The 57,339-nt window shown below is 60.3% G+C and carries 49 protein-coding genes (1 of these 49 only partly in view); 19 read left to right on the top strand and 30 right to left on the bottom strand.

Annotated elements, in window-relative coordinates:
• The 5 genes from BW686_RS05565 to BW686_RS05545 all read left to right on the top strand — a co-directional run.
• Positions 1-1,576 carry the 3' portion of a sugar ABC transporter ATP-binding protein gene (locus BW686_RS05565; protein ID WP_084915198.1) on the top strand. The gene continues 2 nt to the left of window position 1, outside the view, so 1,576 of the gene's 1,578 nt are visible here — the last part of the coding sequence; its start codon straddles the left edge of the window (only 1 of its three bases is visible, at position 1); the stop codon is at positions 1,574-1,576.
• Positions 1,577-1,623: 47 nt separating this feature from the next.
• The gene (locus BW686_RS05560; RefSeq protein WP_084915196.1) at positions 1,624-2,649 is read left to right on the top strand and encodes an ABC transporter permease; all 1,026 of its coding nucleotides are present in this window, start codon (positions 1,624-1,626) and stop codon (positions 2,647-2,649) included.
• Between the two features lie 303 nt (positions 2,650-2,952).
• Positions 2,953-3,357 carry a TraR/DksA family transcriptional regulator gene (locus BW686_RS05555; protein ID WP_002554078.1) on the top strand — a complete coding sequence of 135 codons (405 nt, stop codon included), beginning with the start codon at positions 2,953-2,955 and terminating at the stop codon, positions 3,355-3,357.
• A 292-nt stretch (positions 3,358-3,649) separates the two neighbouring features.
• Positions 3,650-5,263: a methyl-accepting chemotaxis protein gene (locus tag BW686_RS05550; RefSeq protein WP_084915194.1), complete on the top strand. Its 1,614-nt coding sequence runs from the start codon at positions 3,650-3,652 to the stop codon at positions 5,261-5,263.
• A 239-nt stretch (positions 5,264-5,502) separates the two neighbouring features.
• Positions 5,503-6,987, top strand: coding sequence for a T6SS phospholipase effector Tle1-like catalytic domain-containing protein (locus BW686_RS05545; RefSeq protein ID WP_084915192.1), 1,485 nt, complete (start codon positions 5,503-5,505; stop codon positions 6,985-6,987).
• A gap of 21 nt (positions 6,988-7,008) precedes the next feature.
• Here BW686_RS05545 and BW686_RS05540 read toward each other — a convergent pair whose 3' ends face one another.
• Positions 7,009-7,248, bottom strand: a complete 240-nt coding sequence (locus BW686_RS05540) for a DUF2789 domain-containing protein (protein WP_084915190.1) — start codon at positions 7,246-7,248, stop codon at positions 7,009-7,011.
• A gap of 430 nt (positions 7,249-7,678) precedes the next feature.
• Between BW686_RS05540 and BW686_RS05535 the strand changes: the two genes are divergently transcribed.
• Entirely contained in the window at positions 7,679-8,146 is a 468-nt protein-coding gene (locus BW686_RS05535) for a hypothetical protein (protein WP_084915187.1), read from the top strand.
• A gap of 19 nt (positions 8,147-8,165) precedes the next feature.
• Here the strand turns inward: BW686_RS05535 and BW686_RS05530 are convergent, their stop codons facing one another.
• The 7 genes from BW686_RS05530 to BW686_RS05500 form a co-directional block, all read right to left on the bottom strand.
• Entirely contained in the window at positions 8,166-8,546 is a 381-nt protein-coding gene (locus BW686_RS05530) for a Na+/H+ antiporter subunit G (RefSeq protein WP_084915185.1), read from the bottom strand.
• Positions 8,543-8,821, bottom strand: coding sequence for a K+/H+ antiporter subunit F (locus BW686_RS05525; protein ID WP_005771169.1), 279 nt, complete (start codon positions 8,819-8,821; stop codon positions 8,543-8,545). Before BW686_RS05525 ends, BW686_RS05530 begins: the two co-directional genes overlap by 4 nt.
• Positions 8,818-9,306, bottom strand: a complete 489-nt coding sequence (locus BW686_RS05520) for a Na+/H+ antiporter subunit E (RefSeq protein ID WP_084915182.1) — start codon at positions 9,304-9,306, stop codon at positions 8,818-8,820. The genes BW686_RS05525 and BW686_RS05520 overlap by 4 nt, the downstream gene beginning before the upstream one ends.
• Positions 9,303-10,988, bottom strand: coding sequence for a monovalent cation/H+ antiporter subunit D (locus tag BW686_RS05515; protein ID WP_084915180.1), 1,686 nt, complete (start codon positions 10,986-10,988; stop codon positions 9,303-9,305). The genes BW686_RS05520 and BW686_RS05515 overlap by 4 nt, the downstream gene beginning before the upstream one ends.
• Complete coding sequence (locus BW686_RS05510) at positions 10,985-11,329, bottom strand: Na+/H+ antiporter subunit C (protein ID WP_003380836.1); 345 nt, start codon at positions 11,327-11,329, stop codon at positions 10,985-10,987. Before BW686_RS05510 ends, BW686_RS05515 begins: the two co-directional genes overlap by 4 nt.
• Positions 11,329-14,247, bottom strand: a complete 2,919-nt coding sequence (locus BW686_RS05505) for a monovalent cation/H+ antiporter subunit A (protein ID WP_084915178.1) — start codon at positions 14,245-14,247, stop codon at positions 11,329-11,331. Before BW686_RS05505 ends, BW686_RS05510 begins: the two co-directional genes overlap by 1 nt.
• 158 nt (positions 14,248-14,405) lie before the next feature.
• Positions 14,406-15,329, bottom strand: a complete 924-nt coding sequence (locus BW686_RS05500) for a DMT family transporter (RefSeq protein ID WP_084915175.1) — start codon at positions 15,327-15,329, stop codon at positions 14,406-14,408.
• Between the two features lie 122 nt (positions 15,330-15,451).
• Between BW686_RS05500 and BW686_RS05495 the strand changes: the two genes are divergently transcribed.
• Complete coding sequence (locus BW686_RS05495; RefSeq protein ID WP_084915173.1) at positions 15,452-16,021, top strand: helix-turn-helix domain-containing protein; 570 nt, start codon at positions 15,452-15,454, stop codon at positions 16,019-16,021.
• Between the two features lie 63 nt (positions 16,022-16,084).
• A complete protein-coding gene (locus tag BW686_RS05490; protein WP_084915171.1) occupies positions 16,085-17,488 on the top strand; it encodes an FAD/NAD(P)-binding protein in 1,404 nt (467 codons plus the stop codon).
• 851 nt (positions 17,489-18,339) lie between these two features.
• On the opposite strand, the gene BW686_RS05485 is transcribed toward BW686_RS05490, so the two are convergent.
• On the bottom strand, positions 18,340-19,446 hold the full coding sequence (locus BW686_RS05485; RefSeq protein ID WP_084915169.1) for a sigma-54 interaction domain-containing protein: 1,107 nt from the start codon (positions 19,444-19,446) through the stop codon (positions 18,340-18,342).
• Positions 19,446-20,585, bottom strand: a complete 1,140-nt coding sequence (gene ssuD, locus BW686_RS05480; RefSeq protein ID WP_084915167.1) for an FMNH2-dependent alkanesulfonate monooxygenase — start codon at positions 20,583-20,585, stop codon at positions 19,446-19,448. The genes BW686_RS05485 and ssuD overlap by 1 nt, the downstream gene beginning before the upstream one ends.
• A 289-nt stretch (positions 20,586-20,874) precedes the next feature.
• Between ssuD and ku the strand changes: the two genes are divergently transcribed.
• Both ku and ligD read left to right on the top strand, forming a co-directional pair.
• Positions 20,875-21,780, top strand: coding sequence for a non-homologous end joining protein Ku (gene ku, locus BW686_RS05475; RefSeq protein WP_084915165.1), 906 nt, complete (start codon positions 20,875-20,877; stop codon positions 21,778-21,780).
• A 20-nt stretch (positions 21,781-21,800) separates the two neighbouring features.
• The gene (ligD, locus tag BW686_RS05470) at positions 21,801-24,386 is read left to right on the top strand and encodes a DNA ligase D (protein ID WP_084915163.1); all 2,586 of its coding nucleotides are present in this window, start codon (positions 21,801-21,803) and stop codon (positions 24,384-24,386) included.
• Between the two features lie 67 nt (positions 24,387-24,453).
• Here ligD and pssA read toward each other — a convergent pair whose 3' ends face one another.
• Complete coding sequence (gene pssA / locus BW686_RS05465; RefSeq protein ID WP_084915161.1) at positions 24,454-25,797, bottom strand: CDP-diacylglycerol--serine O-phosphatidyltransferase; 1,344 nt, start codon at positions 25,795-25,797, stop codon at positions 24,454-24,456.
• 289 nt (positions 25,798-26,086) lie between these two features.
• Between pssA and BW686_RS05460 the strand changes: the two genes are divergently transcribed.
• On the top strand, positions 26,087-28,273 hold the full coding sequence (locus BW686_RS05460; RefSeq protein ID WP_084915159.1) for a TonB-dependent receptor: 2,187 nt from the start codon (positions 26,087-26,089) through the stop codon (positions 28,271-28,273).
• A gap of 45 nt (positions 28,274-28,318) precedes the next feature.
• On the opposite strand, the gene BW686_RS05455 is transcribed toward BW686_RS05460, so the two are convergent.
• A complete protein-coding gene (locus BW686_RS05455) occupies positions 28,319-29,461 on the bottom strand; it encodes a glycerophosphodiester phosphodiesterase (protein ID WP_084915157.1) in 1,143 nt (380 codons plus the stop codon).
• Between the two features lie 258 nt (positions 29,462-29,719).
• Between BW686_RS05455 and BW686_RS05450 the strand changes: the two genes are divergently transcribed.
• The 3 genes from BW686_RS05450 to BW686_RS05440 all read left to right on the top strand — a co-directional run bounded on the left by BW686_RS05450 (position 29,720) and on the right by BW686_RS05440 (position 31,822).
• A complete protein-coding gene (locus BW686_RS05450) occupies positions 29,720-30,652 on the top strand; it encodes a 2-hydroxyacid dehydrogenase (protein WP_084915155.1) in 933 nt (310 codons plus the stop codon).
• Between the two features lie 109 nt (positions 30,653-30,761).
• Positions 30,762-31,496 carry a CTP synthase C-terminal region-related (seleno)protein gene (locus BW686_RS05445; RefSeq protein WP_084915152.1) on the top strand — a complete coding sequence of 245 codons (735 nt, stop codon included), beginning with the start codon at positions 30,762-30,764 and terminating at the stop codon, positions 31,494-31,496.
• On the top strand, positions 31,493-31,822 hold the full coding sequence (locus tag BW686_RS05440; RefSeq protein WP_084915150.1) for an antibiotic biosynthesis monooxygenase family protein: 330 nt from the start codon (positions 31,493-31,495) through the stop codon (positions 31,820-31,822). Before BW686_RS05445 ends, BW686_RS05440 begins: the two co-directional genes overlap by 4 nt.
• 3 nt (positions 31,823-31,825) lie before the next feature.
• Here the strand turns inward: BW686_RS05440 and BW686_RS05435 are convergent, their stop codons facing one another.
• From BW686_RS05435 to BW686_RS05425, 3 genes are all read right to left on the bottom strand, one after another.
• Entirely contained in the window at positions 31,826-33,229 is a 1,404-nt protein-coding gene (locus BW686_RS05435; RefSeq protein WP_084915148.1) for a short-chain fatty acid transporter, read from the bottom strand.
• A 231-nt stretch (positions 33,230-33,460) separates the two neighbouring features.
• Positions 33,461-34,117 (bottom strand): CoA transferase subunit B, encoded by a 657-nt coding sequence (locus BW686_RS05430; protein ID WP_084915146.1) that lies wholly within the window; start codon positions 34,115-34,117, stop codon positions 33,461-33,463.
• A gap of 45 nt (positions 34,118-34,162) precedes the next feature.
• Positions 34,163-34,864: a CoA transferase subunit A gene (locus tag BW686_RS05425; RefSeq protein WP_084915145.1), complete on the bottom strand. Its 702-nt coding sequence runs from the start codon at positions 34,862-34,864 to the stop codon at positions 34,163-34,165.
• Between the two features lie 129 nt (positions 34,865-34,993).
• On the opposite strand from BW686_RS05425, the gene BW686_RS05420 reads away from it, so the two are divergent.
• The 3 genes from BW686_RS05420 (at position 34,994) to BW686_RS05410 (ending at position 36,988) form a co-directional block, all read left to right on the top strand.
• Positions 34,994-35,884, top strand: a complete 891-nt coding sequence (locus BW686_RS05420; protein WP_084915142.1) for a LysR family transcriptional regulator — start codon at positions 34,994-34,996, stop codon at positions 35,882-35,884.
• 88 nt (positions 35,885-35,972) lie between these two features.
• A complete protein-coding gene (locus tag BW686_RS05415; protein ID WP_084915140.1) occupies positions 35,973-36,254 on the top strand; it encodes a hypothetical protein in 282 nt (93 codons plus the stop codon).
• 125 nt (positions 36,255-36,379) lie between these two features.
• Entirely contained in the window at positions 36,380-36,988 is a 609-nt protein-coding gene (locus tag BW686_RS05410; RefSeq protein WP_084915137.1) for a LysE family translocator, read from the top strand.
• Between the two features lie 8 nt (positions 36,989-36,996).
• Here the strand turns inward: BW686_RS05410 and ssuE are convergent, their stop codons facing one another.
• The 13 genes from ssuE to BW686_RS05345 all read right to left on the bottom strand — a co-directional run bounded on the left by ssuE (position 36,997) and on the right by BW686_RS05345 (position 52,008).
• A complete protein-coding gene (gene ssuE, locus BW686_RS05405; RefSeq protein WP_084915135.1) occupies positions 36,997-37,578 on the bottom strand; it encodes an NADPH-dependent FMN reductase in 582 nt (193 codons plus the stop codon).
• 246 nt (positions 37,579-37,824) lie between these two features.
• A complete protein-coding gene (locus BW686_RS05400) occupies positions 37,825-38,913 on the bottom strand; it encodes a polysaccharide biosynthesis/export family protein (RefSeq protein ID WP_084915132.1) in 1,089 nt (362 codons plus the stop codon).
• 114 nt (positions 38,914-39,027) lie between these two features.
• Positions 39,028-40,437 carry an undecaprenyl-phosphate glucose phosphotransferase gene (locus tag BW686_RS05395; RefSeq protein ID WP_084915130.1) on the bottom strand — a complete coding sequence of 470 codons (1,410 nt, stop codon included), beginning with the start codon at positions 40,435-40,437 and terminating at the stop codon, positions 39,028-39,030.
• Positions 40,438-40,448: 11 nt separating this feature from the next.
• Positions 40,449-41,678: a glycosyltransferase family 4 protein gene (locus BW686_RS05390; protein WP_084915127.1), complete on the bottom strand. Its 1,230-nt coding sequence runs from the start codon at positions 41,676-41,678 to the stop codon at positions 40,449-40,451.
• A 70-nt stretch (positions 41,679-41,748) separates the two neighbouring features.
• Positions 41,749-42,864 carry a glycosyltransferase family 4 protein gene (locus BW686_RS05385; protein WP_084915126.1) on the bottom strand — a complete coding sequence of 372 codons (1,116 nt, stop codon included), beginning with the start codon at positions 42,862-42,864 and terminating at the stop codon, positions 41,749-41,751.
• A 37-nt stretch (positions 42,865-42,901) separates the two neighbouring features.
• A complete protein-coding gene (locus BW686_RS05380) occupies positions 42,902-44,122 on the bottom strand; it encodes a glycosyltransferase family 4 protein (protein ID WP_084915123.1) in 1,221 nt (406 codons plus the stop codon).
• On the bottom strand, positions 44,119-45,120 hold the full coding sequence (locus BW686_RS05375) for a glycosyltransferase (RefSeq protein WP_084915121.1): 1,002 nt from the start codon (positions 45,118-45,120) through the stop codon (positions 44,119-44,121). Before BW686_RS05375 ends, BW686_RS05380 begins: the two co-directional genes overlap by 4 nt.
• A gap of 67 nt (positions 45,121-45,187) precedes the next feature.
• Positions 45,188-45,700, bottom strand: coding sequence for a transcription/translation regulatory transformer protein RfaH (gene rfaH / locus BW686_RS05370; protein WP_084915118.1), 513 nt, complete (start codon positions 45,698-45,700; stop codon positions 45,188-45,190).
• A gap of 59 nt (positions 45,701-45,759) precedes the next feature.
• Positions 45,760-47,976: a polysaccharide biosynthesis tyrosine autokinase gene (locus BW686_RS05365; RefSeq protein ID WP_084915116.1), complete on the bottom strand. Its 2,217-nt coding sequence runs from the start codon at positions 47,974-47,976 to the stop codon at positions 45,760-45,762.
• Positions 47,977-48,429, bottom strand: coding sequence for a low molecular weight protein-tyrosine-phosphatase (locus tag BW686_RS05360; protein WP_084915113.1), 453 nt, complete (start codon positions 48,427-48,429; stop codon positions 47,977-47,979). It abuts the gene before it with no gap.
• A complete protein-coding gene (locus BW686_RS05355) occupies positions 48,419-49,345 on the bottom strand; it encodes a glycosyltransferase family 2 protein (protein ID WP_084915110.1) in 927 nt (308 codons plus the stop codon). The genes BW686_RS05360 and BW686_RS05355 overlap by 11 nt, the downstream gene beginning before the upstream one ends.
• Positions 49,346-49,351: 6 nt before the next feature.
• The gene (locus BW686_RS05350; protein WP_084915108.1) at positions 49,352-50,881 is read right to left on the bottom strand and encodes a lipopolysaccharide biosynthesis protein; all 1,530 of its coding nucleotides are present in this window, start codon (positions 50,879-50,881) and stop codon (positions 49,352-49,354) included.
• Between the two features lie 5 nt (positions 50,882-50,886).
• Entirely contained in the window at positions 50,887-52,008 is a 1,122-nt protein-coding gene (locus BW686_RS05345) for a DegT/DnrJ/EryC1/StrS family aminotransferase (RefSeq protein WP_084915105.1), read from the bottom strand.
• 690 nt (positions 52,009-52,698) lie between these two features.
• Here BW686_RS05345 and BW686_RS05340 point away from each other — a divergent pair.
• On the top strand, positions 52,699-53,880 hold the full coding sequence (locus BW686_RS05340; protein ID WP_084915103.1) for a cysteine desulfurase family protein: 1,182 nt from the start codon (positions 52,699-52,701) through the stop codon (positions 53,878-53,880).
• A 57-nt stretch (positions 53,881-53,937) separates the two neighbouring features.
• A complete protein-coding gene (locus tag BW686_RS05335; RefSeq protein ID WP_084915100.1) occupies positions 53,938-55,746 on the top strand; it encodes an aminopeptidase P family protein in 1,809 nt (602 codons plus the stop codon).
• Positions 55,747-55,769: 23 nt separating this feature from the next.
• Here the strand turns inward: BW686_RS05335 and BW686_RS05330 are convergent, their stop codons facing one another.
• Together BW686_RS05330 and rhtA are read right to left on the bottom strand one after the other, a co-directional pair.
• The gene (locus BW686_RS05330) at positions 55,770-56,084 is read right to left on the bottom strand and encodes a hypothetical protein (protein WP_084915098.1); all 315 of its coding nucleotides are present in this window, start codon (positions 56,082-56,084) and stop codon (positions 55,770-55,772) included.
• Between the two features lie 165 nt (positions 56,085-56,249).
• The gene (gene rhtA / locus BW686_RS05325; RefSeq protein WP_084915633.1) at positions 56,250-57,137 is read right to left on the bottom strand and encodes a threonine/homoserine exporter RhtA; all 888 of its coding nucleotides are present in this window, start codon (positions 57,135-57,137) and stop codon (positions 56,250-56,252) included.
• Positions 57,138-57,339 lie beyond the last annotated feature (202 nt).

Raw genomic sequence — 57,339 nt, 5'->3', positions numbered from 1 at the left:
GTCCGGTTCTGCCACTGCCCATCCGCCCGCACCGATTGACCCGTCTTCCAGTGACGTGAAAGGTTCCGTGCCGGAGGCCCCATCGCCGTATTTGCTGGAAATCAGCCACATCAGCAAAGGCTTTCCCGGCGTTATCGCACTCAATGATGTTCAGTTGCGTGTGCGCCCTGGCAGTGTGTTGGCATTGATGGGCGAGAACGGCGCCGGTAAGTCCACGCTGATGAAGATCATCGCCGGCATCTATCAGCCCGACACTGGCGAAATCCGCTTGCGCGGCAAACCGGTCCGCTTCGACACGCCACTGTCGGCGCTGCAGGCCGGCATCGCCATGATCCATCAGGAACTGAACCTGATGCCGTTCATGAGTATCGCCGAGAATATCTGGATAGGTCGCGAGCAGCTCAACGGCCTGCACATGGTCGACCACCGGGAAATGCACCGCTGTACTGCCGAGTTGCTGGAGCGCTTGCGGATCAGGCTTGATCCCGAGGAACTGGTGGGCAACCTGAGCATTGCCGAGCGGCAGATGGTGGAGATTGCCAAGGCGGTGTCCTACGACTCAGACGTGCTGATCATGGACGAGCCCACCTCGGCCATCACCGAAACCGAAGTGGCCCACCTGTTTTCGATCATTGCCGACCTGCGCTCGCAGGGCAAAGGCATCATCTACATCACCCATAAAATGAGCGAAGTGTTCAAGATTGCCGATGAGGTGGCCGTCTTTCGCGACGGCGCCTACATCGGCCTGCAGCGTGCCGACAGCATGGACGGCGACAGTCTGATTTCGATGATGGTCGGTCGTGAACTGACTCAATTGTTCTCGCAGCGTGACACGCCGGCAGGCGACGTTCTGCTGTCGGTCAATGATCTGGGTTTGAACGGCATCTTTCGGCACGTGAGTTTCGACCTGCGTGCCGGTGAAATTCTGGGTATTGCCGGGTTAATGGGGTCGGGGCGAACCAATGTCGCGGAAACCCTGTTCGGCATCACCCCCGGCGACAGCGGCGAGATTTGCTTTGAAGGCAAGACCGTGCGTATCGGCGATCCGCATCAGGCCATCGAGCTGGGTTTTGCCCTGCTGACCGAGGATCGCAAATTGACCGGCCTGTTCCCCTGCCTGTCAGTGATGGAAAACATGGAGATGGCCGTGCTGGCCAACTACGCAGGCAACGGTTTCGTGCAGCAGAAGGCCCTGCGTGCGCTGTGCGAAGACATGTGCAAGAAGCTGCGGGTAAAAACTCCGTCGCTGGAACAGTGCATCGACACGCTGTCCGGCGGCAATCAGCAGAAGGCGTTGCTGGCACGCTGGCTGATGACCCATCCCAAAGTCCTGATTCTCGACGAACCCACACGCGGCATCGACGTAGGCGCCAAGGCGGAAATCTACCGGCTGATCTCGCTGCTGGCCAGCGAAGGCATGGCCGTCATCATGATCTCCTCGGAACTGCCGGAAGTGCTGGGCATGAGTGACCGGGTCATGGTCATGCACGAAGGGGAAATGATGGGGATTCTTGACCGCAGCGAAGCAACCCAGGAAAAAGTCATGCATCTGGCCTCCGGCCACCGGGTTCATTGAGTGTGCGAAACAGTGCTCGGTAGAAGAAGAACAAGAGGGTAACGAACATGAGCAACGCGATTCTGCAAAACAAACCAGCCCTGGCACCAACCAGAAGCAAACGACGGCTGCCGACGGAGCTCAGCATCTTTCTGGTATTGATCGGGATCGGACTGGTGTTCGAACTGTTTGGCTGGATCGTTCGCGACCAGAGCTTCCTGCTCAACTCGCAGCGCCTGGTGCTGATGATTCTTCAGGTGTCGATCATCGGGCTGTTGGCCATCGGCGTGACTCAGGTGATCATCACGACAGGCATCGACCTGTCATCCGGCTCGGTGCTGGCGCTGTCGGCTATGATTGCCGCAAGCCTGGCACAAACCTCTGACTTCTCCCGCGCGGTCTTTCCGTCACTGACCGACCTGCCCGTGTGGATACCGGTGGTGGTCGGCCTGGGGGTGGGGCTGTTGGCGGGTGCGATCAACGGCAGCATCATTGCGATTACCGGAATCCCGCCGTTCATCGCCACGCTGGGGATGATGGTGTCCGCGCGCGGCCTGGCGCGCTTCTACACCGAAGGCCAGCCGGTGAGCATGCTCTCTGACTCCTACACGGCCATCGGGCAGGGCGCGATGCCTGTGATCATCTTTCTGGTGGTCGCGGTTATCTTTCACATTGCCCTGCGCTACACCAAGTACGGCAAATACACCTACGCCATCGGCGGCAACATGCAGGCTGCGCGGACTTCCGGGATCAACGTCAAGCGTCACCTGATCATCGTCTACAGCATCGCCGGGCTGCTGGCCGGGCTGGCGGGGGTCGTGGCATCGGCGCGTGCCGCGACAGGGCAGGCCGGGATGGGAATGTCCTATGAACTGGATGCGATCGCCGCTGCGGTGATCGGTGGCACCAGCCTTTCCGGTGGGGTCGGCAGGATCACGGGCACCGTGATCGGAGCGCTGATTCTGGGGGTAATGGCCAGCGGCTTTACCTTTGTCGGGGTCGACGCCTATGTTCAAGACATTATCAAAGGCCTGATCATTGTCGCGGCGGTGGTAATCGATCAATATCGCAACAAGCGCAAGACCAAGCGCTAAGCTCCGATGCTGCGTCAAAGGGCCTGTTTCAGGCCCTTTTTTGCATTGAATATCGCCGGAACCGATGAAGCGTCTATGGGTCAGAGCCTCATCAGGGCGCCTGCGCGGCAAGGTGGATACCCGCATTTAAGGGGGTTTGGTGCGATTGTTGTACGAAATCCCTTCAATTGTGTTGCCGCGCCCGTTAGCCGGCCTTAGACTGCCGCCCCTCGTAAATTGAGTGCCAGGTGGCGCTTGGAGATTATTGGCTTGCACGGCAACGTCGAGCCGCTCCTCAATGCACGTTTTTTTATAGAGAAATAAATGACAAAGGAAAAGTTGCTGGCCATGCCGGCCGATGACTACATGAACGCCGAGCAGCACGCTTTCTTCGTCGAGCTGTTGCAGGGCATGAAGGTCGAGATCCACGAGCGAATCGAGCAGAGCCGCATTGCCATCGAGAGCCTGGACACGCCTGCCGATCCTGCCGACGCTGCTTCGGTTGAAGAAGAGCGTCACTGGCTGGTCAACGTGATCGATCGCGATCAGCGCATGCTGCCCCAGCTGGAAATGGCCCTTTCGCGCATTGCCGACGACACGTTTGGCTGGTGCGATGACAGCGGCGAGCCTATTGGCCTCAAGCGCTTGCTGATCAGCCCGACCACCAAGTACTGCATCGAAGCGCAAGAGCGCCACGAGCAGATCGACAAGCACCAGCGCCAGGCCTGATACGCAGGCAACAGCGGCTGAGTGAAACCACCGGGAGGCAAGAAATTGCCTCCCGGTTTTGTTGTGCCCGGGTTTTGGTGGCTTGATGTGACAGTTACAGCACTGAGTACCGGGCTGTTCGTGGCAACTGTTCATTTCACCCGGCTGAGCCTTTAGGGGTGGAAGACCTCGTGACGGTCATCCGCGAGGGGGATAGTCGTACGCAGAGATACGACCATCAGGTCATGGCACTTGGCTGTTATCTAGCGTTTAATGGATTCCATAACGATAAATAACGACGGGGTGACGCAGCATGGCCGAGAACCTTTCCATGGCCGCCGGATTACCGCGGGTCGATGCTCCCGATGCCGTATCCACGTGGTGGTTGCCAGCGGTGCAGAGCGTGGTGTTAGGCCTGCTATTGGCTGCGATGACCGTCACCGGTCTGTCTCTCTATGTGGTTGTTCCGATCACCTTGCTGGTGATCTGGCTGCCGCGCCTGTCTCGCAAGCGCGGCGTGGTTTCGGCAGCCGAAGCGGACGACAGCGGCATCGCGTTGCTGGCTCGCGACCTGTCCCGTACCACCAGTCATAACGCGCTCTCGGCCGCCCAGGTGGCATTTTCCGTGGGGCAACTGGCCGGCAAGGTGCAGTCGCAGTTGAGTGCTGCCGAGCAGGTGGTCAGCAGTGCCGAACACATGATCGCTACCGAGCAGCAGACCGCGCAGTTGAGCCAGCAGGCTCTGGTTGCCGCCAGTGAAGCGCGGCAGCGCAGCGAGTCGGGCAGCAGCGTGCTGAATGAGTCCATCGAACGCATGCACCAGTTGAGTACGCGTGCCATCGACAGCCGTGAGCTGATCGAGGCGCTGAGCCAGCGCAGTGAAGAGATCCAGCGGGTGACGATGGTCATCCAGTCGATTGCCAGCCAGACCAACCTGCTGGCGCTCAATGCCGCCATTGAAGCTGCCCGCGCCGGGGAACACGGTCGTGGTTTTGCGGTGGTGGCTGATGAAGTGCGCGGGCTGGCGGGGCGCACGGCCAGCGCCACCGGGGAGGTCGGGCAAATGGTGGCCGATATCCAGCAGCGTACCGCGCAGGTCGTTGAGCAGATTCGTCAACTGTCGTCGGGGCTGGACACCGGGGTCGGGCAGGTCGAGCTGGCTGGCCAGCACTTGGGTAACATCGCTCGTCTGGCGGTCGAACTGGAGAGTCAGGTCGGCGAAATCGCTCAGGGCGCCAGAAGCAATCAGGATCAGTTGGCGAGCCTGTTCGACGCCGTCGAACACATGCGCAGTGATCTGGCGGTCAGTGATGAACAGACCTGGCAACTGGCCAGGTCCGCCGTGCAGATGGAAGGCCAGGCCGAGACCATCAGCCAGCGCCTGGCTCAGGTCGGCCTGGATGATTATCACCAGCGTATCTACGATCTGGCTCGCGAAGGTGCGCGATCGATTGCCGCCCGGTTCGAGGCGGATGTCGAGCAGGGACGCGTCAGTCTGGATGACTTGTTTGATCGCACGTACAAGCCTGTCGCCAATACCTCGCCAACCCGCTTCACAACGCGTTTCGACCGCTACACCGATCAGGTGCTGCCAGGGTTGCAGGAGCCTCTGCTGCCCCGGCACGAGGGGCTGGTGTTCGCCATCGCCTGTACGCAGCAGGGCTACGTACCGACTCACAACAATGCCTTCAGCCAGCCGTTGACCGGCGATCCGGCGGTGGACAATGCGCGCAATCGCAGCAAGCGCAAGTTCGATGATCGCACGGGCATTCGTTGCGGCAGCCATCAACAGCCCGTATTGCTGCAAACCTACACCCGAGACACCGGCGAACTGATGCACGACCTGTCGGTGCCGATCATGATCAACGGAAGACACTGGGGTGGTTTGCGCCTCGGGTACAAGCCGCAAAATCGTTCGTCACAATGACAAGACCGGTTGATGTAACTACCGGTCTTGTGAGGCAAGTATCTGTTTAGTGATGTTTAGGTGTAGGTGATTATTTATCGTTTGTTTGGTTATGGCTACTTAGTTTGTAGGGGACTTCTGAAAAGACTCCATGTGGCTTGACTGTTCGGTGTCGTTGAGCAAGCTGTTTAAATCAACTGTATGGACAGGTTGATTTAAACGCAGCCTATTGATGGGCTGCCTCTACGGACGGAAAAGTCATGAACCATGAATGGAATCTTCAATCACCCGCTTCTACGCCCTTTGCATTATCGCGCCGGGTGACCGCCCGCATAGGGGTTTTCTTTGACGGCACGGGAAACAATCGCGTCAACAGCCAGATCGGGGCTGACTGTCAGGCATTGATTGAAATCAACGACGGGCAGCACATCAAAGAGTGCGCAGGCCGTCATGTTCAACCGGGCAGTAGTTACGGTAATGACCTGAGCAATATAGCAAGGCTGGTCAGTCTCTATCGACGGCAGCCGGTCGCGGGGAATGACGGCACCGGTTTGAAAGTGTATTACCCGATTTATATAAGCGGCGCCGGTACGACGTCCGGTGGGCGGGATTCGATATGGCCCGGCCAAAGTTTTGGCCGGGGAGCCACCGGCGTGATATCCAAAGTGGAAAACGCTTTTCGAAAGCTGGCGTCGGCGTTGAAGAAATTCCCTCAAGACAACCCTGATTGCGTGCTGGAAATGCTTGAACTGGATGTCTTCGGTTTCAGTCGCGGCGCAGCATCAGCCCGGCATTTTGCCAATGAAATATTGAAGCAGGGCGCGGGCATGCTCGACCCGATACTTGAAAGCCGCAAAGTGCGCCTTGGCGAGACGTTCGCTTGGAAGAACGAGAGTGTGCGGCTCAAGGTTATCGGTCTGTTTGACACGGTTGCAGCCATCGGCAGCTTCAAGGACCTGGGCAATACCCGAGATGCCAGTAACAGGCGGGTCAACCTTTACCTGCCGCCGGGGTGTGCCCAGCAGGTGTTGCATCTGGTGGCGCGCGATGAGTCCCGGCGCAATTTTGCGCTCAACAGCGTGCGGCCGGCATGGCCCCGGGAAATCATTCTGCCCGGCGCGCACTCCGACATTGGCGGTGGTTATCCGCCGCAGATGGAAGAAAGCGTGATGCTGACTCGCCCGCGTATCAGTAGCGTGAGCCGGGACAGTCCTCCGCACATGGCGCCGAGCTGGAAAGACGCACAACGGGAATTGGCCACGCTGAACGCTGAGCGGTGGATTGACCCGTTTGACCGGCAGGCGTCATTGCAGGTACAGGCATGCGAAAGCAGGTGCTATCCGCGCAGGCGATCCATGAATGGAATGAGGGCGATTGCTGCGGCAGTCTGTATGAACCGCCAGGTGTTCGGGCACTTGTCGAGGGTCTCGTTGAGAATCATGCACACACTGGCGTGCGATGAAGGCGTGCCGTTCGGCCCGATACCGCTCAGCCCGGAATTCCAGCTTCCTCCCGAGCTTGAAGGCATTGCGCTCAAGTTGATCGACTATGCGAAAGGCGGTCCTTACAGGCTGAACCCTCATGAAGAACAGGTATTGCGCTGGCGCTACATTCACCAGTCAGCCCACTGGAGTGCGGCAGTGGGCAGGCTGGGCACCCTGGGTGATGCCGTGTTCGTACACGCGCCAGAGCCGGGCGGCCGGGTATCGCATCCAAACGTGTGCCAGCCCGGTTATCCGCAGTGAAATCAATAACGCCTGGGTGAATCACTCAGGCGCGTCATGCAAAAGCACATTGAGGTCGTCGATCACAGGTGCCCATTCGGCATCTTTATGCAGTTCTTCTTTCAGGAATCTGGCCTGCGATTCTGACCAGAAGTCGGCCTCGACCACTTTTACTTCATTGGGCAGTTGGTGGCTGGCGACGAATTCATCAATGCTTCGGTCGTCAGAGTCGAGTCCCAATTGATCGAACAAGTCTTTCATGGTGTTGGTGGTCAGTTCCATGTCATCTCCTCGACGAGGGGTATCCCCGTTAGTCCTTAATGGGAGTGACTGATGCGCGCAAGAGTTCGATGCATTTACCGGGCTGAAAAGATGGCCTTTTGTACGCTGCACACAAGTGGTATGTTTCAACCGCCGCTGACACCTGTCATGTCCAGGGCCTGATCTCGTACAGCCCCTGAGCGATGGCCAGCCTGTCCGGTATTTCCCGGTTCGCCGCTGCTGCGACACCGTTGTGTACAAAAGGTATATATCCCGTAGACGCCCTGAGCCGGTAGAATCCGCCACCCGCCTGCACAAGGTATGCGCGGCTGCGCTCCTGCGTGCAGCGTGCCGTAAGCTCTGCGGCCGCTCGACGCGGTTTATGGATGAATCATTTTCTTGACTGCCCTGACATCAGGCAGCCTCATTTTCATGTTTGAGGGTTTGTACTTTGGCTGTAAGTAACCTGGATACCCATGCTTTGTTCGTGCTCGGCGATCTTCGCGCACAGTTGGTCAAGCAGTTTCAATCCCGTTTTGTCTACGTCACCGAACAATCAGCCGAAGGCATCTACATCGCTGAAATCGACACCGAAACCGCCCTGGTGGTCGATGACAAACCGCGTCTTGAACTGAAGGTCGGCGATCATTTTCGGGCTTCCGTGCTGCCGAGTCGTGAGGGTGGCAAGCTCGAACTGAAATTCCGTGAAATCAAGATGACGGTCTACGGGCTGGGCGAATACGCCTTCGTCGACATCCCCGAAGGCCACGGCATTGTGTTCAAGGAAGGTCATGCTGTGGTCATGGTGTTTGCGGCAAAAGAGCAACTGATGACCGGCATGAGCAAGACGCTCAAGGGCGCGGTAGGCAAGGCCGCCAAATGGCGCAAGGGCGAGCTGAGCTTCAAGGCCAGCGAGTAACGCCGGCCTGGCACGTGTTTTAGCCTCCGGCCGACTCCCCGTCGGCGAGGCCGCTGCTGACTTCCGCAGGTACGTCGTCACCGGCCATGCGTTTGCGGAACAGCGCCGTACGCGCCAGCAGCAGGGTGGTCACAGGCACCGTGATCGCCAACAGCACCGGAATCAGCCAGGCGTGAATCACCGGTTCTGATTTCAGCGCAGAAAAGTAAATGATCGACGCCAGCGCCACGCACCAGGCCCCCAGCGTCGACGCCAGGGCCGGCGGGTGCATGCGCTGAAAAAAATCTTTCAGGCGCAACAGCCCGAGCGCCCCGGTCAAGGCGAACAGGCTGCTGGTGATCAGCAGCCCGGCCGTGAGTATTTCGGCCCAGAAGGGCACGGTATAGGGCAGTCCGGTCATTCGATCACTTCTCCGCGCAGCAGGAATTTGGCCAGTGCAAACGAGCCGACGAAGCCGAACAGGGCAATCAGCATGGCGGCTTCGAAATACGTGTCACTGGCATAACGGATGCCCAGTACCAGCATCATCAGCATGGCGATGATGTACAGGTAGTCCAGCGCCAGTACCCGGTCCTGCGCCGACGGCCCCTTGATCAGGCGAATCAGGGTGATCACCATTGCCAGGGCGAAGATCAGCAGGCTGATCAGGATCGCGTTGTCGAGCAATGCACTCATTGGAATATCTCCATCAACGGTCGCTCATAGGTGGTCTTGAAGTGCTCGATGAACTGCGCCTCATCCTCCAGATCGAAGACGTGCATCAGCAGCACGCTGCGATCCAGCGCCAGCTCTGACCAGACCGTTCCGGGCACCACCGTCGTGACCATTGCCAGCGCGGCAAGGCCGTGCGCATCGTGCAGGTCCAGAGGAATGCGCACGAAGGCCGAGCGTGGCGGACGACTTTCGAGCCGCCATACGCTGACACCGACCTGAAGGTTGGACACCACCACGTCCCGTCCTACCCGCCACAGAAACTTCAGAATTGTGCCGGGTTTGCGAATGCGTACCGGAAGAGGGCGCAGCGGCGCCATCAGTATCGGCGCCAGAAAGCCGAGCACTGCGCCCAGCAACAGATGACCGGGGCTGATCGACAGGTTCAACACCAGCCACAGCAGCCAGAGGGCCAGCGACAGAATCGGGGCGGGGAACAGACGTTTCATGGTTGCCCCTCCGCGCTCACTTCACGGCTGGTCGGTCCGGGTATCGGGCGTGTGGCAAGCACCGACTGCACGTACTGTTTAGGCTCGTGCAGGGCCGCAGCGGTGTCCTGGGTGTAGCGCAGCAAGGGTTCGGCCTTGAAGGTCAGCGCGATGCACAACCCCAGCAGGATGATGATCGGCAGGCATTCGTTGCGCCTCAGCAGCGGTGAAGGGCGCTCGTGGGGCGTCCAGAAACGCTGGGTGCCCAGTCGGGAAAAGGCGATCAGTGACGCCAGCCCGGAAAAGATCAACAGGCCGATGAGCATCCAGGATGGGGGCGACAGCGCTTCGTCCTGTGCGACATCCAGCCCCAGAGGGTTCATGAGGGCGCTCAGCAGAGTGAGTTTGCCGATGAACCCCGACAGCGGTGGCATGCCGATAATCAGCAATGCGCACGCGATGAAGCTCAGGCCGAGGAACGCCATCGTGATAGGGATGACCTGCCCGACCACGGCTTTCTGCTCGTCGTCCAGGTTGGTGCCGGGCGGCGGGTGCAGCGATTCGAGGGCGCGTGGCAACTGGTCCAGATCGTCTTCCAACGGGATCTCGTTGGCTGACCGGGAGCGCTCGATCAACTCGCCCAGCAGGAACATGGCGCTCAGCGCCAGCGTCGAGCTGACCAGATAGAACAGTGCGCCCGACGTCAGGCTTGGCTGCGCAAACCCGATGGCCGACAGCAGGATGCCTGCCGAAACCAGGATGCTCAGGCTGGCGAGGCGCTCCAGGCGCTGGGCCGCAATGATCGCAATTGCGGCCGTGAAGATGGTCGCCATCCCGCCGTAGATCAACCATTCGCCACCGAAGAAGGCCGACGCGCCTGCCTGGCCGGAGAACAGCAGCGTCCACAAGCGCAGCAGGGTGTAAATGCCCACTTTGGTCATGATCGCGAACATGGCCGCCACCGGCGCGCTGGCTGCCGAGTAGGCCGGCACCAGCCAGAAGTTCAGCGGCCACATGCCTGCCTTGGCCAGAAAAGCTGTGGCCAGAATGGCGGCGCCCGCATGCAGCAGGCCCAGATCGGCTTCCGACACTTGTGGAATCTTGATCGCTAGGTCGGCGAAGTTGAGCGTTCCGGTGACCCCGTAGATCAGCGCCGCGCCGATCAGGAACAGCGACGAAGCCAGCAGGTTGATCGAAATGTAATGCAGGCCGGTGGACACTCGCGCCCGGCCGGAGCCATGCAGCATCAGGCCGTAGGACGCGGCGAGCAGCACTTCAAAGAACACGAACAGATTGAACAGGTCGGCGGTCAGAAACGCACCGTAAAGCCCCATCAACTGAATCTGGAACAGCGCGTGAAAACTGGCACCGGCCCGGTCCCAGCGGGCCAGCGCGAACAGCAATGCGCAGACGCCGACAATACCGGTCAGTACCAGCATCAAGGCCGACAGGTGGTCCACCACCAGCACGATACCGAACGGAACGCCCCAGTTGCCCGGCAGGTAGACACCGATGGAGCCGCTGCTGCCCGTTTGCTGTACCCAGAAAAACAGCACCACCGAGATGCCCAGCCCGAGCATGCTGGAAAACAGGTTGATGCGCCCTTTGAGCGGTCGATGCTTTTCGCCCAGCCAGAGCATCAGCCCGGCCGTCAGCAACGGCAGCAGAATAGGCGCGATGATCAGTTGATTGATCCAGCTCATGCCTTGGGCTCCCGGCCATCGACATGGTCGGTGCCGGTCAGGCCCCTGGAGGCAAGCAATACCACCAGAAACAAGGCGGTCATGGCGAAGCTGATCACGATCGCGGTCAGCACCAGCGCCTGTGGCAACGGGTCAGTGTAATTGAGCAGGTCCTGAGGAATGCCGTCCTTGATGATCGGCTCTCTGCCGATGAACAGGCTGCCCATGCTGAAGATGAACAGGTTGACGCCATAGGACAGCAGGCACAGCCCCATGACGACCTGAAAAGTACGTGGCCGCAGGATCAGCCAGACGCCCGAGGCGGCCAGTACGCCGATGGCGGTTGCGATGACTTCTTCCATCAGAGGACTCCTTGCGGGTTGGCGACAGGCTTGGGCATTTGCGTCGGGCGATGACTGCGCACCGACTGGTGAGCCAGTGCAGTGAGAATCAGCAGCGTCGAGCCGACTACCACGGCGTACACGCCAACGTCGAAGAACAATGCGCTGGCGATATGAATATCCCCCAGGATCGGCAGGTCGACATGCGCCGTGTGCGTGGTCATGAACGGATAGCCCAACACCATCGACCCGGCGCCGGTCAGCACCGCACAGAGCAGGCCGGTGCCCATCCAGCGCAGCGGTCGCAAGCTCATCTGCGCTTCGACCCACTGCGTACCGGCGACCATGTATTGCAGGATGAACGCCACAGACATCACCAGACCGGCAACAAAACCGCCGCCCGGCTGATTGTGACCGCGAATGAACAGGTACATCGAGATGATGAAGGCAATCGGCAGCAACAGCCTGACCAGTGCGGCCGGGACCATCATGAAGCCAAGCGCGGTGTCACTGGCGCTGCGCGGGTTGACCAAGTCAGTCACCACGTCGCGGGCCAGCAGGCGCTGCTGTGCAGGCAGCAAGATGCTTTCCTTCGGCGGACGGAAGCGTCGCAGCAGGGCGAACACGGTCAGCGCCACTGCCCCCAGCACCGTGATTTCGCCAAACGTGTCGAAGCCACGGAAATCCACGAGCATCACGTTGACCACGTTGGTGCCGCCGCCTTGTGGCAGCGCGCGGCTCAGGTAGAAGGACGAGATGGCGTTGGGGGTCTGACGGGTCAGCATGGCGTAGGAGAGTGTCGCCATTCCCAGACCCACCAGAACCGCCAGCCCGAAGTCACGGATACGCCGGGTGCGCGCGCGCAGGCGGGCACTGAGCGGTGCGACGTCTTCGTTGCGTCGCGGCAGCCAGCGCAGGCCGAGCAGAATCAGCACGGTGGTGACCACCTCCACGACCAGTTGGGTCAGCGCCAGATCGGGTGCCGAGAACCAGACGAACGTGATGCACGTCATCAGGCCGCACACGCTGACCATGACCAGTGCCGCCAGACGGTGGTATTTACCCTGCCATGCGGCACCGATTGCGCAGGCAATCGCGATCAGCCACAGCGTGCCAAACACCCCGGAGCCCGGAATTTTCGGGCGGTCGCCCCAGGTCAGGCCACTGAAGTACATTGGAATGAAGCCGCCCAGCACCGCCGCCAGTACCAGCAGAAACAACTGCGGCTGCAAGCGGCGAGTGCTCACCTTGCGCTCGAACCGGCGCGCCCAGTGCATCACCACCACCAGGCTGCGTTCGAAGAAGCGCTTGCCGTTGAGCCGTCCCACCAGCGGCGGGGCGGTGATGCGCTCGTGCTTGAGGGGCTTGCGCAACAGCAGATAGAGGATGATACCCCCCGCCATCGCCACCAGACTCATGACCATCGGCAGGTTCCAGCCATGCCAGATGGCAAGGCTGTACTCGGGCAGCGTGCCGCCCACCACCGGGCGTGCAGCGGCCGCCAGCAGGGGCGCGACGGATTGCGCCGGGAAAATCCCGACCACCAGACAGGTCAGCACCAACAGTTCGACCGGCGCACGCATCCAGCGCGGTGGCTCATGGGGCAGGTGCGGCAGGTCCTTGGCCGCTGGGCCGAAGAACACATCGACGGTGAACCGCAGGGAATACGCAACGCTGAATATCCCGGCGATGGTCGCGATCACCGGCAACGCGATCTCTACCCAGGCAGTGGCGGAAATGAACACGGTTTCGGCGAAGAACATCTCTTTCGACAGAAACCCGTTAAGCAGCGGCACGCCCGCCATCGATGCACTGGCAACCATCGCCAGCGTCGCGGTGTAGGGCAGCAGCTTCACCAGCCCGCTGAGACGCCGGATGTCACGGGTTCCGCTTTCGTGGTCGATGATGCCCGCCGCCATGAACAGCGAGGCCTTGAACGTGGCGTGGTTGAGAATGTGAAACACCGCCGCGACCGCCGCCAGCGGACTGTTCAGGCCCAGCAGCAGCGTGATCAGGCCCAGGTGACTGATGGTCGAGTAGGCCAGCAGACCTTTCAGGTCATTCTGAAAAATGGCCGCATACGCGCCGAGAATCAGCGTGCAGGCACCTGCGCCACTGACGATCCAGAACCATTGCTCGGTGCCGGACAGCGCAGGCCACATCCGGGCCATGAGAAACACCCCGGCCTTGACCATCGTCGCCGAGTGCAGATAAGCCGAAACCGGTGTCGGCGCAGCCATCGCGTGCGGCAGCCAGAAGTGGAACGGGAACTGGGCGCTTTTGGTCAGTGCGCCAATCAGAATCAGGGTCAGCAAGACCGGGTACAGCGCGTGCGCGCGAATGGCATCGCCGGAGGCCAGTACACGGTCCAGGTCGTAACTGCCTGCCACGTGGCCGAGAATCATCATGCCTGCCAGCAAGGCCAGACCCCCTGCACCTGTGACCATCAACGCCATGTAGGCGCCGCGCCGCGCGTCGGCGCGGTGGTGCCAGTACCCGATCAGCAGGAACGAGAACAGGCTGGTCAGCTCCCAGAAAAACACGATCTGAATCAGGTTGCCGGACATCACCAGGCCCAGCATGGCGCCCATGAATGCCAGAAAAAACGCGAAAAAGCGCGGCACCGGGTCGTCCGGCGACATGTAATAGCGGGCGTAAAGCGAGACCAGCGCGCCGATGCCCAGCACCAGCATTGAAAACAGCCAGGCGAAGCCGTCGATGCGCAGCACGAAGTTCATGCCCAGGCTTGGCAGCCAGAAGTACTCTTCGCGAATCACACCGCCGTCGGCAATCTGCGGGAACCACAAGGCCATCTGAACGGCGCCGATCAGGGCCACCAGACCGGCCAGGAGGGATTCTGCGTTACGCGCGTTGTGCGGCAAAAAGGCCGCGAGACAGCTGCCGATGAAAGGCAGAAGCAGTAGAACTATCAGGGACATAGGCTTCTAACCTGCAGGGGAATGTCAAGCATCATACGTGCCAGCATCCCGATACCAAAGAAAGGGTTTCCGAAATTTCCTACAAAAAGTGTCTGCTATTTTTAGGCTACCCATGATTGCTGCAGCCAGCGTGCATCATGGCAAACGGTGCGCACCCCTCATTCGACAGTGCGCGCGCCCTTTTCATCAAGGTCGGCCCGGCCTTCGGGAGCAGGGCGTCGTTTCATTTCGCTGACGATCACTCCGATCACGATCAGTGCCGCCCCCAGCAGGGCAATGCCCGGCAATCGCTCACCGGCCAGTCTTCCGACAATCCCGGCCCAGACCGGTTCACCGGCATAGATCACCGTTGCCCGGGTGGGCGAGACGCTTCGCTGCGCCCAGTTCATGGCAATCTGGATGGCCGCACTCATCGCACCCAGTCCCACCGCGCTGCCTATCAGCAACCATGAAAACCCGGGCAGGGGTTCCTGAGTGGGCACAATCATCAAAAACGCCAGGAGTGAAGCAGTGACTAGTTGCACCACGGTGACTCGACGCACATCGACCTTGCCAGCGTAGGCACTGATCATGATGATTTCAGCCGCGATCGCCACCGTACTGATCAGCGTCACGATCTCGCCGGTGCTGAGGTTCAGGGACGTGCCTTGCGGACCTGAGACCAGCATCAGCCCGATGAAGGCGAGGATGATCCCCAGCGTGGGCATCAACCCCGGTCGTTGTCCGAGCACCAGCCATTGCAACAAGGGGACGCACGGTACGTAGAGGGCGGTGATGAAGGCGGACTGGCTGCTGGGGATGGTCTGCAGCCCGACAGTCTGCAGACCATAGCCGAGCATGATCGCGGTGCCGATGAAGAGGCCGGCCTTGAGTTCAAGAAGGGTCAGCCCGCGCAGCACCTTCAGTGAAAACAGCGCTACGATAAGCGCAGCTGCGGCAAAGCGCAGGCCGACGAAAAACATCGGGCCGCTGACCGTCATTGCATGCTGTACCAGCAAAAACGTGCCGCCCCAGAGCATGGTGATCAGAATCAGAACGGCTTCTGCCTTGCTGATGCGGGGTATGCGGCTGATAGACTTCATGTCAGCTCCGGACTCCTGTGAAGTGTTCTGTGGCTGCGAGGCCTGTGATGAGAGGCTGAACACGCTGATAGCCTTCTTGGGGTGGGCATTATAATGCGCAACGGTTTGATGTGAGCACTACCATGCACAAAGAAAATTCCGGGCGCGCGCCCGTGCTGCAGCATGTGAGTCAGAATGTGCGGCGTTTGCGTAACGCCGCAGACCTCAGTCAGACGGCCCTGGCCGACAAGTCCGGGGTCAGTCGCCGTATGCTGGTCGCGATTGAGGCTGGAGAGAAGAATGTCAGTCTGGCCACGCTGGATCGGGTAGCCGAGGCGCTGGAGGTGGCCTTCAGCGATCTGATTCAGGCCCCCGAAAATCGCGATCACAGTCGTATCAACGAACTGGCCTGGGCGGGTGCGATCGTCGGCAGCAAGGCGGTGCTGCTGGCCAAGGCGGTAGCACGCCGCGAGGTCGAGCTGTGGGAGTTCTGCCTGGAACCCGGCGATGCTTACGGTTCTGAAGCCGACCCCGACGGCTGGAGCGAGCAGGTCTATGTCGTGGAAGGGCATCTGACCCTGCGTTTTTCCGAGCCAGGTGCCGCGCAGCAAATCGGTCCGGGCGAGTTCTTCATGTTTCCCAGCAATCAGCCGCACCGTTACTGCAATGAAGCTGACGTGCCTTTGCGTTTTGTGCGCAATGTGGTGCTCTGACCCGTTTGATCGCATCCCCTGTATCGCAATCCTTTTATTGCAACCCTGCCGAGGCGCTGTCCGATGATTGATAACCCTGACCAGACGGCCGATGTTCTCATCGTCGGTGGCGGCCTGAGCGGTGCAATGCTGGCGGCGCAATTGTTGCGCAGGCCGGGCCGACGCCGAATCCTGATCATCGAAACCCGCGGCGAACTGGGCAGGGGTGAGGCTTACAGTGCGACAGAGCCGGGGCATACGCTCAATGGCAACGCGGCGCGCATGAGTGTCGACCCGGACAATCCGGATGACCTGACGCAGTGGCTGGCGGGGTATCTGGCCGAGGGCGGCTGGCCTGAAGCGGCAGAGCAGAACGTACCGGTCGCCGAACTGTTTCCGCCGCGCGGGGTGTTCGGGCTGTACGCGCAGCAACGCCTGCGCGAGGCCAGTGTCGCCGGCCAAGCCTTTGGCTCGACGGTCGGGCATGTGCAGGGCGAGGCGGTGGACGTGCAGATCAATGAGCAAGGTGTGAGCATCACACTGGCTGACGGTCGTGAACTGCGCGGCAGCCAGGCGGTGCTGGCGACCGGCATGTACGCGGCCTCGCGTACACCCCAGCGCGAGTCAGACGGGCTGAATGCAGCGGCGCTGGACCCTTGGGACGTGAGCGTCATGCGACAGCTCGACCCTCAGGCGAGGGTGTTGATCATCGGCTCGGGGCTGACCATGGTCGACGCCGTGGTGTCTCTGGAGAAAGCCGGGCATCGCGGGCCGATTCAGGTCCTTTCCCGTCACGGCCTGCTGCCACATGTACGCCGTCAGCCACCCGACTGGGCCGACTTTCTGGCGCAGAACCCGAACATCCGCAGCCCCCGGCAACTGTTGCGCACGGTGCGTGAGCAGTGCGAACTGGCGATTGAAAGCGGCATTGACTGGCAGGCTCCGCTGGACACCGTGCGTGGCAACGTTGGCAGGCTGTGGAGTCAGGCCTCCGACGTGCAGCGGCGCCAGTTTGTGCGCCATGTGCGACCGTGGTGGGAGAGCCATCACCATCGTTCGCCGCCCCCGAGTGCAGCACTGCTGGCGCGTCTGGTCAGGCAAGGGCGGCTGCATATCGAGGCCGCTTCGTTGCAGGACGTTGCGCGCCTGCCTTCAGGTCAGGTGCAGATCAGCGTTCGTCGGCGTGGCGACAGTACACCCACACACATTGTTGGCGATGCTCTGATCAACTCCACCGGCATTCAATACGACTGGCGTCGCGTGGATCGCCCATTGCCTCGTCAGTTGCTGGCACGAGGCCTGATTCAGCCCGGGCCGCTGGCGCTGGGAATCGCCGCCGATGCCGGCGGCGCGGTGCTGGATGCGCAGGTTCAGCGCTCATCACGCCTGTTCGCCATCGGCCCGCCGTTGCGCGGCCTGTGGTGGGAAAGCACCGCAGTCACCGACGTTGCGATCCAGGCCAAGGCCCTGGCGATGCGTTTGTCGTAAGCGCTGCGTGCTCAGAAGAGGACGCAGAGCGTCCGGAAATGCATACCCACGCGGAGCATGGGCACGACAGTGTTCTGCCGGACGCCAATCGTTCCTCACACTCCAGCGTGGGAATGCCGTTCGTGACGCTCCGCTTCAGCTCTCGGCGCCGCGCCGCGGAGCATGGGCACGACAGTGTTCTGCCGGACGCCAATCGTTCCTCACGCTCCAGCGTAGGAATGCCGTTCGTGACGCTCCGCGTCAGCTCTCGGTGCAGCGCCGCGGAGCATGGGCACGACAGTGTTTTGCCGGACGCCGATCGTTCCTCACGCTCCAGCGTGGGAACGCTGTTCGTGACGCTCCGCGTCAGCTCTCGGCGCCGCGCCGCGGAGCGTGGGCACGACAGTGTTTTGCCGGACGCCAATCGTTCCTCACGCTCCAGCGTGGGAATGCCGTTCGTGACGCTCTGCGTCACACAGTGGTTCTGTGATGTCAGGTAGGTTGGGGTTCGACTCAGGTCACCTTTTCGCCCCTCGGCGAGTTACTTTGATGGGGCCAAAGTAACCAAAGCCTCCAGCTCCGTTTCCGGCCCGACTTCGTCGGGTTCCTTCGCCCTGACACTGATCCGGGGGTCGCCGCAACGGGCCATCCTTGGCCCGATGCGGCTAGCCTGGCGTCCTGCCAGGCGACCCCCGGATCAGCGTCAGGGCTCAGCCGTCACTGACGTCGCACTCTGCGTCGTCAGGGCCATCGTGATAAAAAAGCGCTTTCGTTTATGTGCAGTGACGATGAACAGGGCATGACGTGACTATCGTGCCGACGCTCTGCGTCGGCATGCAGTTCGTGACGCTCCGCGTCATCGGTCTGAGCCTTCATACCGACAGGTGCAACATGCGGTCGCCCTGGACATTTTCACCCGGTCTGCGTTTGTTGACCGCCAGTTCGCCGATCTTGATCAGCCGCGTGCGGGTGACGTTTCGGGTCAGCCCCAGCAGGCTGGCAGTGTGGACCTGGTTGTGATGACAGAAGCGGTAAGCCGCTCTCAGCAGTGTGTCTTCGACCTTTTCATGCAGCGCGCCGGCCTGTTCTTCGAACAGCTTTTGAAAGGCACGGTTGAGCAACTGTTCGGCGGATTCGTCCGAGGGGTTCTGCTCGTCTGCACGCTCGATTCTCAGGTTGGACATGCGCAAGTCATCACGCTGGATAATGCCGTCGCGGCACACCAGCAGGGTGTGATGGATGACGTTTTCCAGCTCGCGAATGTTGCCTGGCCAGCTGTAGCTCTTGAGCTTGTGTTCCGCCTCGGCGCTGACCCTTACCGGAGCATGCCGCAGACGCTGGCTGTAGACGTCGATGAAGTGCCGGACCAGCGGCAGGATGTCGCCAGGGCGGTCGCGTAAAGGGCTCAGTTCCAGGTTGACCACGTCCAGCCGGTAATAAAGGTCCTCGCGGAAATGCCCGGCGTTGATGGCCTTTTCCAGCTGCACATTGGTGGCTGCCAGCACCCGCACATCAATCGGAATGCTCTTGCGCGAGCCCAGGCGTACCACTTCGCGTTCTTGAAGCACCCGCAGCAGTTTCACTTGCAGGGTCATGGGCAGGTCGCCGATTTCATCGAGAAACAGCGTGCCGCCGTTGGCCTCTTCAAACCAGCCGGCCTTGGCACTGATCGCCCCGGTGAAAGCGCCTTTCTCGTGGCCGAACAATTCGGCCTCGATCAGGTTCTCGGAGAACGCGCCGCAATTGACCGCCACAAAGGGTTTGTCACGGCGGGCACTCAACTCATGAACGTGCCTTGCCACCAGCTCCTTGCCGGTGCCGGTTTCACCAATGATCAGTACGCTGGCATCACTGGGCGCGACCTGACGCACGTGAGCCAGCAAGGCCCTGGACCGAGGGTCTTCGAACACCTGCGCAGTGGCCCTGATCGAAGTCGCCAGCGCAGGCGAGTGGGGTAAGGTCAGCAGTTGCCCTGACATCACTTGACCTGCGGGGGCAGATCGTTGGCGATCATTTCGCCGAACGGGCCCGTCAGATTGGTGACGCCGCGCCCGGCCAGGCTGGCGTAAGGTTCCGGCAGCAAAGGGAAGACCAGCTCGGCAAAACGGTAAGCTTCTTCCAGGTGCGGGTAGCCCGAGAAAATGAAGCTTTCGATGCCCAGGTCTGCGTACTCCTTGATGCGCGCCGCCACTTCCTGCGGATTGCCGACCAGCGCCGTGCCCGCGCCGCCGCGCACCAGGCCTACGCCGGCCCACAGGTTGGGTGCGATTTCCAGATTGTCGCGGCGTCCATCATGAAGGGCCGCCATGCGCCTTTGGCCTTCGGAGTCGAAACGCGAAAAGGATTTTTGCGCCGCAGCAATGGTTTCATCGCTGATGTGCTCGATCAGGGTGCTTGCGGCTTTCCAGGCTTCTTCACTGGTTTCGCGCACGATGACGTGCAGACGAATCCCGAACTTCACGGTGCGGCCCTTGCGTGCGGCACGTTCGCGCACGTCCGCCAGCTTTTGCGCAACGGCTGCCGGTGGCTCGCCCCAGGTCAGGTAAACATCCACCTGATCGGCAGCCAGGTCATGCGCCGCCTCGGAGGAACCGCCGAAATACAGCGGCGGGTAAGGCTTCTGAATGGGCGGGTAAAGCGCTTTGGCGTTTTGTACGCGCAAGTGCTTGCCTTCAAAGTCGACGGCTTCCCCTTGCAAGACGCGACGCCAGATTTTCAGAAACTCGTCAGTGACTTCATAACGCTCGCTGTGATCGAGAAAGCTCCCATCGCCACGGTTTTCGTCCGGGTCCCCACCGGTGACCACGTTGATCAGCAGCCGGCCGCCGGAAAGCCGGTCCAGCGTGGCGGCCATGCGTGCCGACACGGTCGGCGAGATGATGCCCGGACGGATCGCCACCAGGTATTTCAGACGTTCGGTCAACGGCACCAGCGCCGACGCGATGACCCACGAATCCTCGCACGAGCGGCCGGTCGGAATCAGTACCCCGTAATAGCCCAGGTCGTCGGCGGCCTGCGCCACCTGCTTGAGGTAATTGAGCGTGACCGGACGTGCGCCCTTCGTCGTGCCCAGGTAGTGGCCGTCGCCGTGAGTCGGAAGAAACCAGAAAACGTTCATGACAAATCCTTGGGAATGATCAGCAGGTGAGTGCTGACGGGACCAGCTGTTGCGTCAGAAACAATCTGCCAACAGCGTTCGAGGTGGGGCCATTTATAGAACGTCTGGTTTATTCCGCAAAAGAACGTTAAACCATATTTTTAGACTTTAAAGCTATATGCGTTGCGTTTCTGCCCGGCTGTCTCCTTATGAAACCTTCTGGCCTGCGGGGCTTGGAGCGCTTGTCAGGCTGTCGAAACTTTTACTCGGCCTGCCCGGTCACCTGTCTATGATCAACAGGAGTGAAACCATGGCAAGGGCAATCTGGAAAGGCGCGATCAGCTTCGGGCTGGTGCATATCCCCGTTGCACTGGTATCCGCGACCACCTCGAACGGCGTCGATTTTGACTGGCTCGACAAGCGCAGCATGGACCCGGTCGGCTACAAACGGATCAACAAGGTCACCGGCAAGGAAGTCACCAAGGAAAACATCGTCAAAGGCGTCTTGTACGAGAAGGATCGCTACGTGGTGCTCAGCGAAAAGGAAATTCGCGCCTCGCACCCCAAGTCGACCCAGACCATCGATATTTTCGCCTTCGTCGACAGTCAGCAGATTCCTTTGCAGAACATCGACACGCCTTATTTCCTGACCCCCGACAAGCGCGGCGAGAAAGTCTACGCGCTGTTGCGCGAAACCCTGATTGATACCCGGAAAGTGGCGCTGGCCAATGTGGTGCTGCACACCCGTGAACATCTGGCTGCGGTCATGCCACTAGAGTCGGCGCTGGTCATGGTGATTCTGCGCTGGCCCGCCGATGTTCGTGAGCTGGATGCGCTGGAACTGAGTGATGCCGTGACCGACGCGCAGTTGAACAAGAGCGAACGCGATATGGCCAAGCGCCTGGTCAAGGACATGAGCGCCGATTGGGAGCCTGAAAAATACCGCGACACTTTTCAGGACAAGATCATGAAGCTGGTGGAGACCAAGGCCAGCGAAGGCAAGATCGAGGACGTCGAGACTGATCCGGTCGAGGAAGAGCGCAAGAGCGCTGATGTCATTGACCTGACCGACCTGCTGCGGCGCAGCCTGGCGGGCAAGGGCGGCGCCGGTAAAGCCAGAGCGAGTAAGCCCGCAGCCAAAGGCAAGGCCACCGACAAGGCCGCGGCCAAACCCAAGCGGCCTGCTGCACGCAAGAAAACCAGTAAAGCCTCTTGAGCCATACGGAGAGACCGGTCATGGCCAAGCCAGCCAGTGAGTACACGCGCAAGCGTAACTTCGATATCACCTCTGAACCCGCAGAGAGCAAGCCCGAAGGCAAGGGCAAGGCCGGTGCTTTGAGCTTCGTGATTCAGAAGCATGACGCACGCAACCTGCACTACGATTTTCGACTGGAACTGGATGGCACGCTCAAGAGTTGGGCGGTTCCCAAGGGGCCGAGTCTGGACCCGAAGCAGAAGCGCCTGGCTGTTCACGTCGAAGACCACCCGCTGGGTTACGCCGGTTTTGAAGGCAGTATCCCGAAAGGGCAGTACGGCGGCGGCGATGTCATCGTCTGGGACCGTGGCATCTGGCAACCTCACGGCGATCCGCAGAAAACCTACAAAGACGGCAAACTCAAGTTCACGTTGATCGGAGAGAAGCTCAGTGGCGAGTGGGCACTGGTGCGCACCCGGCTCACGGGCAGCGGCAGCAAGGAACAATGGCTGCTGATCAAGGAAAAGGACGATGTTGCCCGACCCGCCGACGAATACGACATCACTCAGGAGCAACCGCAAAGTGTGATCAGCGGCGCTCACGTGGGTGCAGGGCGTGCAGCGCCGACAAAACGCAAATCCACCGCTGTGTCCGGTAAAGCCAGCGCCGCACCACCCAAACCTGCACACCCGAAGGCGGCGCGAAAGACCTCGAAAGCAGCGTTCCCGGAGACACTTTCGCCACAGTTGGCGGCGCTGGTGGAGGCTCCGCCTGCGGGCGACTGGCTGTATGAGATCAAGTTCGACGGTTATCGAATCCTGACCCGTATACAGGGCGACGACGTGCGTCTGTTTACTCGAAATGGCAACGACTGGACCGATCGCTTGCCGGAACTGGTCAAGGCGCTCAAAGGCCTGAAGTTGCAGGACAGCTGGTTCGATGGCGAGGCCGTTGTTTTGGATGAAGAGGGCCTGCCTGACTTTCAGGGGCTGCAGAATGCCTTCGACGCAGGTCATAGCAAAAACATCCTGTATTACCTGTTCGACATGCCGTTTCTCAGCGGAGAAGACCTGCGCGACGTGCCCCTTGAGCAACGTCGCGATGCCTTGAAACAGGTTCTCGACGCTCAGCGCAGTCGCGTGTTGCGCTACTCCGATGCGTTTCAGGCAGGGCACCGGGATATCGTGGCCAGTGCCGCCGCGATGGGCCTGGAGGGCGTGATCGGCAAGCGTGCCGGCAGCGCGTATGTCAGCCAGCGCAATGCTGACTGGATCAAGCTCAAATGCCGGCTGCGTCAGGAGTTCGTGATCGTCGGCTACACCGCGCCGCAAGGCAGTCGCTCGGCGTTCGGTGCGTTGCTGCTGGCGGTCAACGACAGAGAGCAACAACTGGTGTATGCGGGACGGGTCGGGACCGGCTTCAGTGAGGAAACCCTGAAACAGCTGCACAAACACTTGAAGCCGCTGCACCGCGAGGACTCGCCGCTGGCCAAAAAGCTGACCTCGGCGAAGGCGCGCGGCGTGCAGTGGGTGGCGCCGCAGCAGGTCTGTGAAGTCGAATTCGCCCAGTGGACACGCGAAGGCATCTTGCGTCAGGCCGCTTTTGCCGGTTTGCGCAGTGACAAGCCAGCCAGCGATGTGGTGCGCGAAGACGCTCAGCCTGCCAAGGCTGCCGGGCAGACGAAAGCCGCACCGGCAGCGTCCCGGACCAACAAAAAAACGGCCCACGGCAGAGTCGATGTGGCGGGGACCGGCATCAGCCATCCGGATCGGGTCATCGACAGCAAGACTGGCACCAGGAAAGTCGAACTCGCACAGTTCTATGCGTCCATCGCCGACTGGATGCTGCCGTACCTGAACAAGCGCCCGGTCGCGCTTTTGCGCTGCCCGGAAGGCATCGACGGCGAGCAGTTTTTCCAGAAGCACGCAGAGCACCTGGCCATTCCGCACATCCGGCAGCTGGATCGCGCACTGGACCCTGGGCATGCGGCGCTGATGGAAATTGATTCAGCCCAGGCGTTGGTCGGTGCCGCGCAAATGGGCGCCATTGAGCTGCACACCTGGGGCGCGACCCGGGACAGGATCGAAACGCCGGATCATTTCGTGCTGGACCTCGATCCCGACCCGGCGCTGCCCTGGCGCAGCATGATCGAAGCCACGCAGATGGTTCTGGCCGTGCTGGAAGAGCTTGGGCTGGAGGCTTACCTCAAAACCAGCGGCGGCAAAGGCATGCACGTCATCGTGCCGTTGGCGCGGCAGGCCGACTGGGACACCGTCAAAGCGTTTTCCAAAGCCATCGCCGAGTTTGTCAGCGGCCAGTTGCCCGAACGCTTCACGGCGAAGATGGGGCCGAAGAACCGGGTCGGGAAAATCTTCATCGATTACCTGCGCAACAGCCGTGGCGGGAGTACGGTCACGGCCTATTCGGTACGTGCCCGGCCAGGCTTGCCGGTCTCGGTGCCGATTGCGCTGGATGAACTGGCCGGTCTCACATCGTCGGCGCAGTGGGACATCACCAATCTCGAGCAGCGTTTGGGGCAGCTCAAGGAAGATCCTTGGGCGGGTTACAGCAACCGCCGCAGAATCACCCGGAAGATGTGGGAACAGTTGGGGGCCAAACGGCCTTGATAGCGGTTTCTGAACAGACCCACCGCGCGGCGAACAAGACGGCTTGTTCGCCAGCGTATGGCTAACGCTAGAGAATCCGGTACAACAAGCGCTCGACCCTGACGCGGCTGACCCGGCGCAGGAACTTGCGCACGCCCTCGGGATAATTGGCCAGCGTATCGAGTTCATCGTACTGGTTGACGCGTTGCGTGTTGCGCATCAGGTGCGCGATCTCGGCTTCGCGCGGATCTGTCCATTGGCCCTGCGGGTCATCGATCAACAGGCCGTTTTCCAGGTCAAGGTTGAACGCTCGCGGGTTCAGGTTGTTGCCGGTCAGCAGGGTGTAGCGCTGATCGACCCAGATGCCCTTGAGGTGGAAGGTGTTGTCGCCATGCTTCCACAAATGCACGTTCAGCCGGTGCTGAGCGATGGCCTTCTGATGTTTCTGGGCAAAGCGCCGCAGGCTGATCTCATACAGGTACGGCAGGGCGGAAATCACTTTGAACGGCTCGTCCGGGTCGATGAAGAAATCGTTGGCGGTCTTGTCGCCGATGATGATGTCGACGTGTACGCCGCGCTTGAGTGCCCGGTTGATCTCACGTGTCACGGCCACCGGCAGGTTGAAATACGGTGTGCAGATGGTCAGCTGGATCTTGCTCGACGCAATCAGGTCGCAGATGACCCGGTTGAGCCGGTTGCGCGGGCCGACGCCCAGCAGCGGGATCACGCGTAGCTGGCCGTTTTCCTTGTCGCCTGCCGACGTGTCGTAGGCCGCGCGCTTCAGATCACCGCGAAAGGCGCGAATTTCGCTGCGCAGGCTGCGAGAACTCGGGGGCGATTGCAGGTCCAGACGATGCACGGCAGGGGACGGCAGGATTTCCTGCTGCACCAGTTGCTGGAACGCGTCAGCCAGCGGCGCGCTGTCGATCAGGTGATAGCGGTCAAGGCGGTATTTGTCGAGTTTGTGCAGGTAAACGTTGTTGATGCTTGCGCCGGAGTAGATCACGCAATCGTCAATGACACTGCCCTTGAGGTGCAACACCCCGAACAGCTCGCGGGTCTGCACCGGCACGCCGTAGATCGGCACCTCTTCGTCGTATTCCAGATTCTGCGCCTGATACCAGGTCGAGTTGCCTGGTTGGCGTCCCGCACCGATCAGGCCACGCTGCGCACGGAACCAGTCGACCAGCACCACCACGTCCAGCTCCGGTCTGGCCGTTTTGGCGGCGTACAGTGCATCGAGAATTTCCTGGCCGGCTTCATCCTGTTGCAGGTACAGCGCGATGATGTAGATGCGCCGGGTGGCCGAAGCGATCTTCTCCAGCAGACAGCGTCGATAGTCGGCGGCAGAAGGAACAATGGAGATTGCATCGCTCGGCAAGGCAAAACCGCGAAGCGCTGCCAGGGTCGAGCGTCGGAAAGTGGACTGCATAGGCCTCTCGATGGGAAAACCAACAGCGTACGAGCTTACACGAGAGTAGGGGGCAGGTGGCTGTCGCCGACCTGTTTCATCACGTGACACGTCACATCGGCGTCTCGCTGCAAGGCCAGGCGCGCGGCGCAGTGCCTGGAAACGATGACCGCCTGATGTGTAACGTTTTGTATGCAAATAAACGATAACCATTCCCAGTAACATCTGATAGCATTTCGCATTCAACTGAGTCGGTCATTTCCAGGAAGGTTTCTTCCGATCTCGCTCATCTCGTCAGCAGGACCTCTACATGCACACCCCATCGTTCCCGATGCGCCTTACTTTGCTCGCGTTTTGCTGCTCCATTGGTTCTCCCGCCTGGTCCGCCACGGCCACCACCGGTCAAAAAGATGGCCCGATGGTACTCGGCGAAACCGACATCAGCGCCGGCCAGACCGCCGCACACGACCTTCCGCCGGTGTATGCAGGCGGTCAGGTGGCCCGTGGCGGGCAGCTTGGCGTGTTGGGAAATGCCGACATCATGGATGTGCCGTTCACCATGACCAGCTACACCGAACAGCTGATCGAGGACCAGCAGGCCGAGGACGTCGGCGATGTGCTGCTCAATGACGCATCGGTACGCCAGTCAAGCGGCTATGCCAATGCCTCGAAGATCTTTGTCATTCGCGGCCTCAAGCTGACCACTGACGATATTTCCTACAACGGCCTCTACGGCGTATTGCCGCGTCAGATAATATCGACCGATGCCCTGGAACGGGTTGAGGTGTTCAAAGGCCCCAATGCCTTTATCAATGGCGTGACCCCGACCGGCTCGGGCATCGGCGGGGGCGTCAACCTGCAGCCCAAACGTGCGCAGGACACGCCGACACGTCGCTTTACCACCGACATCAGCAGTGACGGCCGGATCGGCGAGCACCTTGACCTCGGCCAGCGCTTCGGCGAAGGCAACCGTTTCGGCGCGCGCCTGAACCTGTCTCAGCGCGAAGGCGAAACGGGTGTCGAGGACGAAGAACACCGCAGCAAGCTGTTCGCCCTGGGCCTTGATTATCAGGGCGACAACTTCCGCCTTTCCGGCGATTTCGCCTATCAGAAGCAGCGCATCAATCAAGACCGCAACATGGTGTTCGTTGGCAGCGGTCTGACCCGCGTGCCGCATGCGCCGGACAGCGACACCAACTACGCGGCGAACTGGACCTGGACCGAAACCGAAGACACCTTCGGCATGACCCGCGCCGAGTACGACCTCAACGATGACTGGACGCTATACGCCGCTGCCGGCGCCAAGCACACCCGTGAAAACGGTATCTATGGCTCGCCGACCATCAATGACGCCGCAGGCAACATCACGGCGTCACCGTCGTCCATCCCGCATGACGAAGACAACAAGACGGTCATGGCCGGCATCAACGGCAAATTGCAGACCGGCGCGGTCAGCCACAAGGTCAACTTCGGGCTGTCCGGCATCTGGACCGAGCAGCGCAGTGCCTACCTGTTCGGCAGTCCTTCAAGCAGCAACCTTTACAACCCTGTTGAAACAACGCGCCCTGCGCTGGACAGCTTCACGGCGGGCGATCTCAGTGATCCGGGCATCATCGGCAAGAGCCGTATGCGCAGCGTGGCGTTCTCCGATACGTTGGGGTTTTTCGATGATCGCCTGCTGCTGACGGCAGGCCTGCGTCGCCAGCAGCTGCGTGTTCAGGGTTACGAATACGGCAGCGGCCCGCGCGACGCTCTGTATGACGAGGCAATCACCACGCCGGTCTACGGGGTGGTGTTCAAGCCTTGGCAATATGTGTCGTTCTACGCCAACCGCATCGAAGGCCTGGCTCAGGGACCGACTGCGCCGAGCACCGTGACGATCAACCCAGGCCAGGTTTTCGCGCCGGCACGTTCCAAACAGATCGAGGCGGGTGTGAAGCTGGACATGGGCACGTTCGGCGCGAGCCTGGGTGTGTACCGCATCGAACAACCGACTGACGGCTACCAGATTCAGGATGGCAGCGGCACGCGCTACGTCCGTGATGGCGAACAGCGTAACCGTGGCGTGGAAATGAACGTCTTCGGCGAGCCAGTCAGCGGTCTGCGTCTGCTGGCCGGTCTGACCCTGATGGACACCGAGGTGAGCGGTACGTCAGGCGGCAGCAATGATGGCAACAGGGCCATCGGCGTGCCGACCTTCCAGTTCAACGCGGGCGCCGACTGGGATGTGCCGGGTATCGAAGGCGCGGCCATCAATGCGCGCATGCTGCGTACCGGCGGGCAATATGTGAATGCCGCCAACACCCAGAGCATTCCGACCTGGAACCGCTTCGACCTGGGCGCGCGTTACACCTTCAACGTTGCACAGAAGGACGTGACCCTGCGCGCCAACGTCGAAAACCTGATGAATGAGAATTACTGGGAGTCAGCCTACGGTGGCTATCTGACTCAGGGTGAGCCGCGCACCTTGAAACTGTCAGGCACCCTCGACTTCTGAGGATCGGGTAGCAGGCCGCATCGCCGGATGCGGCCTGCCGTTCGATCAGTAGCCGTTACGCTTCAGAATCGCGTCGATGCTTTCTTTTGCCGGCCGGCCGTAGAACTTCAACAGTTCGGCGGTGCGGTTGGTGAAGAAGCCGTCGGCACCGTCCTTGCTGATGCGTTTGAAGTCGGCCTCGTCGTCCACGGTGTAAGGGTGAATGACCATGCCTTTTTCGTGCGTCAGGGTATTCATCCACGGCTTCACCAGGTCCATGTAGCTCTGGTCGCCGCCCTGGGCCAGTTTCGACGAAGGGCCGGTGCCGATGGCGCCGTGGGCTTTGGCCCAGTCAATCCACTGCTCGAATTCCTCCGGCGATTTGACTTCCTGCGCCGCGTAATAGCTGGCCTTGTCCTTGAACCCCGAGTCCTTGAACGCGACGCTGGATTTCGGCTCGATCGAGCCTTCGCCAATCCACAGCAACATGACCTTGGGCACGTTCGGCATTTCTTTTTGCAGCAACTCCAGGCTTTGCTTCTCGAACGTCTGCAACACCACGCGGCCCGGCATATGCGCGACATTGACATGCCCGGCGGCAGCGGCAGGTCGCTCGGTCAGCCAGCCGCGCTTGGCCAGAACCTTTTTCAGGTCGGCTTCGACGCCCGGAAACTTGTTCGGCACCTTGGTCTCGATGTACAGCCCCGGCTTGTTGGCGCCGCCCTCGGCGATGTCGATGACTTCATCCAGCGTCAGAATCTGCAAGCCGTTGTAACTGTCGCGAGCCCGGTCCGGGTAAGCCTTGTTGAACCATGAGCCAGCGTCCAGTTGCTTGAGTTCTGCCAGCGTGAACGTGCTCACCGGGTCCTTGACCCGCGTCGGGAACACTTGCGCAATGTTGGTGGTGCGTTCCAGCACGTCATCATGCAAAGCGATCAGCACACCGTCCTTGGTGCGCTGGATGTCCATCTCCAGGTAGTCGGCCCCCAGATCGCGTGCCAGGGTGTAGGCCGGAATCGTCTCTTCGGGCGCGTCGAACGAGGCACCGCGATGGGCGATTGCAGCGGGCCAGGGCAGGCCGTACTTCTCGCTTAACACCTTGCCCGGGGCGTCCGCCGCCGCGGCCATCCCGGATGACAGCAGCAGGCTCGACATGACAGCCGCCGCCAAGAGGGTCTTTTTCAAAAGAGTGGTGGAAAATCCTTGCATGGGCCGGTGTTCCTTATTGGGTAGAAGGCGTTCGACTGCCCCAGCCAGTACCGTCGCTGGTCGCAGTGCTGTACGCAACGATAGCGCACTATCATGTTGTCGCGGTTGCTTGCACGTCAGTCTGTCCGGCAAATGCGTCCGCTTTATGAACACGTGACGGGTTTGATAACGCTTTTTTCCACATGAACGTGACGGGCGCTGCACAAGAGCGCCAAGTCGCGTTACTGTCAGTGTTTTGTTGAACGAGCGGGAGCGTACATGACAACGGTATTGGTGTTGGTCGAGAACCTGGGCACGTATTTGCCGATTCTGGAAAGCAGCGGCTTCCAGTTGATTCGTGCCCCGACGCCCGAGCAGCGCGCCGAGGCGATTGCCACGCACGGGCAACACATCAGCGCCGTCGTGACACGTGGGCCGCTGGGGTTTTTTGCCGAGGAAATGGACGCTCTGCCGCACCTTAAGATCATCTGCGTGAGCGGGGCGGGTTACGAGAAAGTCGACCTGCCCGCCGCCAGGGCGCGCGGCATCACCGTGACCAATGGAGCCGGCGTCAACGCGCCTACGGTGGCCGATCACGCGCTGGCGCTGTTGCTGTCATTGGTCCGTGACATTCCGCAGGCGGACGCATCGGTGCGCCGCAACGAGTGGCGCAAGGTCGTGCGCCCGTCAATGGCAGGCAAGCGACTGGGCATCATCGGGCTGGGCGCTGTGGGGCTGGCCATTGCCAAGCGCGCGGCTGCTTTCGACGTCGTCATCGGCTACCACAACCGCAGGCCGCGCAACGACTGCCCGTACACCTGGCATGCCACCGCGCAGGCGCTGGCCGCCGAGTCGGATTTTTTGATCATTGCCACACCCGGTGGCAACAGCACACGGCATCTGGTCGATGCGCAGGTGCTTGAAGCGCTGGGGGCTGACGGTTTCCTGATCAACATTGCCCGGGCCAGCGTTGTGGATACCGATGCGCTGGTCAAAGCGCTTCAGACCGAGCGGATCGCCGGCGCGGCACTGGATGTTTTCGACGACGAGCCGAGCGTGCCGGACGTCTTCAAAACCCTGAACAATGTCGTGCTCACACCCCACGTGGGGGGCCTGTCGCCCGAGGCGTCGAGGGACAGCGTGCAGAAGGTCAACGATAACCTGCTGGCGTTCTTTTCCGGGCAGCCGGTGCTCACGCCGGTCAACGAATGATGACCGTGCAGCGCTGCACGCAACGCCTTGCCGGGCCGCCCATTCTGATTGCGTAGTTGCCTGTTTATAGTCCGTTCGGATTCAACCAGAACGGACACAGGGGCAGGGTATGGGCTTGGCAGAGAACACGATCAGAAAAATACACATCGGGCTGGTGGGGGATTTCATCGCTGAGGTGCCTGCGCATCAGGCGATTCCGCTGGCCTTGCAAATGGTCGCCGACGCGTTGCGGGTTCAGGTCGACGTCGAGTGGTTGCCCACGCCGCACATCGGCGACGGTGCGTGTCTTGAGTCGTTCGACGGCTTGTGGTGCGTGCCGGGCAGCCCGTATCAGGACATGCAGGGCGCGCTGACGGCCATTCGTTTTGCACGGGAGGGCCGGGTGCCGTTCCTGGGTTCCTGCGGCGGGTTTCAGCATGTGTTGGTCGAGTACGCGAGACATTGCCTGGGCTGGGACGACGCCGATCATGGCGAGACGTCGCCAGACGCCGCCAATGTCATTATCGAGCCGCTCAGTTGCCCGCTGGTCGATGCGCTGGCGCCGATTCATCTGCAACCTGACACGCTGATCGCCCGGGCCTACGGAACGCTGGATATCGAAGAGCGCTACCACTGTCGCTACGGCCTGCGCCGCGAGCTGGAGAGCTCGTTGTTCGGCGATGCGTTGACGGTCAGCGGCCGAGGTCCGGAAGGTGACGTGCGCTGCCTGGAGTTGCAGGGGCATCCGTTCTTCGTCGCCACCCTGTTTCAGTCGGAGCGTGCTGCATTGCTGGGCAGGATTCCCCCGGTGGTCGAAGCATTCGTTCGTGCCTGCATCACTTCTGCACAGCGAGACCTGTCATGATTGCCGCACGCTTTCCCACGCCTTATTTCGCGGTGGTGTTCACGTCACTGCGCACGCCCGGTGAGCATCAGGCGTATGGCGAGGCCGCGCAGCGGATGGTCGAGCTCGCCAGCCGGCAACCCGGCTTTCTGGGCGTGGAGTCGGCACGCGGCGAAGACGGATTGGGGGTGACGGTGTCCTACTGGACTGACGAGGCGGCGATTCTGGCCTGGAAACGGCAGGCCGACCACGCCGAGGTCCGCGAGCAAGGCCGCGCGCAGTGGTATCAGGCATTCACCACGCGGGTCTGCAAGGTCGAGCGGGATTATTCGTTCGGCCAGTGTTAAGGGTCAGGGCATGATCGGCGGCGTGTATGTCAGCGTCGTGCCCAATGCCCAGAGCAAAAACAGCACCAGCAACTGCACGAACGAAAAGCCGATCAGGTCCCTGGCCTTCAGCCCCAGAACGCCCAGCAACGGCAGCATGTAGAACGGGTTGATCAGGTTCGGCAAGGCCTCGGCGGCGTTGTAAATCTGCACGGCCCAACCCAGGTGATACTGGAGATCGTTGGCCACCTGCATCACGTAAGGGGCTTCAATGATCCATTTGCCGCCGCCTGACGGAATGAAGAAACCCAATATCGCCGAATAGACGCCCATCAGAATCGCGTACGTGTCGTGGGACGCAATACTGGTGAAAAACGTCGAGATGTAATGCGCCAGCGTTTGCGCATCTGCGCCTTTGACCGTGGTCAGCAGCGCAGCGATCGAGCCGTACAGCGGAAACTGAATCAGCACGCCGGTGGTGGTGGGCACGGCTCGCGCCACCGCATCGAGAAAACTGCGCGGCCGCCAGTGCAGCAGTGCGCCGAGCATGATGAACAGAAAGTTGTAAGTGTTCAGGCCGGAGATCGCGGTAATGGCCGGCTTGCTGGAAAACTCGTTGAACAGCCAGCCAACCCCCAACAGCACCATCAGAATGATCAGCAGCGGGCTGTATTCCAGCCATTCGCCCGGTCGGGTTCTGGCAGGCAGCGGCGGCAGGTTGAATGCCGGGTCGACGCCACAGGCCTTGGCATCGCGAGCACTGCTGGGGCCAGGGGCGGTGGCATAGGCGACGATCAGCGAAATCACCACCAGCGCTGCGAGCATGACGCCCGATTGCCAGAGAAAGATGGTTTCAGTGAACGGGATGACGCCGGTAATCGCCAGAATAGAGGGCGGCAGACTGGTCGGGTTGGCCTGCAACTGCGCCGCCGAGGATGACAGCCCCAAGGCCCATACGGCGCCCAGCCCCAGGTAGGCGGCTGCACCGGCTGCGCGGTAGTCCATGCGCAGGTCGGTGCGGCGGGCGAGGGCGCGAACCAGCAAGCCGCCGAACACCAGCGACAGCCCCCAGTTGAGCAGCGAGGCCAGCATGGAAATCAGCGCCACCCAGGCCACTGCGGAGCGCCCGTTGCCCGGCACCCTCGCCAGACGGTCGATCAGGCGCACGGCGGGCGGCGAGCTGGCGACGACGTAGCCGCCGATGACCACGAACGCCATCTGCATGGTGAATGGAATCAGGCTCCAGAAACCGTCACCAAAAGCCTTCGCAGCCTCTGCCGGGCGTGCCCCGATGGCCAGCGTTGCCAGCGTGACAATCACCACCGCCAGCGCAGCAAATACCCATGAATCCGGGAACCAGCGTTCAGCCCAGGCCGCACAGCGCAGGGCAAATCGGGCGGAGCGGCTTTCTTCTATGTTGGCGGCCATGAGGGGCACCTCTTTTTGTCATTATTATGGGGGGCGATTGTAAAGCGGTGTTGGCACGCAGCCGTGCGTTACAGATCGGACGCAGAGCGTCCAGAACGGCGCAACCCCGATGGAGCGTGGGGGCGAGGGTCGCGCTCAGGTGCATTTCTCGTTCCGACGCTCCGCGTCGGAATGCATTGGGTGACGCTCCCCTTCATGCCTGGGGCATCGAATCGAGAGGCGTAAAAGCCCTCAGAAACTCATCTCGATCACGTCATCCGGCACGATCAGTTTGCCGGCAGTCCTGGCGACGATTTCTTCCACGCTGACCCCAGGCGCGCGTTCGCGCAGGATGAACGCGCCGTTTTCGATTTCCAGGTAGGCCAGGTCGGTCAGCACCTTGCGGATGCAGCCCGCGCCGGTCAGCGGCAGGCTGCAGCGCGGCAGCAGTTTGGATTCGCCATCCTTCGACGCATGGGTCATGGTCACAATGATGTTGTCGGCACCGGCCACCAGGTCCATCGCGCCGCCCATGCCTTTGACCAGTTTGCCGGGGATCATCCAGGAGGCGATATTGCCCTCGACGTCCACCTCGAAAGCACCCAGCACGGTCAGGTCAACATGACCGCCGCGGATCATGGCAAAGGACTCGGCTGACGAAAATATCGACGCGCCGATACGTGCCGTCACCGTTTGCTTGCCTGCGTTGATCATGTCGGCATCGATGGTTTCTTCGGTCGGAAACGCCCCCATGCCCAGCAAGCCGTTTTCCGATTGCAGCATGACGTCGATGTCGTCCGGCACATAGTTGGCGACCAGGGTCGGAATGCCGATGCCCAGGTTCACGTAATAGCCGTCCTTGAGTTCACGGGCGACGCGTTGAGCCATTTGTTCGCGGGAAAGTGCCATAGTCTGAAATCTCTTTGTTGTTGTATGCCTGGAACGGCTCCGCAATCAGGGTTTTCTGACGGTGCGCTGCTCGATACGCTTCTCGAAAGTGCCCTGAATCACGCGGTCGACATAAATCCCCGGCGTGTGGATCTGGCTTGGCAGCAGCACGCCAGGCTCTACGATTTCTTCGACCTCGACCACGGTGATCCGGCCTGCCGTGGCCACAACCGGGTTGAAGTTCTGGGCGGTATGACGGTAGATCACGTTGCCGAAGTGATCGGCTTTCCAGCCTTTGACCAGTGCGAAGTCACCGGTGATGGCTTCTTCGAGAATCACGTTACGACCGTTGAACTGACGGGTTTCCTTGCCTTCCGCCACCGGTGTTCCGTAGCCCGTCGCGGTGTAGAACGCAGGAATACCGGCGCCGCCTGCGCGCAGTTTTTCAGCGAGGGTGCCTTGCGGGGTCAGCTCGACTTCCAGCTCGCCACTGAGCAATTGCCGTTCGAACAGGGCGTTTTCGCCCACATAGGAAGAGATCATTTTCCGGATCTGCCGGTCTTCAAGCAGGATGCCGAGCCCGAAGCCGTCAACGCCGCAATTGTTGGAAACCACCGTCAGGCCCTTGATGCCCATGCGCTTGATCTGTGCGATCAGGTTTTCCGGGATGCCGCACAGGCCAAAGCCGCCGCACAGCACCGTCATGTTGTCGGTCAGCCCGGCAAGGGCTTCTTCGTAGGTTGCTACTCGTTTATCGAGTCCAGCCATGATGATCCGCCTTTTATAGTTGTTGACCGGCAGTCGTGCTGCCAAAGGATCGTGTGGCTTGCATCTTCTCTCGGTGACACTGATTTGTTAATTTTGTTTTTCTGATCAATTGATAAGAAAAGCAAATATATGAACGTCAAACAGCTTCGGGCTTTTCTGGCAGTGGCGCAGTACTTCAGTTTCGCTCAGGCCTGTGAGCGGCTGAACGTGTCGCAACCGGCACTGAGCCTGACCATCAAGGGCCTTGAGGAGGACCTGGGCGGGCAGTTGTTGACGCGCACCACGCGCAATGTCGGCTTGACGCCAGAAGGCGAAACCCTGCTGCCGCTGGCGCGGCAGTTGTTGGCAGACTGGGACAACACCGAGGAACTGCTGCGCCAGCGCTTCACGTTGCAAACAGGGCGGGTGTCGATTGCGGCCATGCCGTCGTTCGCAGGCAACCTGTTGCCCGGCGCGCTCAAGGTCTTTCGCGGGCGCTACCCGAGGGTCAACGTTGCGGTGCATGACGTGATCAACGAGCAAGTGCTGGAAATGGTTCGCCATCGCCGCGTGGAGCTGGGCATCGGCTTCGAGCCGGAGTCCAGCGGTGCGCTGCTGTTCACGCCGTTTTGTATGGATCGGTTCGTGGCAGTCGTCGCCAGTGATTCGCCGCTTGCCGGGCGTGCCGAGGTGTCCTGGGCGGAACTGCTGCGCGAAGATTTCATTGCATTGCAGCGGCCTTCGGCGGTGCGCCTGCTACTGGAGCAGGCCATCGAACCCGGGCACGGCAAACTGTCTGTGGCGTTCGAAAGCCATCAGCTTTCTACCATCGGGCGAATGGTCGCCAATGGCTTGGGCGTCAGCGCCGTGCCATCGCTGTGCATCGGGCAGATGCAGGAACTGGGTGCGCGCTGCGTTGCGCTGGTCGAACCCTGCGTCGAGCGGCGCATCGGGTTGCTGATGCTGGCCGATCACAAGCTGTCAGCGGCTGCGCAGGCGTTGCGTGAGGTGCTGGTCGAGCATGCTCGGGAAAGTCGATAGCCACTATCACGTTGGTTGATTTTTGCTGCGGCAGGGGCGGGCGTAACCTTGCTTCATTCCCGACATGAAGCCTGCCCGGAGGCCCCAGATGAACCGTATAGTTGCCCTTGCGCTTGTCCTGACATTCACCGTTGCGCTGGTCTCCGGCTGCTCCACTCATCACGCGGTCGAGCAGCGCCCGTTCAGCACTGAAGAAAGCCATCAATTGGCGCTGGAAGACTTGAACCGTCGCGGTTTGTCGTTCGATGAATACCAGGCCCGCAAAGCGCAATTGCTGGCCGACCCCCAGACCCAGCAAGTGCGCGAGTTCGATAAAAGTGGCGAGACCAGCGTGGACCTCGGCATTCAGGCACAAAGCCCACGAGGCTGATCAGTCTGCTGATTGTTGCAATTCTCCGCCAACTGTACGGTAGAAAGTTTCACCCAGCTGTCCGTGTGTTTTGTGCAAGGCATTCGATAGGGTAAGTGACTGACTTACTGATCCGGACAGGTTTTATGGTGCTCTCTTTCGATTTACTCCTCGCCTTTGCGCTGTTCGCGTTCGTGACTTCGGTGACCCCCGGCCCGAACAACATGATGCTGCTGGCCTCCGGCGTCAATTTCGGTTTCAGCCGGACCCTTCCGCACATGCTGGGCATCAGCCTTGGCTTTTTCGTTCTGGTGCTGGCCGTCGGCTTCGGGCTGGGCAGTGTGTTCAAGACCTGGCCGCTGCTTTACACGATTCTGCGCTACGTGGGCGGTGCCTATCTTCTGTACCTTGCCTGGAAAATTGCCACGTCAGGCCCGGCCGCCGAAAACGTCGAAAGCAAAGGCAAGCCGATCAGTTTCATGAGCGCTGCGCTGTTTCAATGGGTCAACCCCAAGGCCTGGATCATGGCGATCGGTGCAATCAGTGCGTACACCCCGATGCAGGGTTACTTCTATAACGTGGTGGTGATCTCGGCGGTGTTCACGTTGATCGGTCTGCCCTGCGTGGGCATGTGGGCCGGCTTCGGCAGCTTTTTACGCAACTTCCTGCGCGACCCACTTGGCCTGCGTGTTTTCAACGGCGTGATGGCGGCATTGCTGGTGGCGTCGCTGTACCCGCTGTTTATCGAGCACTGAGCCTGGCGTTACAAGGCCAGTTGCAAATGCCCGCCTGCCTGTTGATGACGTGCCTGCAATCGGCGTTGCAGGCCGTGGTAGAAGTGTTCCAGCCCTTCATGCAGCCGCTCGGTGAGAATGTCGTCCAGCGTGCCGCCTTCTTCATTGTCGCCATAGGCGATCTGGGTATCGATGGCGAAGATACCGTGCAGCACTTCCTGTGATTTGAGGGCGGAAAGCACCGGTTTGAGGGCGTAATCCACAGCCAGCATGTGCGCAATGCTTCCACCGGTTGCCAGCGGCAAAACCACTTTGCCATGCAGTGCGCGCTCCGGCAGCAGGTCGAGCAGGGTTTTCAGTGCGCCGGAAAATGACGCCTTGTAGACCGGCGTGCCGATCAACAGGCCATCGGCCTGGCTGACCGCTTCGATGAAGGCCAGCACTTGAGGGCTGTCGAAACGGGCGAAGAGCAGGTCTTCGGCATTGAAGTCGCGAATGCGCAGCGTCGTGACCCCGACACCTTGTTCTTGCAGCCATCGGCCCGCGTGGGCCAGTACCACCCCGGAGCGGGATTTGGGAGACGGACTGCCTGAGAGTGAAACAACGAGCATGCGGAAATTCCTTGCGATAAGCGTCCCTCTGCAAAGCAGCTTGTGTGCCAGCCTGTTGCAATCGTCTCAATGCCCCGGCGATACGGGGCTTCGCACGGATTGCCGAGTGGTGACGGTGTCCGCTTGCTGACACCTCAGCCGGTAACTGTTGAATGGCTGTTGCTCCGGCAACAGTTCCGGGCTGTTCTGCAGGCAAAAAAATCCCTGCAACCAGGGTTGCAGGGAGCCTGTGGGGTGGCAGTCCGATCAGTTGCGAAACGCGGCACCGGTCTGTACGACACTGGCCGAGCCGAGCAACTGGCTGATAAACCGGCTCCAGCGGGTGATGTCGGCCGGGCCGACGAATACCACGTCCTGAGCCTTGAGCTCGAACTGTCCGGCCAACAAGTACGCGGTCGGCTTTTTGGCATTGAGGTGGTAGACAGTCGAGGGGGCATCGGCGAAGTTTTCTGCGCCGCGTATCACGTAGACCGCGTCACCGTCAGCGCTGTCCGGGCTCAAGCCGCCCGCGTTGCCCAATGCCTCCAGCAGCGTCAGACGCGTCGTGCCGAACGAAATGACCTGCGGGTTGCGTACTTCGCCCAGCACGTAGATCTTGTTTCTCGAGTTGCTGTTCAAGTGCAGATAGTCGCCGTCCTTGAGGAATATCCGGCTCAGTTGCGAGCCTTTGCGGTTCAGCGAGTCAATGTCGATCAGGTAGTCCTGGCCGTCACGTCGCAGGGTCAGCCCGGCCAGGTTGGCGTCTGTCAGGTCAACGCCCGCGACGCTGACCGCCTGCACCAGGCTCAACGGGATATTGGTGATCGGTTGCGGGCCGGGAACCTTGAACGAACCGGACAGCAATATGCGCTGACTGTTGTAGCGCAGCACTTTCACGTCAACCTTGACCTCCGTGTATTGAGGCGCCAGCCCCATGCGCAATTGTTCGCGCACTTCGCTGACGGTCTTGCCGCTGGCACGAATCCGTCCGATGTAGGGGAAATAGAGTGTGCCGTCGTTCAATACCTCGCGGGTATTGGCATCCAGCTGGTCCTGAGACCCCGGCGCCGTCAATTCCGGGTGTTCGAACACGGTCACCAGCAGGGTGTCGCCCGCGCCGATCACGTATTCCGGGGTCTTGTAGTCAAGCAACGCCTGCGGCAGTGCTTTGGCATCGGCGATGTCACGCTGCTGCTGACGTTGCAGACTTTTCGGGGTCATCTCGACCAGACGCGCTTTGGGTTCTTCCGGGTCGCTGAGGGTGACGTCGTCTTGCGTCATGTGTTGGCCGGGGGCAAAGGCGCAGCCTTGCAGGATCAGGCAGGCGAGCAGTAAAGCGACTGGCGTTCGGTTCATATCACGGTTCCTTTCATGGCATGGCTCCTTGTGCGTACGAGGTCCCGGACTGCGTAAATTAAATACACCGTCCGGGCCGAGGGTGGCCTCGGCGTTCGTCAGAGAAGGGAAGAGTCAGAAGGCGTTTTTGTTGACGAACCCTTTGAGCAGCGTCAGCAGAATGATTTTGAGGTCGAGCCAGACCGACCAGTGCTCGATGTATTCCAGATCGAATTCGACCCGCTTGCGCATCTTGTCCAGCGTGTCGGTTTCGCCGCGCCAGCCGTTGATCTGCGCCCAGCCGGTGATGCCGGGTTTGACCTTGTGGCGCAACATGTAGCCGCGGACCTGCTTGCGGTACTGTTCGTTGTGCGCCACGGCGTGCGGGCGCGGGCCGACGATGGACATTTCGCCGTGCAGCACGTTGAAGAACTGCGGCAGTTCATCCAGCGAGGTGCGCCGCAGAAACGCGCCCAGTGGCGTGACTCGCGCATCGTTGCGCGTGGCCTGATGCACCACGTCACCGTTTTCCAGCACGCTCATGCTGCGGAACTTCCAGACCATGATCGACCTGCCGTCCAGGCCGTAACGTCGCTGGCGAAACAGCACCGGGCCAGGTGAGGTCAGCTTGATGGCGGTGGCAATGAGCAGCAGCGGCAGGGCGATCAGCAGCAGAATCAGGCTGGACAGCAGAATGTCTTCAATGCGTTTGACCAGGCTCCAGGCACCGTCCATGGGCGAGTCGAAAATGCTGATGCTGGCCAGACCGTTGATACTTTCGCTGCGCGCGTGCAACAGGTCGAACATGAACACGTCCGGAATCAGGTACACCGACGCGGTGGTATCGCTCAGGCCGGTGATCAGCTCGCGCAACTGTGGTTCTGCGCTGAAGGCGAGGGTGATGTAGACCTTGTCGATTCGTCCGGCGCGGGCATCCTCGATCAACTGATCCAGATCGCCCAGCACCGGCAGGCGGCGCCGGTCGGCGTCCTGATTCATTTGTTGCGGGTGCGAGTCATAGAAGCCCAGCAGGTTCAGGCCCATCCACGGCGCGAGGGAAATCGAGCGTGCCAGCCGCTCGCCGACCTGGCCGGTCCCGACGATTGCCACCCGACGGGTGTTGAAACCATGCCGCCGCAGTGTGTGCAATGCAAGGCGGATCAATAGCCGATACCCGCACAGCGTTGCAAGGACCAGGGCGAACCAGCTCATCTGCTCGTTATCCGGCATCTGCAAACGCTTGAGCAGCAGGTAATTCAACGAGAGCAGGATGACAAAACTCATTGCCCAGTAATGGAACACCTTGGTCAGCTCGCGCAGGATGCGTTCGCCGCGCCACGAGCCATATAACTGATGATATTCGCTGAACCAGTGGAACAGCAGCACCGCCAGGATGACCTGAAACCAGGTCTCGGTGCTGCTGATCGTCGTCAGTCCGGTCTGCCAGTAACCCATTGATACAATCACTGCCAGATCCAGCAGTCGATGGGCCAGCGACAGCGCTGATTGGTGGGCATGCAGAATGCCGCGAATGGACATAGACATCGGCGGCTTCCTCACACGGATTTGATGGGAACGACACGGCCCGGCAAGTCGCTGCTGGTTATCGGTGACGGGTGAGCGATCCAGTGCTGCTGAGGCAGGCGTGCCAGATGAATCAGGTGGGCCGTGGCCAGGCGGCTTTCGACGAACGCCTGGATTTCCTGCTCGAAGCGCAGCACTGAAAAGCGCTCGGCATTGGCCTGACAAGCCTGTGGCGTAATGCGTGATTGCTCTGCTTCGAATTCGCCAATGGCGGCGATCAGCGATGCCACGTTCTGCTGTCGATAAAACACGCCGGTCGGGTGGGGGTGATCAAGTCCCTGGACGGTTTCCAGTACGCCGCCCTTGCCGAATGCAATCACCGGCGTACCGCAGGCCTGAGCCTCGACTGGACTGATGCCGAAATCCTCTTCGGCAGCAAAGACAAAGGCCTTGGCGCTGCGCATGTGTTGCAGCAAAACGGCAGCCGGCTGAAACCCCAGCAACGTGATGTTGGGCGAATGGCAGGCAAGGGCGCGAGCCTTGGCCAGGTCCGGCCCCTCGCCAATCATGATCAGGCGCTTTTCCGGCATGGCAGCGAAGGCCTCGACGATCATCGGCATGCGCTTGTAAGGCACCATGCGTGACGCGCTGAGGTAGAAATCCTGACGCGCACCCTGCGCAGTGAAACCCAGCGTGTCGACTGGCGGGTAGATGACCGTGGAGTCTCGTCGGTAAGCCTTGTCTATGCGGGCACTGACAAACCCCGAGTTGGCAATGAATGCATCCACGCCGGTCGAGGTGCGCTGGTCCCACAGGCGCATGTAGTGCAGAACGAGGCGTGCCAGTCGGCTTTTGATCCCCTTGTCCATCCCGGATTCCTGAAGGTACTGATGCTGCAGGTCCCAGGCGTAGCGAATGGGCGAATGCACATAGCTGATGTGCAGTTGCCCCGGGCCGCTGAGCACACCTTTGGCCACTGCATGGCTGCTGCTGATGATCAGGTCATACCCGGAAAGGTCCAGTTGTTCGATGGCCAGCGGCATCAACGGCAAGTAGCGTTGATAGTATTTTCGGGCGCCGGGCAGGTTCTGAATGAACGTCGTTTTCGGCTTTTTGCCGCGCAGATGCACGCGGTCCTGATCGCTGAGAAAGTCGATCACGGCGAACAGATCAGCGTCCGGCCAGATATTGATCAAGGACGCGAGTACGCGTTCGGCACCGGCATACGTCACCAGCCAGTCGTGGACGATAGCAATTTTCATGAGGGCTCCTTGCTCGATGTGCTCACGCTGTTGCAGACGTGGCAATGTGTCCGGCGATGCAGCGGTCGGTTCAGGGCTTGCCTGAAGAGGTTCGTGGGGCCACAGGTTGTTTACCGCGCACATCGTCAGCGGGCGCCAGCAGCGCATCGATGTGCCGGGAAAGGCGCAATGCGGACAGTTCCCATGAAAAGCGTTGAACGTTTTCCAGCCCTTGCTGGCGTAACGATTGGCGCAGTGGCGCGTCGACCAGTACGCGCTGCATCGCAGCCGCCATATGGCTGACGTCCAGCGGGTCGAAATACAGCGCGCTGTTCTGCAGCACCTCTGGGATCGAGGCGGCATTGGCTGCCAGCACCGGGCAGCCGCAGGCCTGGGCTTCCAGCGGCGGGATCCCGAAGCCCTCGTACAGAGACGGGAACACGAAGGCAATAGCCCCTTGATACTGCTCGATCAGTTCGGCATCACTGAGCCGCCCCAGAAAGCGGATGCGCGGGTCGCGACAGGCCAGACGCTGTAAGTCAGGATCGGCGAACACGCCGGTCGCTGCGCCGACAATATGCAGTTGCAGTTCTGCGTGGCCACGCAGGCTGAGAAACGCCTGGATCATCCGGTTGAAGTTTTTGTGCGCAGCGGGTGACGAGACGGCCAGCAGGTAGTTCGGGCGGTCGGGATTGACCGGGCGCGGTGTGAACGCATCACTGACCGCTGCGGGCACGACCAGCACCTTGTCCTTGGGATACCCGTAGAACGAAGATATTTCCGCTCGGGAAAAACCGCTGCCGGTGATCAGGGTTCTGGCCCTGGACAGCAGGATCGGGGTGATGGTGCGGTAGGCCAGCCGGAATAGCCGGGTATAGCTGTGCGGGTAGCGAACATAGTTGATGTCGTGATGGGTCGCTATCTGGTTGCCATAGAACATCGGCCCTGTGTTGCTGATCGAGATCAGCAGCGGGCTGCCCTGACGTTTCAGGTACAGCGGCAGATCGATCTGCTCCCACAGATGACCGGTGGTGTAGCCGATGCGTTGTGCGTCCAGCGCACGGGCACAGTCATGCAGCCTGATGGCGCGCGGTGCCACGAAAACCAGATCCTTGCGCAGGCGCTTGAGCGCCCGGCACATCTGTTCTGCATAGCGCTGCACACCACTGATGTCCTGGGTGAGAAACCGTGAATTGATGAAAATCATCTCTAGCTTCCTGCTGTTGAGGTTGATTTGGCTGAAATCAGGCGCGTGCGCCGCGCCAGGTGATGCGGTCCTGAAGCGTCTGGGCAAAAATGCTTTCGTACTGATCCAGCATCAGGTCCAGGTTCAACAAGGACGCGACACTGTTCCGAGCCTGACGGCTCAGGCGTGCCAGCAGGTCGGGTTGCTGATGCAGTTTGAGCATCGCCAGGCCCAGCGAATCAGGGTCATCGGGGCTGCACAGCAGACCGTTGAGCGGGTCCTGAATGATTTCCGTCAGCCCGCCCATGCGGCTGGCGATCACCGGACGGGAATGCGCACAGGCTTCGACGGCCACCATGCCGAACGGCTCGTTCCACATCGAAGGAACGACGGCCACGTCGATCTGCGGATAGAAAATGTCGGGCTGCTGAAAGCCGACGAAGCGGATGCGGGGCGAAGTGGCCAAGGCCTTGAAGCGTTTCTCGTCAGCCAGTTGGCCGCGCCCTGCGATCTGCAGGGTGGCGTTGAACGGCAAGTGCTGGAACTGATCGATCAGCCATCCCACCCCTTTGTTTTCCGACAGCGTGCCCAGGTAGCCGAAGCGCAGTGGTGCGGCATCATCCGGGGTGAGCCGCTCGGGACGCGGGGGTGAAAACGGGCTGGCGTTATGCACCACATAACCGCGCGCGCCCTTGAAATAGCCCTGAGCCTGAAGGGTGTCGAGCATGAAGCGGCTGACCCCCACAACGGTGCTGACTTGCTCTGATTGTCGAGCGTGATGCTTGCGAAACTGCGAACACATCCTGCACGGCTGCTGGCAACTCCGCCCGTTTTTGAACATGGTGCTACTCGGACACAGCAGGTAAAGATCGTGCAGCACCTGGACGATGGGGCAATCGGCACTGCTGATTTCGTCCCAGGCCGACACCGACCAGCCGGTGAGGTTATGGCACACCACCAGCTCCGGTTGTTCGGCCGCCATCACCCGGCCTACGTACTCGCGCATGCCGGTGTTGTAGCGATCACGCCAGTGCCAGCCCAAGCGCGCCAGACGGCCGGGCCGTTGGGCGGTGAAGTGCCAGTAGCGGTTCAGCAGCCCGGCCCGATAGACCTTGATGCGATTCACTTCCGCCAGTTGCAGTCCTGGCTGATCGGAGGTGGCCAGCACCACCACCGTATGACCGCGCTGCTGAAGACCTTCGGCGGTGCGTTGCAGAATGATTTCCGCTCCACCGCCGATATCGGGTGCGTAAAGGCTGCTGATAAAGAGGATTTTCATAGCGGGTACGACTCGTTCAGGCCCAGTACGCTGGCTTCCCCCTCGCGAATGGCATGCTTCAGCAGGTGCAGGCGCAGCATGGCGTCATGACGCCGTGCGTAAAGACTCAGCATGCAGAGAAAGACCAGACGATTGAGTCGGTGGCTCAGCGCGGAGGATGCCCAGACATGCTTGTCGAACCAGGCCTGATTGCGCGCTGCGTAATAAGCGCGCAGATCCGATCCGCCCAACAGGTAGTTTTCATAAACGTTACGGGTACGCGCCTTGATGTTCCAGGAGTCTTCCAGGTCATCAAGCCGTGCATCGGTGACCAGGTACAACGTGCCGCCACTTTCGGTAATCCGCCAGGTGTACTCAGTGTCGTCCGCGTACAGTTTGAGCGCATCCATTGGCTGGCCGATCTTCAAGTACAGGCTGCGATGGGCCAGCAAGCCTCCATAGGTCGCAAAGGGCAATTGCACCAGCTTCGGCAAGGGGCGGACCGTCTGAGGCCGGCCCCAGGGCAGGCGGCGCCAGATCTTGTAAGGCAACTGGGCCATGTGAAAACCAAAGAAACTCGAGCGACGCTGAATGGCGTAACGCAGTGGAACGTCAGCGGCGATATCGGCCTGGTGAGTCGGTCGGAAACCGAGCACCGCAGTGCTGTCCTTGCCGCCGTTTTCTTCCTTTTCGTGCAGCGTTCGATGCAGCACGTCGATGGCGTCGAGGGTCGGCGCGTTGTCATCGTCCATCAGCCAGATGTAATCGTCCCCGGCGTCGAGCGCAGCCTTGATGCCAACCGAATAACCGTTGGCCGAACCGGTGTTGTGGGAAAGCCGGATCACCTGAACCCTGTCCGGCCACTTTTCGCAGAGCGTGTGCAGCGGCGCGACGGATGCATTGCTGACGATGATGACCCGGTTGATCAGCGGGCTTTGCAGCGAGCGGCTGACCAGCGTGTGCAGATAGTCGAGACGGTCACCATAAGTGAGCGTCACGAGGGTGGTCTGGCAGGGCATGATGCGGTTCCGGTGCGAGTGGCATGGACGATGCGGTGTGTGGCGGCGTTCTAGGGGCGCAGCGCGCTCAAGCGCTGACTTCAACGCGTGACAGGCTGCTGATGGGCAGCACCACTTTGTGCTGGCGTTGCAGCAGGTTGAGCAGAATGACGGCGCGCTCGGTGCCGTCCGCCGTCAGGAAAATGGCCTCTACAGCACTCAGGCTGCCCGCCGTGATCAGCACCGTATCGCCCCGGGTAAATCGGGTATCGGCTGGCGGTGCAGACAGACGCTGGCGGATCTGCTCGATCAGAGCGTCGCGAACCGGCACCGGTTGGCCGCCGAAGGTCACGATGCGCGAGACCCCACGGGTAGAGCGGATCGGGTACCAGTTGTCATGCACCCGGTCCATGCGAATGAACAGGTAGCCAGGGAACAGTGCTTCTTCAGCCGGCAGCCTGGCAGCGGTCTTTTTCGCTGTCGCCTGCAACGGCCGGTAACACTCGAAGTGCTGGCGTTGCAGATGTTCTGCGGCGCGGGCTTCCTGGCGTGGTTTGGTCTGGATCAGGTACCAGCGAGCATCCTGTTCAGCGAGGAGCATGGTTAATTCCTTTTAAATGAAACGGCTCGGGCATCGGTTATCGCGTGCAGGTGCCCTGGCTATCGGGGCGCTGGATGGTAGTGGTAGCCATAGGCGGCGCAGTCGTAGTCGGAGGTCATGGCCTTACGCACCACTGCGTTGAAAATGGCCCCTTTGATCAGAATCCCGTTCTGACCCAGACGGCGTTTGCAGGCCTCGATCTCCTTGATCGTGGTCATGCCGAAACGGGCGACCAGCAGGCAGGTGCCGGCCTGACGTCCCACCAGCGTGGCGTCGGTCACGGCCAGGATGGGGGGCGTGTCGATCAGAATCAGGTCATACAGGGGCGACAGTTCGGCGAGCAGTGTGTGGAAGTTGTCATGCATCAGCAGCTCCGAAGGATTGGGCGCCGCGAAACCGCAGGAGATGAGCTCCAGGTGCCTGATCCGTGTCGGGTTGATGACCTCGCTGTAGCGCAAACGCCCGGCCAGTGCGTCGGACAGACCGTGCCTGGGTTGCAGACCAAAGACGCGGTGCAAGTAACCTTTGCGCATGTCGGCATCGATCAGCAGCACCCGCTTGCCGGTCTGGGCAATGATCGCCGCCAGATTGGCCGATACGAAGGATTTGCCGGCGCCCGGCGTCGGGCTCGAGATCATCAGCACGTTATTGCGCGCTTCAAGCATGGCGAAGTGCAGGCTGGTGCGCAGGCTGCGCAATGATTCGATCGCCAGTTCATGGGGTGCTGCAATGCTCAGCAGTCTCGGCTCAGGTGTGGCCTGGGTGTTCTTGCTGTGTTTCTGCAGACGATCCTGCTGACGCGAGTAGGCCAGCGATGCGTAGACCGGAGTACCGAGACTTTCAATGACCTCTGCGCTTTCAATGCCGCGATAGAACGCGTGGCGAATGAAGATGATGATCACCGCCACCAGCACGCCGATCAGCGATGCAATCAGCACGATCAGTTTTTTCATCGGTTTGACGGGCTTTTCGATGTTGCTGTCGGCATGGTCGATGATCCGCACATTGCCGATGCTGCCGGCCCGCAAGATGTCCTGTTCCTGGCTCTTGTTGAGCATCAGGGTATACGTCTGGCTGGTGACCTGCATGTCGCGGGTCAGGCGCAGCAATTCCTGTTGCGTCATGGGCAGTGCCTCGATCTTCTTCAGCAGGCCCTGCTTCTGTTGCTCCAGCTGATTGATCTGGCTCATCAGGCTGCGGTAAGTCGGGTGTTCGCGGGTATACAACCGCTCCAGTTCGACGCGCTTGAGTTTCAGTTCGGAAAGCGACGCGTCGAGGCTGACCACCTGATCGAGCACACCTTTGGTTTCAATGCTCAGGTCCACGGACCTGGCGCTGGTCTGGAAGTTGTTCAGGGCGACTTCCGACGCTTCCAGTTGCCGGCGCACCGCAGGCAGTTGCGAGCGCAAAAACTCCAGGCGCTGAGCGGCTTCTGCAGAGCTGCGCTCGACGTTCTGGCGGACATACAGATCGCTCACCTCTTGAAGAATCCGATTGGCCTTTTGCGCATCCCGGTCTTCGATGGACAGGTAGATGATCCCGGAGTCTCTGCCGGCTTCGGTAATCTTCAGGCGGTTTTGATAATTCAACGCGGTGCTGAACGTGCGTTGTCGGGATACCGTGAAGTCAGTGCCGGGACGCGCCTGCAACAGTGCGACCTGAATCTTGACTCCGTTGCCTTCGACAATGCGGTCGACGCCACCGCGGAGCAGCAGGCGATTCTCGCCATCGTAGAGCGAGAACTGGCCGGGCTGGCCTGCGGTCAGGGTCAGGTTTTCGCCGAGCAGAGCGTCCGGCACCTCGAGTTGAAAGACCTCGATCTTTTCGCCGCCCCACGCGTATCGGGTCAGGCCGAACAACGGTTCTGCCACTGTGCGTTGGCGTCCGGGCGTGAAGGTGCGATACAGGTACGGGCCGATCACCGGGAAGAAGTCCGGCGTCTGCAGTACGTTGAGCTTCAGATCGTCGACGACTTTGCCCAGCAGTGCGCGGGATTTGATCAACTCGATTTCCGTGGTCGCCTGTGACACCGATGTCGGTCTGCCACTGATCTCTGGCGTGCCCTCGATGCCGATTTTCCTGGGTTCTATCTGGATCATGGCATTGGCCTGGTATTGCGGTGTCGTCAGCACCGCGTAGGCCAGCCCTATCAGAAAGAACAGGCTGACGGTCCAGAAAATCAGGGCTTTGTGATCCAGCAACATCCGAAGGACAGCGGTCAGGTCGATGCGTGAGTCCTGGTAGTCATCCAGGGCGTGACGGTTCATGACGGTCATTTATTGTGTCTCTTCTGACTGAAGATGAGGAAGCCAGTCGTCGATGCACCGCGAAAGCTGCGCATAGGTTTGTTCAAACGCTGAGAGAGGGCGTCGATAGGGGTCGACGATGTCGAGCGGACCTTGCCAGCGCCCCATGAGGAACGTCCTGCCGCGCACTTCGGGCGCTGATTTGAGCACGTCGCGAACATGCGCTTGCTCCATCAGCAGGATCAGGTCCGCCCGCTGAAGCTGTTCGCGGCTGACCTGGCTGGCGGCGTGGTCTCTGAGCTGGACACCATGAGAATCAAGCACTGAACGGGCCGCCGGGTCTATCGGCGAGCCTGACAAGGCCGCGATGCCTGCCGACCGAACGCATAGCGCTGTGGTATTCAGGCGCTGCTGCATCATGGCCACCGCCATCTTGCTGCGGCAGACGTTGCCGACGCACAGCACCAGGACGTTACTGAACATGGGGTTTGGAGGGCGCCGGCAACAAGCGCCTGAGCAGATTGCCGACGACGTTGCCCGCCATCTTCAACACCGTCTGAAGCTTGCGGCGAGGGGCAAGTGCAGCCAGCGCCAGGCAAGCCGTCTGCATCAGAAAATGCTCATACAGTGGCTGATCACCGATACGGTTGTAGTAGTTGGCCAGACTGGAGCAGGTCAGCAGGTTCATGTGTATCTTGCGTTTGTCGCTGCGCATGGAGAACACCCCGCCAGGGTGCAGCCGGTACGCTGCCGGCTTGATCTCGGCCATGAACTTGCCGCTGCCATAGGCCCCTAGCAAGGACCACCAGCACAGGTCGTTCAGCGGCGCGATACGGATATTCAACTCTGCGGGCATGGTGCTGAAGACATTGCGAAAGCACGTGGTCAGGGTCGACAGCCGACGTGCTTTCTGTAATTCCAGCGCCGTCGCATCGGCGCGCAGGCGGCCTTGTAACTGCACGCCGTACTGGCCGTTTTCGTCAAAGGCGAACGCATCGTGGTAGGTGATGACGCAGTCGGGATGGCGCTCGAGAAAGTCGACTTGCAGCTGCAGTTTGCACGGGTCGGTCCAGTAGTCGTCGGCTTCGCAATAGGCGATATAACGGCCGCGCGCTTTGGCAAACAGCCCCGGAACACAGGGCAGGCCCTGGCTGTACTGATTGACCTGTTGATAGAAGGGTCGAATGATCGTCGGGTACCGCTCGGCGTATTGCGCAATGATGCGCGCCGTGCCGTCGGTGGACGCATCGTCATTGATCAGGATTTCGTAAGTGAAACGCGTCTGCTGTGACAGGAAACTGTCCAGCGCCTGGGCGATGAAGGCTTCCTGGTTATAGGCCGGGCAAACGATGCTCAGCAGCGGCGGCTGGGCAGCCTTCTTTTTTTCGATGACATCCATCATGGCTCAGGTACTCGGTTTGCTGAACAGAACGTAGATTTTCGCCATCAGCGGCCGGTGGCTCGCCACCACCAGCGCCAGCGTGATCAGCCCACTGGCGACCATCGCCAGAAGCAGGCTGCTTCGGCTTTGGTCTGCGATCAGGCGAAACACCGGTTCACTGATCGCCAGACCGGCGACGGTCATGATGCTGATGCGCACAATGTCGTTGAGCCATTGCCGATGAATGCCCGGCGCCAGACGCTGATGCACGATCATTGGCCAGATGGCGAAAGAGATCACACGCAGAAAAAACCACGCCAGTGCCGCGCCATAGACGCCTTGGTAATGAATCGCGAGACACATCACCGGCACCGTGATGACGGTTGAAATCAGGCTGTACCCGAGGTGCAGCCGCATCTGGCCATACGCGTATTGCAGGTAAAACTGGAAAGCGCTGGCGGCCATGATTGCACTGCCCAGCGCGTACCAGCCCAGGACCGGACGAATCCAGTGCGCGGCTGCTGCGTCGCCGGTCCAGGTGAAGATCAGCGGTTCGGCACGCAGGGCAATCACGGCAGCCAGTGGAAAGAGCACGCTGCAGGCAGCGCGATTGGCCCCCAGAAACAAGGCATGCATGTCGTCGCGTCGGCCTTCGGCCATCAACACGGTCATGCGCGGCAACAGCGTCTGGACCAATGGATTGGTCAGCATCAGGATGCCGGTGGTGATGAGCGCAATCAGGGAAAAATAGCCGTACTGGTCCAGCGGCAACCGGTTTGACAGCAGCGCCTTGTCCATCTGGGTGAGCACAATCCACAGCACCGCACTCAACGACAGGCTGCCGGCAAAAGGCAAGACCGGTTTGACCCGTTGCCAGTCCAGGCCACTCAGCCAATGCGGCGCGGGCATCTGGCGCCGAGCCTTGCAGGCGAACACCAGCGTCTCGATCAGCCCGACCGCTGCCTGAAATTCAAAAAAGTGTCGCGGGTCCTGGGAAAACCGGCTGACCAGTATCAATCCGCCGACATAACGCAGCGTGGCGATCGACACATTGGCTGCGTTGAGCCAGCCATGCTGTTCAAGGCCCTGTAGGCCGCTTTTATAAAGGGTCGAATACAGGCGCAGGGCGATGATCATCCCCATCAACCCGATGCAGTGGGACAGGGTGTCGGGTTGCAGCGTGTTTGCATTGAGCCAGCGCGTAGCGATCCATGTGCTCGCGGTCAATACGAGCAGGCCACTGGAGACCGCCAGTGGCAGAAATATCAGCTCAAACGAGCGCAGCAGCCCTCCGAGGCTTTGCTCGCGCACAGGGATACCCCTCTGATGCGCCACGGCGCGGACCAGGCTGGGAGACAAACCGGCATCGAGCAATTGCAGCCAGGCTTGCAGCAGGGTGAAGAAGCCGATCAGGCCGTAGGCCTCGGCACCCAGATGGCCCAGGTAGAAAGGCATGATCAGGATCCCGATCAGCAACACATAGGCCTGACCGACGTAGTTCAGGAGCGTGTTTCGGAGCACCGAGCGTTGGCTAACGGAGGAACTGCTGGTCATGACGGTCAGTTGACCTGTGCAATGGCAGGCGTTCCATAACCTGAGGCCCCGAGGCTGCAGGCTTCGAGCAGCGTACGGATGACCAGGTGCTGATCGCTTTTTTGCAGGCCGGGATAGATCGGCAGGCACAGCACCCGCTCGCTCAACGCCCGAGAGACGGGTTGGGCCGGTTGCGGTTGCAAGTACTCAAGCGTGTCCAGCGACGGGTAGAAGTAGCGTCGGGGGTTGATCTTGCGCAGGTTCAGCGCAGTACGGACCTCTAGCAACTGTTGCTCGTCGCGCAGGGCCACCGGGTAATAGCTGTTATTCAGCTCGCTGTCTGTCTGGGGTTGTTGCAGGTCCAGGTAGCTTTCCAGCGCTGACGTGTAGCGGTAGGCAATTTCTGCACGCTCTTCGAGAATGCTGTCGATATTGTCCAGAACGCACAGCCCCATCGCTGCAGAGAACTCATTGAGTTTGGCGTTGATGCCGATGCCGTCGACCTTGTCCACGCCGGAGATCCCGAAGTTGCACAGCAGGTGCGCGCTCCTGGCCAGTTCGTCATCGTTGGTGATGATCGCGCCGCCTTCGATGGTGTGAAACAGCTTGGTGGCATGGAAACTCAAGGTGCTGATGTCGCCATGGTTGAGCACGGATTGACCCGAATGGCGAACGGCGAACGCGTGCGCGCCGTCATAGATCACCTTGAGTGAATGCGTGCGGGCAATCTCCTGAATGGCTTCAACGGCACACGGATTACCGAACACATGAGTGCCGACAATCGCCGTCGTGTCCTCGGCGATGCTGTTGCTGATGTGCTGTGGCGAGATGTTCCAGGTGGCCGGATCGATATCCGCAAAGATCGGTCGGATACCTTCCCATTGCAGCGAGCTACTGGTGGCGACGAAACTGAACGGGGTTGTCACGGCGCTGCCTTTCAGGCCCAGCGCGCGATACGCGACCTGCAGAGCCAAGGTGCCGTTGTTGGTCAGAATAATGTGCCGGACGCCCAGATAGTCCTTGAGGCGATCGGTCAGCTCCTTGGCCAGCGGACCATGATTGGTCAGCCAGCCGCGGGCATAGATACCTTCGACGTAGTGTTTGAACTGATCGATATCACCCAGGTAGCTCTTGGTCACATTAATCATCGAAGCCTCCATGTTTCTCTGAATCAGGTGGGTGCCGAACGGGTGACCGGACACGTGCGGAATGGAGGCGCTGCATTGCACCAGGCAACGCTACCGCCATACCGAACGTGTTCAGTACTTTCAAAAGGGGGATTCAAGAGTCAACAGACATCAGCCAGCACTCGAAGAGCACTGAGGAAATAACTAACGGCGTGGGACAGAACAGCGGCCAACTTCGACGTGGTGATCCTGACGCCTGCTCTTTGGCATTGGCTTAACGATCAGGATGCGTCTGACAGGCCTATATATCGGTGGCAGCAGGGTATCTGTCAAATTATTTCGTCAGTCTTCTGTTGTTTTTTTGATAAAGGGTTCCTGCCTATTTTCTAACCCTTTGATTCTTAAGTGCGTCAAAAAAACAACAACCTTGAACTGCATTTAACTGACACCTCCGATGGGCGCACACGAAGCATGAGTGGTTCCTGGATTGTCCTCGTCCTGGCAAGATTTTTTGCTGGTTTCAGTGCTTTATATTCACTTTTGTTCTATTTGTCTTACAATTAAGTATTTTTGGTTCTATGTTGAAGCGTGCATGATCCTCGCATGGTCTTTGATGTTCGGGTTCAAGCCTGGCGCGACGTACGCCGTTCAGACGCACGGTGGGGTCTTCAGTCTCGACATTTCCCGGCTGTGCAATCCAGAGGAAAGTGCATGAACGAATCAGTGCTGTATTTTGATTACGCCGCCACCACGCCCGTGGATGAGCGGGTTATCAGGGTGATGGTCGAGTGCCTGGGAGCGTCAGGCAATTTCGGCAACCCGGCCTCCAGCTCTCATTCGTTCGGACAAAAAGCCCGTGTTGCGGTAGAGCATGCACGGGAACAGGTCGCCGGCCTGGTCGGCGCTCAGGCTTCACAGATCATCTGGACATCCGGCGCGACCGAGTCCAGTAATCTGGCGCTCAAAGGTGTCACTCAGGAGCGTGCAAAGCGGCTGGCAACCCGAACCGGTCACCTCATCACCAGCCAGATCGAACACAAAGCGACCCTCGATACCGCCCGGCAACTTGAGGATGAAGGCATCGAGGTCACCTGGCTTGCGCCTGACAGCCAGGGTTTGATCAGTGCCGATGCGGTCAGCGGCGCGTTGCGCGAAGACACATTCATGGTCTCGCTGATGCTGGTCAACAATGAGCTGGGCACGGTCAACGACATCGCTGAGATCGGCCGGCGTGTTCGGGGGCATGGCGCGTTGCTGCATGTCGATGCAGCGCAGGGCGCAGGCAAACTGCCGATTGACCTGCGTCGGCTTGCGGTTGATTTGATGTCTTTCTCGGCGCACAAGGTCTACGGCCCCAAGGGTATCGGTGCATTGTATGTAGGCCCGCGTGCAGAGCAGAGGCTACTGGCTCAGATTCATGGCGGAGGCCACGAGTGCGGCCTGCGTTCCGGCACACTGGCGACGCATCAGATCGCCGGAATGGGCGCTGCCTTTGCCCTCGCTGCCGAGACGCTGGGTGACGAAGTTCGTGAGATCGAACGGCTGAATGGTCTTCTGCGCCAGCGACTGTCCGCGATACCGGGCGTGTGTATCAACGGCAGCCCCACACGGCGGGTTGCCCACACACTCAGTTTCACGTTTGGCAACAATGATCTGGACGTGGCTGCGCTGGGTAAAAAGCTTGCGTTCTCCTCAACCTCGGCATGCAACTCTGCGAAAAACCTGCCTTCTCACGTTCTGCTGGCATTGGGGTTGAGCCCGCAGGCGGCCAGCCAGACCATTCGGCTGAGCATGGGCCGCTTCACGCGCGAACAGGACGTCGAGCGCGCGGCCGGATTGATTAAAGACGCTCTGATTCAGCCTGCGTTCTGGGCGGTTGCTCAGTCTCGATGAGTGCTCCATTATCTGAACCAGCGAAAGCAGTCTATTTTCGGGTCAGCAGGAGAATCAATGAGCACGCAATCCTACGTCGGTTCAGAAGTGGCAGAACGTCTGGCGCAAACCCGCGCCTTGATGAGCCGGGAGCGCATCGATGCCTATCTGGTGCCGTCGGCGGATCCGCACCTTTCCGAATACTTGCCGGGCTACTGGCAGGGGCGTCAATGGCTGTCAGGTTTTCAGGGGTCAGTCGGTACGCTGATCATCACTCAGGATTTCGCCGGCATATGGGCCGACAGTCGTTACTGGGAGCAGGCAACCAAAGAACTCGCCGGCAGCGGTATAGAGCTGGTCAAGTTGATGCCTGGCCAACAAGGCCCGCTTGAATGGCTGGCCGATCAGGCCAAGGCAGAAAGTGTGGTGGCGGTTGATGGTGCGGTCCTGGCCGTTGCCTCTTCGCGCACACTGGCCAGCAAACTCTACGAGCGCGGTGCCCGCCTGCGGACCGACATCGACCTGCTTATCGAACTGTGGCAAGACCGCCCGGTCTTGCCGACGCATCCGATTTACGAGCACCTGCCTCCACAGGCCTCGCTGACCCGTGGTGAGAAGCTGACTCGCGTCCGTCAGGCCATGATCGAACGCAAGGCGGACTGGCACTTCATTGCAACACTGGATGATATTGCCTGGTTGTTCAATCTGCGCGGGGCTGACGTCTCGTATAACCCGGTGTTCATCTCCTTTGCCCTGATCGGTCCGCAGAGTGTCACGCTGTTTGTCGACGCCAGGAAGGTGCCGGAAGGTGTGCGCGCGAGTCTTGAGCGCGACGGCATCAACCTCATGGAATACACGCGCATTGGCGCGGCCCTGCGCGAACTCCCTAAAGACGCACGCTTGCTGGTGGACCCTGCCCGTGTCACATGCGGGTTGCTCGATTACCTCGACAGCGAAGTCACGCTGGTCGAAGGGCTGAACCCCAGCACCTTGCTGAAGTCACAAAAAACCGAGACCGATGCTGATCACATTCGCCATGCAATGGAGCAGGACGGGGCCGCGCTCTGTGAGTTCTTTGCCTGGCTGGACGGTGCGCTGGGGAAAGAGCCCATCACTGAACTGACGATCGATGAAAGGCTCACTCAGGCGCGGGAGCGTCGCCCGGATTATGTGTCGCCCAGTTTCGCAACAATCGCGGGTTTCAATGCCAACGGGGCAATGCCGCATTACCGCGCAACTGAAGCGGAGCACGCGCACATCGAGGGTGATGGTTTATTGCTGATCGATTCGGGTGGCCAGTACCTGGGCGGCACCACCGACATCACCCGCATGGTTGCGATAGGAACGCCGAGCGCCGAGCAGAAGCAGGATTGCACGCGTGTGCTCAAAGGGGTTATTGCGTTGTCGCGCACGCATTTTCCAAAGGGCATTCTTTCGCCGCTGCTGGATGCCATCGCTCGCGCGCCGATCTGGAGCGAAGGCGTCAACTATGGCCACGGAACAGGGCACGGGGTGGGGTACTTCCTGAACGTGCATGAAGGACCGCAGGTGATTGCCTATCAAGCACCTGCGACACCGCAGACCGCCATGTTGCCCGGCATGATCACGTCCATAGAACCAGGCACTTATCGCCCGGGGCGCTGGGGTGTGCGCATCGAAAACCTGGTGATCAACCAAGTGGCGGGTACAACCGAGTTCGGCGACTTTCTGCGTTTTGAAACCCTGACGCTTTGCCCTATCGACACCCGCTGCCTTGAAACATCAATGTTGAACGAAGAAGAGCGCAACTGGCTGAACGACTACCACGCGCAGGTCCTGGGGCGTTTGAGCCCACTGCTTCAAGGCGCCGCGCTGGACTGGTTGCAGGCCCGAACGGTCGCCGTCTGAACAAGGCTTCGGTTGCCGCAGGTTCAGTCCTGCGGCACCGGGTTGCTCAGCGGTGTGCTTTTCTTGCAGACGATAATCATGCTACGGCTGGTGTAGCCCGCAGGGTTCAGGCCAAAGGGGTAGTCTTCCGGTTCTTCAGCGACATCGCCTGATTTGGCAATGACCTTGAAGGTTCTCGACGCGCAAGCGTTCGTCGCCAGCTCATAACATTTGGCCCAGGACGAGGTGAGCCCTGAACAGTTGATGTGAATGCCGCGCTTGCCTGGCATCACCGGCTTGGAGGTGGCGGCACAACCTGCCACCGTGAGCATGGCCAATACGATAAAAAAGTATTTCATTCCTTTCCTTAGCGGGCCATCACTGATCGCGGTCCATCTTGGCCGCTGCATCATGGGTCGTTAAAAGCGTAGTGCAGCATCTCGAAAATGTGTCGGTCAGGTGTAAACATGGCTCATGCGCGTGACAAATGCTAGTGCTGCATCGCTTCTCGTCGACTGGCGTGTTCAGTCTGCAGGCACCAACTGGGGTTTGGCGTTTGCCGAACTCAGGGTCGCACCGATCGATGCAAAAATGATTGCACCAATGGCCAGCCATTGAGTCAGCGATAGATCCTCATGAAGAAAAACCAAGCCTGACAGCGCTGCGAAGACCGGTTCCAGGCTTGCCAGAGTGCCAAACGTTCGCGCCGACATGCGCGTCAGGGCGATCATTTCCAGGCTGTAGGGCAGGGCGGTCGACAAAATCGCTACACCCAGCGCTGCGGGTATCAACGAAATGTCCAGCAATGCGCTGCCGGCATGTATCACCCCGATGGGGGCAATAAACAGAGCGGCAATCATGACGCCCAGCGCGGCGGTCTGAACACCATTGTCTGCGCCGGCCTTCTGGCCGAACACTATATAAGCTGCCCAGCAGACGCCTGCGCCGAGTGCATAGCCTGCGCCGACCAGGTCGATTGCGGCGTTCGAACTCCCCAACGGGATCAACAGCAACAGGCCAATGACGGCGAGTGTCACCCAGAGAAAGTCTATGGGCTTGCGTGAGGAGAGCAAGGCCACGGCCAACGGGCCGGTGAACTCCAGGGCAACGGCGATACCCAGCGGAACTGTCTGCAGTGACATATAGAAGAGGAAATTCATGCAGCCCAGCGCAATGCCGTAAATCACCACGGTGCGCAGTGACTTCGCAGTCAGGTTCGCTCGCCAGGGGCGAAGGATGACAAGGAGTATCAAGCTTGCGAATACCAGCCTCAGGGTGGTGGTGCCTTGGGCGCCCACCACGGGGAAAAGGCTCTTCGCCAGCGAAGCGCCGCTTTGAATCGACACCATGGCGATAATCAGTAGCCCCAGAGGGAAAAGGGCTGAAAGGATACTGCTGGATTTGTGAGGCATTTCGGCTTTTGCGTCCTGGGTGTGATCTGGGCTCTGAAGGTCAGACATGATGAGGAATAAATGATAACTGAGCAATATATTGCTCAGTGGCTTGTGTTCTTCTTATATAGATAACCTTGGTATAACGGATTTCAGGGTTTTTGAAATTAACGGTTGACGCCCTCTGTGATCTGTCTATAATTCGCCCCACTTCCGGCGCAGA

The organism is Pseudomonas syringae (genome assembly GCF_002157375.1).
Classification (GTDB): Bacteria; Pseudomonadota; Gammaproteobacteria; order Pseudomonadales; family Pseudomonadaceae; genus Aquipseudomonas; species Aquipseudomonas syringae_T.
The sequence above is the reverse complement of the archived record's forward strand: the minus strand, read 5'-3'. Positions and strand labels throughout refer to the sequence as shown.

What these genes read in the sequence shown, in the direction of transcription:
- BW686_RS05355 (WP_084915110.1), bottom strand. Translation starts at nt 49,345, where the DNA reads ATGGATGTCATCGAAAAAAAGAAGGCTGCCCAGCCGCCGCTGCTGAGC.
- BW686_RS05490 (WP_084915171.1), top strand. Translation starts at nt 16,085, where the DNA reads ATGATTGATAACCCTGACCAGACGGCCGATGTTCTCATCGTCGGTGGC.
- rhtA (WP_084915633.1), bottom strand. Translation starts at nt 57,137, where the DNA reads ATGCCTCACAAATCCAGCAGTATCCTTTCAGCCCTTTTCCCTCTGGGG.
- BW686_RS05520 (WP_084915182.1), bottom strand. Translation starts at nt 9,306, where the DNA reads ATGAAACGTCTGTTCCCCGCCCCGATTCTGTCGCTGGCCCTCTGGCTG.
- BW686_RS05485 (WP_084915169.1), bottom strand. Translation starts at nt 19,446, where the DNA reads ATGTCAGGGCAACTGCTGACCTTACCCCACTCGCCTGCGCTGGCGACT.
- BW686_RS05555 (WP_002554078.1), top strand. Translation starts at nt 2,953, where the DNA reads ATGACAAAGGAAAAGTTGCTGGCCATGCCGGCCGATGACTACATGAAC.
- BW686_RS05385 (WP_084915126.1), bottom strand. Translation starts at nt 42,864, where the DNA reads ATGATTTTCATCAATTCACGGTTTCTCACCCAGGACATCAGTGGTGTG.
- BW686_RS05390 (WP_084915127.1), bottom strand. Translation starts at nt 41,678, where the DNA reads ATGAAAATTGCTATCGTCCACGACTGGCTGGTGACGTATGCCGGTGCC.
- BW686_RS05435 (WP_084915148.1), bottom strand. Translation starts at nt 33,229, where the DNA reads ATGGCCGCCAACATAGAAGAAAGCCGCTCCGCCCGATTTGCCCTGCGC.
- BW686_RS05335 (WP_084915100.1), top strand. Translation starts at nt 53,938, where the DNA reads ATGAGCACGCAATCCTACGTCGGTTCAGAAGTGGCAGAACGTCTGGCG.
- BW686_RS05505 (WP_084915178.1), bottom strand. Translation starts at nt 14,247, where the DNA reads ATGTCCCTGATAGTTCTACTGCTTCTGCCTTTCATCGGCAGCTGTCTC.
- BW686_RS05545 (WP_084915192.1), top strand. Translation starts at nt 5,503, where the DNA reads ATGAACCATGAATGGAATCTTCAATCACCCGCTTCTACGCCCTTTGCA.
- BW686_RS05420 (WP_084915142.1), top strand. Translation starts at nt 34,994, where the DNA reads ATGAACGTCAAACAGCTTCGGGCTTTTCTGGCAGTGGCGCAGTACTTC.
- BW686_RS05560 (WP_084915196.1), top strand. Translation starts at nt 1,624, where the DNA reads ATGAGCAACGCGATTCTGCAAAACAAACCAGCCCTGGCACCAACCAGA.
- BW686_RS05330 (WP_084915098.1), bottom strand. Translation starts at nt 56,084, where the DNA reads ATGAAATACTTTTTTATCGTATTGGCCATGCTCACGGTGGCAGGTTGT.
- BW686_RS05365 (WP_084915116.1), bottom strand. Translation starts at nt 47,976, where the DNA reads ATGACCGTCATGAACCGTCACGCCCTGGATGACTACCAGGACTCACGC.
- BW686_RS05510 (WP_003380836.1), bottom strand. Translation starts at nt 11,329, where the DNA reads ATGGAAGAAGTCATCGCAACCGCCATCGGCGTACTGGCCGCCTCGGGC.
- BW686_RS05515 (WP_084915180.1), bottom strand. Translation starts at nt 10,988, where the DNA reads ATGAGCTGGATCAATCAACTGATCATCGCGCCTATTCTGCTGCCGTTG.
- BW686_RS05450 (WP_084915155.1), top strand. Translation starts at nt 29,720, where the DNA reads ATGACAACGGTATTGGTGTTGGTCGAGAACCTGGGCACGTATTTGCCG.
- BW686_RS05525 (WP_005771169.1), bottom strand. Translation starts at nt 8,821, where the DNA reads ATGAGTGCATTGCTCGACAACGCGATCCTGATCAGCCTGCTGATCTTC.
- BW686_RS05360 (WP_084915113.1), bottom strand. Translation starts at nt 48,429, where the DNA reads ATGTTCAGTAACGTCCTGGTGCTGTGCGTCGGCAACGTCTGCCGCAGC.
- BW686_RS05495 (WP_084915173.1), top strand. Translation starts at nt 15,452, where the DNA reads ATGCACAAAGAAAATTCCGGGCGCGCGCCCGTGCTGCAGCATGTGAGT.
- BW686_RS05540 (WP_084915190.1), bottom strand. Translation starts at nt 7,248, where the DNA reads ATGGAACTGACCACCAACACCATGAAAGACTTGTTCGATCAATTGGGA.
- BW686_RS05410 (WP_084915137.1), top strand. Translation starts at nt 36,380, where the DNA reads ATGGTGCTCTCTTTCGATTTACTCCTCGCCTTTGCGCTGTTCGCGTTC.
- BW686_RS05340 (WP_084915103.1), top strand. Translation starts at nt 52,699, where the DNA reads ATGAACGAATCAGTGCTGTATTTTGATTACGCCGCCACCACGCCCGTG.
- ku (WP_084915165.1), top strand. Translation starts at nt 20,875, where the DNA reads ATGGCAAGGGCAATCTGGAAAGGCGCGATCAGCTTCGGGCTGGTGCAT.
- BW686_RS05500 (WP_084915175.1), bottom strand. Translation starts at nt 15,329, where the DNA reads ATGAAGTCTATCAGCCGCATACCCCGCATCAGCAAGGCAGAAGCCGTT.
- BW686_RS05550 (WP_084915194.1), top strand. Translation starts at nt 3,650, where the DNA reads ATGGCCGAGAACCTTTCCATGGCCGCCGGATTACCGCGGGTCGATGCT.
- BW686_RS05415 (WP_084915140.1), top strand. Translation starts at nt 35,973, where the DNA reads ATGAACCGTATAGTTGCCCTTGCGCTTGTCCTGACATTCACCGTTGCG.
- BW686_RS05530 (WP_084915185.1), bottom strand. Translation starts at nt 8,546, where the DNA reads ATGACCGGACTGCCCTATACCGTGCCCTTCTGGGCCGAAATACTCACG.
- BW686_RS05455 (WP_084915157.1), bottom strand. Translation starts at nt 29,461, where the DNA reads ATGCAAGGATTTTCCACCACTCTTTTGAAAAAGACCCTCTTGGCGGCG.
- BW686_RS05350 (WP_084915108.1), bottom strand. Translation starts at nt 50,881, where the DNA reads ATGACCAGCAGTTCCTCCGTTAGCCAACGCTCGGTGCTCCGAAACACG.
- ssuD (WP_084915167.1), bottom strand. Translation starts at nt 20,585, where the DNA reads ATGAACGTTTTCTGGTTTCTTCCGACTCACGGCGACGGCCACTACCTG.
- BW686_RS05440 (WP_084915150.1), top strand. Translation starts at nt 31,493, where the DNA reads ATGATTGCCGCACGCTTTCCCACGCCTTATTTCGCGGTGGTGTTCACG.
- ligD (WP_084915163.1), top strand. Translation starts at nt 21,801, where the DNA reads ATGGCCAAGCCAGCCAGTGAGTACACGCGCAAGCGTAACTTCGATATC.
- BW686_RS05345 (WP_084915105.1), bottom strand. Translation starts at nt 52,008, where the DNA reads ATGATTAATGTGACCAAGAGCTACCTGGGTGATATCGATCAGTTCAAA.
- BW686_RS05430 (WP_084915146.1), bottom strand. Translation starts at nt 34,117, where the DNA reads ATGGCACTTTCCCGCGAACAAATGGCTCAACGCGTCGCCCGTGAACTC.
- pssA (WP_084915161.1), bottom strand. Translation starts at nt 25,797, where the DNA reads ATGCAGTCCACTTTCCGACGCTCGACCCTGGCAGCGCTTCGCGGTTTT.
- BW686_RS05395 (WP_084915130.1), bottom strand. Translation starts at nt 40,437, where the DNA reads ATGTCTATGTCCATTCGCGGCATTCTGCATGCCCACCAATCAGCGCTG.
- BW686_RS05445 (WP_084915152.1), top strand. Translation starts at nt 30,762, where the DNA reads ATGGGCTTGGCAGAGAACACGATCAGAAAAATACACATCGGGCTGGTG.
- BW686_RS05380 (WP_084915123.1), bottom strand. Translation starts at nt 44,122, where the DNA reads ATGAAAATCCTCTTTATCAGCAGCCTTTACGCACCCGATATCGGCGGT.
- BW686_RS05460 (WP_084915159.1), top strand. Translation starts at nt 26,087, where the DNA reads ATGCACACCCCATCGTTCCCGATGCGCCTTACTTTGCTCGCGTTTTGC.
- BW686_RS05400 (WP_084915132.1), bottom strand. Translation starts at nt 38,913, where the DNA reads ATGAACCGAACGCCAGTCGCTTTACTGCTCGCCTGCCTGATCCTGCAA.
- rfaH (WP_084915118.1), bottom strand. Translation starts at nt 45,700, where the DNA reads ATGCTCCTCGCTGAACAGGATGCTCGCTGGTACCTGATCCAGACCAAA.
- BW686_RS05375 (WP_084915121.1), bottom strand. Translation starts at nt 45,120, where the DNA reads ATGCCCTGCCAGACCACCCTCGTGACGCTCACTTATGGTGACCGTCTC.
- ssuE (WP_084915135.1), bottom strand. Translation starts at nt 37,578, where the DNA reads ATGCTCGTTGTTTCACTCTCAGGCAGTCCGTCTCCCAAATCCCGCTCC.
- BW686_RS05425 (WP_084915145.1), bottom strand. Translation starts at nt 34,864, where the DNA reads ATGGCTGGACTCGATAAACGAGTAGCAACCTACGAAGAAGCCCTTGCC.